Genomic DNA, 47,719 nt, shown 5'->3' with positions numbered 1-47,719 from the left:
AATCTATGAGTCGTGACCCTGAAAGGCTGGGTTTGGCGGTTTGCAGATAGTCCGTTTTTTCTTATATTGACGCTGGAGCGGGCCGTTAAACCGCACCGCTTATTGAAGATGAGATGGTCCGGAGTCCCGCGTCGACAATACCATACTTCACAGCCTTGCGAAATTCTCGCGACGCACGAAGCTAGTAGCTGACGATTGGCGTCGGATGACTTTAGCCCGCCTACAACGAGCGGAAATTCAGCGCCTACTAAGTTGGATGATCGCCCGACGCACTTGGTCCATGGAAAGCGCGCCATCGACATCATTCTCGGCAATTTTGGAGTTCACCTGGAACGACGCCTCATCAGCCGCTCGCTCGGCGAAGCGATTGATCATTTCGGATGCTCGCGCACGCACTGCAATATCGTTTTTGGCTGACACGAACGGCTCAACCAAGGTCTTTTGGTGACGTTCCGATCCTAGCAATGGTTTGCGGTGGGCGGAGGCATCGGCGTGGCCAACTGGCCCTGCCCTCAATCTGTCTGAGGACTGTTGCTGGGTCGCTGACCGAAAGCCTGGCCGTATCGGATAGCTTACCCACTGCCATCAGACTAGGCTCAGGACTTGTTGATCAGAGCCAGAAGATGACGGTGGCAGCGAGCGCGTTGGCGGAGAAGAAGACCGTCGGGCGTCGATCGTAACGGGTGGCGACACGGCGCCAGTCCTTCAGGCGACCAAACATGATCTCGATGCGGCTGCGGCTTCGGTAGCGGCTCTTGTCGTATTTGATGGGAACGTTTCGGGATTTTCGTCCCGGAATGCAGGGCATTATGCCCTTTGCCTGAAGAGCGTCCCTGTACCAGTCTGCATCGTAACCGCGGTCGGCAAGCATTCACTGCGCCTTGGGCAGATCGTCGAGCAGCGCTGCAGCGCCAGTGTAATCGCTGACCTGGCCAGCGGTCATGAAGAAGCTCAGTGGGCGACCGTTCGCGTCGGTGACGGCGTGGAGCTTCGTGTTCATGCCGCCCTTGGTGCGACCGATGAGCCGCCCGAGATCCCCTTTTTAACCCGCAGGCTCGATGCCGTCCGGTGTGCCTTGAGATAGGTCGCGTCGATCATGATTGTCTTGGGCGTGGCGCTCGCAGCGGCCAGTCCTTCCATCATGCGCAGGAACACGCCTCTCTCGCCCCACCGCTTCCAACGGTTGTAGAGGGTCTTGTGCGGTCCGTACTCCTTGGGTGCATCGCACCAGCGCCCCGTTGCGGTTTACGAAAACGATGCCGCTCAACACCCGCCGATCATCAACCCGGGGCTTGCCGTGGCTCTTGGGAAAGTACGGCTCCAGCCGCGCCATCTGCTCGTCGGTCAGCCAATACAGGTCGCTCATCGCCAGTCTCCTCGCAGAGCCTGAATCAGATCGCGCCTCTCACATCAATGGGTCCTGACCCTAAGTTATCGTCAGATTCAGACGGCAGCGGGCCGGGGGCATTGGCTTCCGAATATACCCCTGCGGTATCGATTCGAAAGTCGCTTGCAAATCGCGATTATATCGTAAGTTTAATCGACGGCAAGCCGTATAAGGCATTGCGACGTCACCTGACGATGAACGGTCTGACGCCCGAGGAATACCGGGAGCGCTACGGCCTTAAACCCGATTATCCCATGGTATCGGAAGGCTACAGCGAAGTGCGTCGCGCTATGGCAATGAAAATTGGTTTGGGTCGGAAACTGGGTCAGCGTTCCATACTCCCCGCAGAGCCGACGCCTGAGACCGCGTCAGCGAAACCTCGCCGAAAAGTTAAGGCAGACGCATCCGGCGAAGCAGAGTGACCGAGGCCGGTTAGATGTCGTAGCTCGTAATGATGATCGCCCGAACCTGCAATAAAGGGCATTTTCCGGCTTATATTGTGCGAGACGGATCAATGTGGCAGGCGCACGACCGTTGAGACACGAACCATGATCGGTGCAACGGACGTACAATGTGATCCGTCCACTCGCGATAGCTTCGCGAGTGAGGGTTACCGGGTTAGATCAGGCAGCGAGGTTGAGCAGTGTTTCTGTACTTTGCGAATCTTGTAGTACATAACCGCGTCCCCACACCGTTTGGATGTAATTATTACCGCCACACGCCAAACTTAGCTTCTTGCGTAGTTTGCAAACGAATACATCGATAATTTTGATTTCTGGCTCATCCATCCCGTTATAGAGATGGTTAAGGAACATTTCCTTCGTCAACGTCGTACCCTTGCGTAGCGACATCAGCTCCAGCATCGCATATTCCTTGCCGGTCAGGTGGATGCGGCTACCGTCGACCTCCACTGTCTTCGCATCCAGGTTCACCGCCAGCTTTCCGGTGCGGATGACTGACTGACTGTGGCCCTTGGAACGCCTTACGACGGCATTGATGCGGGCGATCATTTCCTCGCGGTGGAACGGCTTGGTGATGTAGTCGTCGGCACCGAAGCCCAGCGCGCGGACTTTGGAGTCCATTTCGCCGATACCGGAGAGGATCATAACCGGCGTCTGTACCTTAGCCGCGCGCAGCTTCTTCAGCACGTCGTAGCCGTGCATATCCGGCAGGTTCAGGTCGAGGCAGATGATATCGTAATCGTAGAGCTTGCCGAGATCGAGGCCTTCCTCGCCCAAATCGGTCGTGTAAATGTTAAACCCCTCGATCGACAGCATTAGTTCAATACTCTTCGCGGTCGTTGGTTCATCCTCGATCAGCAGGATGCGCATCGCTCTGTCTCCTCAAAGGTCCAGTCTCGCCGGGCAAACCGTCTATGACCAAAACAGTTAATATCATCGTAACTTCAAGTCGCGTGCGGGGCGGCGCAATCGAGGCGCCCATTATGGGAGGATCCTGTCTTCGGCGAGCGGGAGCGACCAGAATACGGTCGAGATCGTTGCCCGTGATGGACGGGGCAGAGCTTATCAAAGCGCTGGCTGTCGACGAAGGAACGTGGCTGCATCGCTTTCGAGGGACGATGCAGATCGTCACGGAGAACGCATTAGATTTTGCCCTCATCAATACGACCTTAACCTTGATTGGTTAGGACGCGAGGGATGGGCGTGGGCAAAAAAAGGTAGATTTTTGCGACAGCCAGATCGACATCGATCTCGCCGAAAAACTTCGTCTGTTTGGCGTTCAATCGGGGGGCGTTGCGGGGGGCTGGGCCCTGCTGAGAGGGTAGAGCGAGACGCCGATCGACGGCTCGATCGTAGGGACAGACTTCTCCCCCAAACTATTTTCGGGATCGATTTGGAATTGGGTTTTCTCAAATCAAAGGCGGTCAACTGGGCCTATCAGGCGGTCATCGCGAACATGCCCATGATACCTACATCGAAACGCACTTGGGCTCGGGCGTCGTTATGCTGCGGAAACTGTGGATCGGCGCCGATTGGGCCACCAGCTATGTAAGGCTTCGACGCAGATTCAATAGCTTGGGGAAATTCTACCGGGGTCCCGCTTTCGGCGCCGATCCACATCTCCGAGCCACCTCCTTTGACCGGAATGCCGCTCGGGACAGCTCGCGGAGGCTAGAACGTGATCACGTTCTTGAGTCCGAGAATGACCGCGTCCTTGTTTGCCGCCGTTCCACCAGGGTGCCTGACGTATTGGACGTTGGGTCGGATCGCGATCGCCTTACCGATGTTGAGGCTGTAATACACCTCGACCGGGATCTCCGACCGCTGGACCGGCGCGGCGAGGTTGAAGGTGGCGTTGCGCAGCAGCTGCGCATGCCGCAGGACGTCGCTAACACGCGAGCGGCCGACCGCGATGCCGATCTCGTCGAACGGACGACTCGCGAAGGCACCCACGTAGAAGAGGCCGACGTTGATCACCTGGTTCACCGCGACGACGCGGTGGTCCGTCTGCACGAAGTTCGCGAACGCCGTCAGTCCTCTGGACGAGCCGTCCCGTCCGCCAGTGAGCTGCTGCTGAGCCTGCAGCCAATATCCGAAATAGCCCTTGTGCGTCAGCGGACTGGTGCCAGTGACGACCTGGGGCAGCCCGTTGGCGTCGAGGAACAGGTCGCTCCGTCGGGCACTAGAATACCAGAACCCGCCCTTGAACGTGCCTGGAAGTCCCGCCGGGCCCAGCTTGGGCGTCCAGGCGACTTCGGTCATCGTGTCGGAACCGATCGAGCGCGACGTGTTGAAGCTGAAGCCGCCGGACTTGTCGGCGAGCTTCGTGTTGATGTCGTAGACGCCCACCTTGAGCGACACGTCCTTGGCGAGCTTCAGCTTCGCCCGGACGGCCCATTGGCTGACCGGATAGGCGAAGAAGTTGTCGCCGGCAATGTGGTCGGGTGTGAAGTAGCAGAAGGTGAGGTTCTGGAACTTGCACGAGAACGCGATGAAGTCGTCGCCGATGTCCAGACGGCCGCCCTTGACGTTCAAGGTGCCCCCGAACAGGTCCTGCGCGTAGGATAGTTCCGATATGCGAGCGACGTTCCCGCGGCCGAAAATCTCCTGCACCTCCTGCAGCGTTCCGAGCTGGCCGATGTCGCTCAGGTTCTTGCCGTTGCGATCGCTGATGTTCAGGGTAAAGACGCCGCCGGTGAGCCCGGCGAGCTTGCCCATGTCGGCCTTGACGGCGAACGATAGCTGGTCCGCGTAGGCGACCTTCTCGCTCGTGCCGCCTGCCGGATTGTAGGCCACCTCGTTGACCAGGCCGAACGACAGGCTGACGCCCCGGGCGGCGAGGCTGTTACGGATGCCGCCAAGATCGCCCATCAGATAGTCCGACTGCGGGAAAGGCTGCTCGCCTTCCGGCACGCGCGCGGGTGCCGCCGGGGCCGGCAGGTCCTGGACGGGAGAGAGACTTTGGTCCCCCGGGGCCTTGTCACGCGTCTGCGGGGCGGAGGCGGTCGGCGCGACGGTCTGCGCCAAGGCGGGCGTGGTCGCGCTAACCGCAAGCACCGCCGCCGTCGTCGTCATGAGTTCGCGTATCATCTCGGGTTTTCCTTCCTGTCGACGACCGGCGCGCGAATGCGCTCGCCACCGCGGGGCTTTGCGGCGTCGGTCTATCGTTATGTTTCTGGCTGCCCCGTGGAGGTTGGCGGCCGGACTCAGCCGTCCGGCAGGTGGAGCGCGTGCATGCTCGGCTTGAGCGACGGATACAGGCCGCGGTAGATCTCGAACTGCCTGTTGTAGATCTCGACCGCTGATGCGTCAGGCGTCGCGCGGTCGTCGAGATCGTGCCAGCGGGCGTGGCCAAGCGACTGCAGACCGATGCCCAGAGCGGCGAGACGACCGGCGCCGAGCGCCGCCTCCACGTTCTGCGCGATGGAGCGGATGGGTCGGTTGGTGACGTCTGCGATGATCTGTAGCCACGTGTCCGAGCGCGCCGCGCCGCCGACTACCGTCAGTGCCTCTTCTAGCGTGCCGACAGCGTCCGCGCCGGCCAACATGTTGTGCCGCAGGGCGAACGCCACGCCTTCGAGCACGGCGCGGTACATGTGCGCTCGCGTGTGGAATAGGCTCAGACCCACGAACGAGCCGCTGGCGCGCGCGTCCCAGATCGGACTGCGCTCTCCCATGAGGTAGGGGAGGAAGACCAGCCCGTCGGACCCCGGCCGGATCTCGGCGGCGGCGGCGTCGAGCGCGGCGAGCGAGGCGGGATGGTTGGGCACGTCGCAGCACTGCGTCTTGAACCAGGTGACGGCGGCCCCTGCCGTGATCGCGCCTCCGAACGCGTAGAGGTCTCGATCCGCGTTGACGACGTTGGGGAAGCTGACGAGGCCGTGACGGGCGTCGATGGACGGGGTGACCGCACCCCAGCACATGCTCGTGCCGATCATCGCGACATGGTGTCCAGGCTCTATCGCGCCGGCCGCGAAGGTCGCCACCGCCGCGTCCACGCCGCCCGCGACCACGGGCATCCCCTCGGCCAGACCCAGTTCGGAAGCCCATCGGGCCGAAAGCCCGCCCACGACTTCGGTGGATCCCACAAGCCGCTCTGGCAGCATGTCCCGCCGGATGCCGAGCGCGGCCAGCATCTCCGCGGACCACGTCCGCGCAGCCAGGTCGTAGATGCCGCCGATGTTGCCGGCCGACGAGTGGTCGACGGCCGTAGCGCCGGTTATGGCCCTGATCACGTAGGCGTTCGGAGGAAGGAGCTGGTTGGTCCTCGCCCAGACGTCCGGCCGCTCGTCCCTAAGCCAGAGCATCTTCGTGAAGCCGTAGTAGCTGTCGACGCCGTTGCCGGTGATCGCCTTCAGCCGGTCCATGTCGATGTCGCGCCGGACCGAAGCGACCTGCATCTCCGCGCGCCGATCCATCCAAATCAGGCAGGGATGGATCGGTTCGCCGTTCGCGTCGACGGGAACTCCGGACCCTCCGTAAAGGCTGCTGACGCATAGGGCGGCGATGTCCGCAGGACGCAGGCCTGGCACTTTCGCGCGAGCCCGCTCGACGGCGCCCGCGACCGCGTCGCGAACCGCAGCAAGCCAGACCGTCGCGTCCTGCTCCGCCCAGAGCGGGCGCGGTGTCGAGGGGGCGTAGCCGATGTCGTGGCCGGACACGACCTGACCGGATGCGTCGAGGACCAGCGCCTTGGTGCTCTGGGTGCCGATGTCGACGCCGATGACATAGGTGTCGCTCATGTCGACGGGCTCAGCACGACCTTGATCGACTCCAAGGAGTCGGCGACCGCGATGGCTTCCGCCCATTGGATCAGAGGAAACCTGTGCGTGACGATGCCGTTGGACGTGATCAGGCCGCGTGAGAGCAGGTCGATCGCGATCGGATAGCAGTAGGGGCCCAGATGCGCACCACGGACGTCGAGCTCCTTCCGGTCCCCGATGATCGACCAATCGACCGTGGTGTCGCTCCCGAACACGGAGAACTCCACGAACCGGCCGAGGCGGCGGATGAGGTTTAGTCCCTGCACGACGCCGGCAGGCGATCCGGTCGCCTCTATGTAGACGTCGCAGCCGTAACCGTCCGTCAGCCCGCGCACGATCGCGAGTGCGTCGTCCGTCGCGGGGTTGATGACGACGTCGGCGCCGAACGTGGTCGCGAGCGCCAGCCGTTCTGGGACCATGTCGATAACCACCAGCTTGCGCGGGGTCTGGAGCCTTGCCGCCTGCACCATCATCAGGCCGATCGGTCCCGCGCCGGCGATCACGACCACGTCCTCGAAGCCGATCGTTCCGCGCCGGACGGTGTGGAGAGCGCAGGCGAGCGGCTCGATGATCACCGCGTCGTCGTCCGGAATTTCGGCCGGGATGAGGTGCACGCGCGACGTTCGCGGCAGGCGCATGAACTGCGCCATCCCGCCGTCGGCCACCAGGCGTTGGAAGCCGAAGATGTTGTGGACCTCGCACATCCAGTATTGGCCGGAGCGGCAGTAGCGGCAGCGTTCGCACGGCACGATCTGCTCGGCGATCACTCGGTCGCCGACGGCGACGCCGAAATGTTCGCCGGCACCTTCGCCGAGCTCGTCCACCACGCCGAAGAACTCGTGGCCGGGTACGACTGGCGCCTTCACCCAGGGATCGTCTCCCCAGAACATCTTCGCGCCCGACCAGCATTTGCAGTCGCTCGCGCAGATGCCGCAGGCCGTCACGCGGATGACGATCTCGAGCGCGCCCGCCGTGGGATGGGCGATCTCTTCGACGCGGTAATCCTTCGGGCCGTGGCAGACGACCGCCGTCATGGTTTTCTGTGTCATTGCGATTCCTAGCGACGCTCGCGGCCGATGTAGATCGCGAGAAGGATGATGAGGCCCTTGGCGACGGTCTGGATGTACGGGTTGACCCCCATCATGTTCAGGCCGTTGTTCAGGACTCCGAGGAGGAGGGCGCCGATCAGGGTTCCGGCCAGCGAACCGCGCCCACCTGCGATCGAAGTACCGCCGAGGACGACAGCGGCGATCGCGTCGAGTTCGAACCCTTCGCCCGCGTTCGGCTGGCCGCTCATGAGGCGCGATGTGAGGACCAACCCTGCGAGCGCCGCCGTGAGGCCACTGAGCGTGTAGATCACGAGCTTGGTCCGGGGCACGCGTATGCCGGAGAGGCGCGCGGCCTGCTCGTTGCCGCCGAGCGCGTAGACGTGACGTCCGAACGGCGTCCGTCCCAGCACGAAGACCCCGAGCGCGTAAACTAGGATCATGATCAGGACCGGCGTGGCAAGCCCGATGACGGAGCCGTTGCCGATCCAGCGCATCCATTCGGGTAGCCCGGCGATCGGATAGCCGCCGGTGTAGAGCAGCGCGAGACCACGGCAGATCCCCATGGTCGCCAGGGTCACGATGATCGGCGGCATTCCGAGCCGCGCCACGCAGGTGCCGTTGCCCAGACCGACGAGCAGGCCGATGCCGAGCCCCGCGGGGATCGCGACGATTCCGGGCTGACCGCCGGACAGCAGGCCGGCCGTCACGGTGCCGGCAAGCGCCATCACCGCGCCGACCGAGAGGTCGATGCCTCCGGTCAGGATCACGAAGGTCATGCCGACGGCGATGAGCGCGTTGATCGATACCTGCCGCAGGATGTTCGCGATGTTGTCCGCCGACAGGAAGGTGGAGCTGGCCAGGGACATCACCACGCAGACGACGAGAAGCCCGGCGAGCGCGTACAGCGTGGGCGAGGGTGAGGTAAGGCTTCGCAGCAGGCCAGGGACGCCTGTGCCGGGCGTGAAAGCTGAGCGGTTAGGCTGCGACATGCCGCGCCTCCGCTGTCGCATGAAGCATGATCGTCTCGGGCGAGAGCTCCGAGGATTCCAATGTCGCCATGATGCTGCCTTGTGAGAAGACCGCAACGCGGTCGCATAGCCCGACGATCTCGCCGATCTCGGATGAAATGAGCACGATCGCGTAGCCTTGGGAGGTCAGCTCGCGCAGGAGCCGGTAGATCTCGAACTTGGCGCCTACGTCGATGCCTCGGGTAGGCTCGTCGAAGAAGAGGATCCGCGCGTTCTGGTTGAGCCAGCGACCGATGACGACCTTCTGCTGGTTGCCGCCTGAGAGGTTCTCGACCCGTGCGAAAGGTCCGGACGCCTTGATCGAGAGGCTGTCCATCATCGCCCGTGTGGCCTGATCCTCGCGACCGCGGTCGATAAGGAGGCCGCGTGTCGCATAGTGGCGCTCGTTGCCAAGCGACATGTTGTCCCGGACCGAGAAGCTGGTCACCAGCCCTTGGGTCTTCCGATCCTCCGGAAGCATTCCGATGCCTACGGACAGGGCTTCGGCCGGACTCGCGATCTTCACCTCGTGACCATCGACGACGATCCGTTTCCGATGTGCGTCGAGGGCGCCGACGACGGCGAGTGCGGTCTCGGTCCGCCCCGAACCAACCAGGCCCGCGAAGCCGAAGATCTCTCCCCGGCGGACGGTGAACGAATTGACGGGCGAGCGTGCGGTGAGTTGCAGATCCTCGACCGAGAGAAGCACCTGGCCGGCGGTGCCGGCGCGCGGAGGGAAGCTCGTCTCCAGCCGCCGTCCGATCATGAGCGACACCAGGTCATCGATGTCGGTCGCGACGACCTCGCGGTGGCCCGCCACGGCGCCGTCGCGCATGACCGTGACCCGATCGCATATCTCGAAGATCTCGTGCAGGTGGTGCGAGATGAAGATGACCGCGACACCCTGGGCCTTCAGCGTCCGGACGGTGGCGAAGAAGTGCTCGGTGTCCGCCGGCGTCAATGTCGCGGTAGGCTCGTCGAGGACCAGGATACGGGCATCGAGCGCCAGCGCCTTCGCGATCTCGACGAACTGCTGCTGTGCGACGCTCAGGCGTCGGACCTCGACGCCGAGATCCATCGAAACGCCGAGCCGTTCGAAAAGTTCGGTCGCTCGGCGCTTCATCGCCGGCCTGTCGAGTGCGCCGCGGCGCACCTTCTCCCTACCGAGGAAGATGTTGTCGACAGCGTTGAGGTGGGGGACCAGGCTGAATTCCTGGAACACGGTCCCGACGCCCGCCGCGACCGCGTCGCCGTAGCCGGCGAAGCGTCGTTCGAGCCCGTCGATCACGACGGTTCCGGCGTCAGGCTGGTGGATCCCCGAGAGGATCTTCATCAGCGTGGACTTCCCCGCGCCGTTCTCGCCGAGCAGCGCATGGACCTCGCCGACCTCGACCTGGAGATCGATGTCCCGGAGGGCGGGCACGCCGGCGAAGGCCTTGCTGATGGACGTGAGTTGGAGCGCGGGGGTGGTCATCGCGTCATATCACCAGTGGAAGGTCTTGGCTTGGGCGGCATCGACGAGCTTGACGTCGAGCGGGACCTCCTTCGGAACGGTGGCACCCCACTTCTTGGCGAGCGCCATGGCGAGCCCGATGCGCACCATGTCGCCCGGGAACTGGGCCGCGGTCACGATGAACTTGGAGTTTGGCTTCGCGATTGCCTGCACTGCCTCTGGCGCACCGTCGACCGAGCTGAGCTTGATGTCCTTGCCGCTCGCCTCGATCGCCGAGAGGACGCCCATCGAGCCGCCGTCGTTGACGCTGAAGATCCCCTTGAGGTTGGGGTGCGACTGAATCATGTTCTCGGAGACCGACAGCGCCACGTCGCGTTCCTGCTTGCCGTTCTGCGTCTCCACCAGCTTCACGCCGGGGAATTTGCCGAGCGCTTCCTTGCAGCCCCGGACGCGCTCCAGGATGGGCACGACGGCGATGCCGTCCAGGATCGCCACCTCGCCCTGTCCGCCGATGGCCTTCGCCATGTATTCGCACGAGATGCGTCCGGCATCGAAGTTCTTGGAGCCGACGAATGCATCGACCGGCCCTGCGGCATTGGCGTCGACCGCCACCACCGGCAGTCCGGCGGCATGCGCTGCTTGGATGGCGGACTGGATACCGGCCGAATCCGTCGGATTGACGAGCAGAACGTCGACCTTCTGCTGGATCATGTCCTCGACGTCGCTGATCTGCTTGGTAACGTCGTGCTTGGCGTCGGTCACGACGACAGTCGCCCCGACGGTCACGGCGGCGTCTTCGAGCGCCTTGCGCATCGTGACGAAGTACGGGTTGTTGAGCTCCTGGAAGGACATGCCGATCTTGAGCGGCTTGCCCGTCTTCCGTTCCGGCTGACTGCCGGGACTCTGCTGCGAGCAGCCGCCAAGCGCCGACGCCATCAGCGCCCCGGCGGAAATGCCGAGCGCGATCCGCGTCGAGCTACGATTTACGATACCCATGATCATCCTCCCTGTTGTCGCCGGTCGGTTCGTCGCCGGCAGATTGATAGTCAGCTGGCCCACTCGGGCTCGGCGGCGTTCTCGCGCCGCAGCTTGCGGTATTCGCGCGGACACATTCCGGTCATCGCGCGGAACCGGCGGTTGAAGTTTGACAGGTTCTGGAAGCCGACGTCGAAGCAGACTTCGATGATCGGCCGCTCGTCGTGCGCCAGCATTTCTCGCGCTCGGTTGATTCGCATCTCGGTAACGTAGGAGACGAAATTGCTCCCAGTCGCGCGCTGGAAATGACGTGAGAACGTACTCGCCGACATGCCCGTCAGCGCAGCCAGATCGCCTTCGCGCAACTCTTCCACAAGGTTGACCGCGATGTGAGCGAGAATGAAGTTCATGGGCTGCGCCATGAGACCCTTCGGATCGCGCTGGTAGCTGACGCTCGCGAGCAGACGGTGGTCGGATGACCGGCTGAGCACGTCCATCAGATCGAAGAACGCGCCGAGGCGACCCGGTCCCGACGCATTCAAAAGGCGCCGGAAGACAGGCTCTACCTGGGAACTTGTGCCTGAGGCAAACCGGATCCCCCGCGCGGCGTCCGTGAGGATGCCGCGCATCGCGTCAGTCTCAGGAAAGAGCGCGAGGAACCGGTCAGCAAAATCTTGGGAGAACTGCAGGACGAGCCCACGTTCGGGTATGACGGTCCCGGGTGCGACGTCGCTCAGCCAGTTGTGCGGGACGTCGGGCCCGGTCAAGACGAGATCTCCAGGAGCGAACGGGCCGATGTAATCGCCGACGAACGCGCGGCCGGTCGTCGCCGTCACTAGATGAAGCTCATATTCCGGGTGAAAGTGCCAGCGCACCGTCTTATAGGGGTAGCCGTGCGCCCAGGCCTTGAAGGACTGACTCGTCGAGACGGCAACGACCTCGAGATCGGGTTGGGACGCAACCGTTGCGGGCTGGGCGACCATTAGTTGGTGACCCTCGTTTTGTCGCACGCGCCTGTCCCGAACTTGTCGCTCACGTTCACGAGCCTCTCCCTTGGCGAGCCGGATCTCTCTCCCGCTTCTGCATTGGGACAGTTACGCCTTGATCTTACCCATCCTCTACTGCCCTCTTTGAGCCGCACCGATACTTTTTTGCAGTCCGGTAGCTGCTGATTGCCTCGCCCGGAACGAACGCGTCAGCGCTCGCTGCGGGGACAGTCTGCTCCTATTCCTTGCCCGGAATATGGTTCAGCACCGTCTCTTAACCTCGCAGTCTGATCCAGACGATATCTGTCTGCCGACATTATTACGATCTCCGCTGAAGTAGGCAAGGTCCTCGACGCGATACCGGGCACACCGACTACGGTTCGATCTACTCCAGTCTGTAGAAACGCTGATTTCAGACCACCGAAAGTGTTTACCGCTTTCGAACAGGCTAGATCATCATGAACACGCGAACTGACCTTTATAGTTTCCATGTCGACGTACATCGGTCAAAATAAATTGCCTCGCGCCAGCTGGATTTCCGTTTGCGACCTCGGTTCTGTCGCGCATGTAGCGCATGATTGCGGACATTCTTCAGCGGTCGTGCGGGGCAACAATCATCACGGACCGAAGCGGTGAAAGCAAGAGCGGAATCCATCAAGCCGAAACGCTGAACACGCTAGACGGGCTCTCAAAAGCGTTCACGGTATTTCGCTTAGTGGTTGCCGAACAAGCGGTCATTCGCGGAACCGCGGCTATCTTGCGAGCGATCTTACAGACAAAGACGGGCAGCTACTGCGCTATGCATTCAACTGTCGCAACTGCTTGAACATGTCCATGTAGCTGGAGAACACGCCATCTACATAATATGCGAGCAGGGGCGTGTCGGAGTACGCGTGATCCGCGGTCGATGCGAACCGTTCGATAAGATGATCGGTGCCTGTAGCGAGCTTGCCGGCTTCGAACTCCACCGCCGGAAACGTCGCGGTCTGCCCTACGGCTTCCATCCGCGCTCGCAGCTTCAGATGAGTGTCGTCGCCGTAGTCGAAGACGATGTATTCTGCGTTTGGCGTAATACGAGACTCCGTCAGGAAGATCCTGAGCTTGAGGCAGAACGGGCAGTTGTGCTTCAGGTATATCGTGGGTTTCGTCGAAGCTGCGGTCACGGGATTGTCATTTGTCGATGGTTACATTGGCCGACTGAAGCAACAGTTGGAGCCCGGTCAGAGGCATGGGTCTGCGGCAAGCCGAAGGGTGGCCGGCCCGGAGTTTAATGACGTTTCTGGCGCGGACGCTCCGTGCACGGCAGGATACGCACGAAGTGTCCGATCGTTTTGGAGGTCCCAAGACGGTCTGGGTCAGGCGCCGGCCGCTGTGGCGATCTCGGGTTCGAGGGTTGCGACGAACCCGTCCATCGTCCGCTCGCCCATGTCGACGACCTTAGCTCCGCCTCCCGCGACGATCGTCACGTCGGTGATGCCTATTACGCCGAGAATGAGCCGCAGATACTGGGCGGCAATGTCGCGGTCGCGGATCGGAGATCCTTCGGTGTAGACGCCTCCGGATGCGATCAGCACGGTTGCCTTCTTGCCGGTGACGAGGCCGCTGCCGTCAAACCCGAGGGTCAGGCCCTTGCGGACGATGTGGTCTACCCAAGCCTTCAGCGCGGCGGGCACGTTGTAGTTGTACACGGGCGTTGCGATGACGAGGTGGTCGGTGGCCAGGATCTCGCGGACGAGCTCGTCGGAAAGGCGTAGCGTCTCCTTCATCTCGGGCGAGTGCATCTCTGTGGGCGTGAAGTAGGCCTGAAGCCATGGCGCGGTGACGAACGGCAGATCGGTGGTTATGAGGTCGCGTTCGACCACCTGGCCGCCAACATGGGCGGCCTGCCAGTCGGCCACGAAACGACGGGTCATGGTGCGCGAGATGGATTGCGCGCCACGCGGACTGGTTTCGACGACGAGAAGTTGGGTCATTTGTAGTTCTCCTGATAAATTAACCGAAGCGGAAGCCGGAGATCGGCTTGCCAAGAGCGTGGCCATGGAAAGCGATGTGTCCGGCCTCGCCGGACGCGGCGCCGGCCGCCACCATCAGCGGCAGCAGGTGGTCCTCGTGCGGCTGGGCCTGCCGCGCCCCGGGCGCCTGCGCCCATTCGGCCAGCGAACTATCGCGCGTTTCGCCCGTCACCATCGCCCGGCGCAACCAGTCGTCGAAGGCCTCCGCTTGGGGATCGGCTCCGCCGTCCCCGCCCATGAAGCCCCTCATGTTGTGGTAGGTCTGGCCGCTGCCCACGATCAGCACGCCCTCGTCGCGCAGCGGCTTCAGGGCGCGTCCGATCGCGACATGCCGGGCGGGATCGAGCCCGTGCTGCAGGGAAAGCTGAACCGTAGGGATGTCCGCAGCGGGGAACATTACCTTGAGAGGCACGAACACGCCATGGTCCCAGCCACGCGACCTATCCGCCCTGCTCTCGATCCCCGCTTGCCCAAGCAACTCGAGGACGCGCAACGCCATGTCCGGAGAGCCGGGAGCCGGCCAGGTCAGCTGGTAGGTGTGGGCTGGAAAGCCGCTGTAATCGAAGAGAAGCTGCGGCGCGGCGCCGGCGTTCACCGTCAGGCACTGCTCCTCCCAGTGGCCCGATATCACGAGGATCGCGCGCGGTGCCTCCTCCAGCGTGCCGGAGAAGCCGCGAAGGTAGTCCTCCAGCTCGGTCCAGGTATCCCGCATTGGGCCCGGATCAAGGAAGAAGCAGGGACCACCGCCGTGGTTGATAAAGAATGTCGGTTGCATTTGACCGATGTAGGCAGCTGAGCCACAGCCTGGGAGCGATCAATTTCCGATCGTTTCCATCGGCGGGGGTGATAGTGCTTGGTAATCTTAGCCTCGACCAGCTCCGTGTACTTGTCGCCATCGCGGATACCGGGAGCTTCTCCGCCGCAGGTCGCGACCTGAGGCGCGTGCAGTCGGCGATCAGCCAGTCGGTCGCGACGCTTGAGGCGATTCAGGGCGTGGCGCTGTTCGACCGCAGCGGCCACAAGCCGCAGCTGACGGCAGTCGGTCGCGTGCTTGTGGACCAGGCGAGGATGGTGCTGGCGAGCGCCGCCCGCTTCGAGTCGGTTGCGGCAGGCACCCGGAACGGCCTTGAACCCGAACTCGCGCTGGCGATCGATCCTCTCGTGCCCACCGCGCCGCTGATCGACAGCCTCAGCGCGCTCAGCGACACCTTCCCGCACCTTCCGGTCACCTTCTCAACGGAAGGTTTAGGCGGCTCGCTCCGGCGCCTACGCAGCGGATCCACCGCGCTCGCGATCTGCCTGCTCTTGCCCGACATCCCCGACGACATCGCCGCCTACCCGCTGCTCCGGATCGCGATGCAGCCGGTGGTCGGGTCAGAGCATCCACTGGCATCGCTCGGACGTCCCGCCACGCGCGGCGATCTCGAATCCCACGTCCAACTGGTGCTGTCCGACCCGGTGGATCCCGGCGGTCCGGCCTACGGAGTTGCAGGAGCGCGTCTCTGGCGCTTCGTCGACCTTGGTAGACGGCTCGACTTCCTGCTTGCGGGGTTCGGCTGGTGCCGAATGCCCGGTCACCTCGTCTCGGCTCACGTCGCGCAAGGACGATTGGTCGGGTTGGATATCGAGAACGACCCAACACCTCGCGAGGGACTCACGATCTATGCAGCACACCGGCGGGACCGCGCGCTAGGTCCCGCCGGGCGCTGGCTGCTGGACAGGCTGCGGCAGCGCCTATCGTCGCCGTGAACACCGCATCCGGCAATGGCTTATCGCTCCTCGCCACCGCGGCGGGGGATGGGCTGAATGAGGGGTTCTGGGGGTAGATCGGCGCCCCGGAGTCCGACCTGTATCGTCATCGAACTTATTCGGATGGATACTAGTTGGTCAAAATGAAGGAGTTCATTCTCGATCAGCTGGCCTTCGGTGGTCGGAAGGAGGTCATCGCCGCCGTCTGGGAGTACGTCCTCTGGTTGGAAATCGCCTACAAGATAATCGAGAAGGATAAGGTCAGGACTTATCGGGATTCAAGGCTCACTGCAGGCTTCCAGAAGCTGGAGAACGCATTCATCCGCCTTTTTGAGACGGCGCGAAGGCGTGCCATCATCTTCAATCGGAAGTCGATAACTGAGGACGACTACTTCGCAGCACTCAACGAGCTGGGGTGGAAAGTCCTTAAGGACCTTGATCGCGAGATTGTGGATCTTCTACCCAAGGGATCGGAGCTGTTGTTGGAGTTGCTTTCCCAGAGCGACGGATTAACGTCTGAGAAGTTTAGGTACTTCTGCGGTAAGAGAATCAATAACGCCGACGACATCAATCGCCTGCTCGACATCATGATCTTGAGCGGAAGCATCGGCGTGATTGAGGGCGGTGTCACGCGGTACATGTTTAATACCGGATACAAGCGGCAGTACCTTTCCGCGAAGATGAAGGCGAACCCTCAGATTGAACTGGTGATCCATTCGACCTTCATGACGGCGATCCTCTGACCTCATAACTGCGTCCAAGCCGCATTCCTTACGCAGGAGGCGGCGTATCGGAGATCGAATGTCGTGACTTCGCTAATCGAAATCAGATCCACGAGGCATTGGCAATAGAGCGTCCTTGCAAGTCTAACGGGCGCCGCATTTTCTAATATTTTGCGCTTAGCGAATGTTACGGCAGAATCCTTGTTGGGTTTGTTCGGCACGTTGGTGATGAGTTGATAAGCGCCAAGCCTTCGCTGGCGGATGGCAGCTAACCGCCGTTCCTAGGTCGCACAAAGAGCGAATTCAGCCGTTGGAAAGCTGCCGTTTCACAGATGAATGAATGGCCGGAAGTCGAAGGTGGGAAAGGGCGCTCGAATGTCCACAAGTGGGTCGTCGCGACGGCGGTCGATCAACCTCGCCGCCCGAAGCGCTGCCGAGAAACGGCTTCATGCTTGACATGATGAGATCCAAAATGGGGCAAGTTTGGGGCTTCGGTCGCAACGATGGGCTACGGGCTTGGCTACAGGAGCAACATCGCGGAAGGGAGCGACCAGATCAGCGGGGAGGAGCGAAGATTGGCGTTCCTTGCGCAGACCAGCTGACGCGTTGGATCCGGGGCGCGCGTTTTGCCGTGCACTTCATGTCAGGCGCGGGATTTGCATGATAGACGATCCAGGTCTCTCGTCCGCCGGCGGCGGTGAAGAAGCCATTATGGCCCGGCGCGTAGATCCCCGCGGCAGGGGCCTTCGCCACCACCGGGCGGGGTGCCTTGCGCCAGACTGCGGGATCGAGCGGATCGCTCCCGCTCGGGGCACTGAGTAAGCCGATCGCGTAATCGTCCGACCAGCACGCGCTGGCGGAGTAGCTCAGGAAGAGGTCGCCTTTCGGCCCGGCCAGAAATTCGGGCCCCTCGAGTATCTGCCGTCCGCCGCGGCGCTCCCAGTCGCGATCGGGGCGCGCGATGATGCTTTCCGCTCCGACCAATGTCCACGGATTGACCATTTCGACGATCGCGAGTTCGCTGTCTGGCCCGACATAAGGCGAATAGACGAAATAGCGTTTGCCGCCATGGCTGAAGGTTGTGCCATCGATGCCGGGGTGCGCCGTCTTCAGGCGGCCGCGGTCGATCCATGTCCCGCGCGTCGGGTCCGCGTCGCTACTCTCCAGAACGAAGATGCCGCGATGCGCATCGTCGTCATGCCCGCTCTCGGCGGCGGTATAAAATATGTACCAAGCGCCGCCGATCCGGTGCAGTTCGGGCGCCCAGATCGATTGCGCGTTTGCGCCGGTCTTGGGCGGCGTCCACACCGTGACCTCCGGTGCATCCGCCAGTCGCGCAAGGTCCCTGGTCTTGCGAATCGCCAGGCGGTCGCCGAGCGTGTTCATGTAGAAATAGGTCTTGCCTTGCCGGACGATCCACGGATCGGGCCCCGAGGGCAGCAGCGGATTGGTAATTTCCGTTGCGGCACCGCGGGCCTCGGCGGCCGTGGCCGGCGGAGCCAGCGCCGCCAGCCCGACGATGCTCAGCAGCGCGAGCGAGCGGATCCGAGTCACGTTCATTTGTCCGGGAATGCGGCGACGATCGCGTCATATTGCGCGCGCGAGATGCCGATCATTGATCCGTGGCGCAGCCCGGCGGGCATCTCGTAGCGATTCCATTCTGGCACGCCGCTATTGCCCGACACCTGGAACCACGGCCCGGCGAGCTTCGGTGCCATCGACAGGCCATAGCTGGTGCCGGCATATTGCTCGTAATACAGCATCCACTCCTTCCCGCTCGGCGCCCGGATCAGCGTCGGCGCTTCGCGGAAGTTGGGGCTGAGCGGGCGACTGGGCAGCGGATAAGGGCCAAGCAGCTTGGCCGCGCAGCTCATTCGTACCGTCTTGCCGGTGGTCCATGCGTAGGATGGGTAGCGTTCGTCCTTGATGATCGCGCAATAGCCGCCTTTGACATCGTCGTTCGGCGTGATGATCGTATCGATCGTCGCCATGTTCCAGGCGAACAGCCGGCGTGGCGGCGCGGCGAAGGTCTTGAGGTCCTTCGACTGGACGTACAGCGTGCGCTGGCTGCCCCAATAGCGTTCGGGATCTTCCTCGGAGCCTTCGAGACTGGGCGTGTGCCAGGTCAGCAGGAACTGGCCCGACGGCTTGTCGAAGAAGAGCTTCGGTGCTCCGATCCGCTGCAGCGGGTGCGGATACCCAGGGACCGCCTGCAAGTCCGGTTGATAGGTGCCATAGGGCGTCCAGCGCACCAGATCGTCCGAGACCCAGAAGTGGATCAGGGGATCATCGTCGCCCTTGTTGCCGACGAGATAATAGCGCCCGTCGCCGCCCCGCGCCACCGAGGCATGGCCATGATAGTCGGCCGAGACGGGCTTGCCGGCGTTGACCTGCCGCCAGTGCAGCCCGTCGAGGCTGACCGAATAGTACAGGACGCCGTAGTGTTCCTTGGTCATGTGGAGAAAGAGATAGGCCTTCGCGGGATCGACATACGGCGTGACCGGCCCGCCCGGAGCGACCTGGGCGCCCACCCCGCTGCCGGAGACCACGGCCAAGGCCAGACCTACGCCCAACCCGGCGCGCACGATCGATCGAACCAGACGCATCGCTCCAAATCCCTCCTCTATCTTTAAGTCATACAAATACGATTATATGGGTCATGTCTAGCGTGTCTGTTAGAAATCGAAAGGCTGAGCACGTTCTTGGCGCGATACGAGAAAGGCGTCCGCGACAAGTTGTAGCGGACGCAGATCGACGTCGCTTTGGCCGGCGCGGACGAGCGCAGCGAAGCGGTCATAGAGGCGCGGATATTCGCCAGCGTCGGCGCCAAGGGCTATTTCGGCGTTATCGATGAAGAGGCGCTTGCCGCCCTCGTTGAGGTGAAGCGTACCGCCGGTCGTCTCGACCGTGATAGTCCAGCTTTGTGTGCCCGTTTGGAGGAAATCGAGATCGAGAAGCACCGGCGCGTCGTTGGTCAGGCGCAGCGCGATCTGCGCGGCGATCGGGGACGCGCGATTGGCGGGGACGAAGATCGTGCCGCTCTCGACGATGAGATCGTGCGGGAGGATCCCGGTCGCGATCGACACGGCGTTGATACCGGGATCGAACACGCCGAAGCCGCCGGCTGCAAGGATCCACTCCTGTCCGGGATGCCAGACGCGAATGTCTTCGCGCCAGTGGATCGCGACGTGTGTCACGGTGCGCCGTGCGAGCCAGTCGCGGGCCGCATCCACGCCCGCGGCTTCGCGCGAATGCCAGCTGGCAAAGAGGGTCACCCCCCGTTCGGCGGCGAACCTGCGCAACGCAGCGACCTCGCTCACCGTTGCGCCGGGCGGCTTTTCGATCATCACATGCTTGCCCGCCGCGATCGCCGCGCGGACGATACGATCACGACCATTGGGCGGCGTGCAGATTGACACCGCGTCGAGCGGGGGCCCGTCGGCGAGCATCGCTTCGATGCTTGCGAAATTAGGATGGTCGTCGAGCGCGGCATGGCGGCTCGCGGCGGCGACGAGGACGAAGTCGTCGGAAGCGGCGATCGCTGGGAGATGCTGGTCGCGCGCGATCTTGCCTACGCCGACGATACCGAGTCGCCACGGCTCTGCTCGAAGAGGCGTCATCTTATGAACCGATCTCGCGGGACTCGCTCGGCAGCCGCATTATCTCTCCGCGATTTTCTTTTATCCGATAAATCGGCTTTCTATCGATAGGTCGCTGGGCTATCAACCGCAAAAGCGTTGCCGCGCGCTCGGCACGCAGGTGTAGCTTGGGGAGGCGAAGATGGTCGGCTATTCAACCGCGCGGCGCGGGAGCGTCGTAAAGTGAGCGACGGCATGGTGAAGTTGCGGTCGCGCGCATGGTTCGACAACACCGCCAATCCCGACATGACCGCGCTCTATATCGAGCGGTATCTCAATTACGGGCTTAGCCTGGAAGAACTCCAGTCGAACCGGCCGATCATCGGCATCGCGCAGTCGGGCTCCGACCTTGTGCCGTGCAACCGCCACCATCTGGTGCTCGCCGAGCGCGTCCGCGACGGCATTCGCGATGCGGGCGGTATTCCGATCGAATTCCCGACGCATCCGCTGCAGGAGACGGGCAAGCGCCCGACCGCCGGGCTCGACCGTAACCTCGCCTATCTGTCGCTGGTCGAAGTGTTGTTCGGCTATCCGCTCGACGGCGTCGTGCTGACAATCGGGTGCGACAAGACCACGCCTGCCGCGCTGATGGCGGCGGCGACGGTCAATATTCCTGCGATCGCGCTGTCGGTCGGGCCGATGCTCAATGGCTGGCACAATGGCGAGCGCACCGGATCGGGCACGATCGTATGGAAAGCGCGCGAGCTGCTCGCGGCGGGCGAGATCGACTATAAGGGCTTCATCGAGCTCGTCGCTTCGTCGGCGCCTTCGACCGGCTTCTGCAACACGATGGGCACCGCGACAACGATGAATTCGCTGACCGAGGCGCTGGGCATGTCCTTACCCGGCTCGGCGGCGATCCCGGCGCCGTACCGCGATCGGCAGCAATGCGCCTGGGAGACCGGGCGGCAGATCGTCAAGATGGTCCATGCGGACCGCAAGCCCAGCGACATCCTCACCCGCGCCGCGTTCCTCAACGCAATCAAGGTCAATTCGGCGATCGGCGGATCGACCAACGCGCCGATCCACCTCAACGCAATCGCGCGCCACATCGGCGTCGAGCTGACGCTGGCGGACTGGGAGGTGGTGGGGTCGGACGTGCCGTTGATCGTCAATCTGCAGCCGGCGGGCCAATATCTCGGCGAGGATTATTATCGCGCCGGCGGCGTGCCCGCTGTCATGGGGATGTTGCTCGCCGCGGGCGAGATCGACGGCGAAGCCGTGACGTGCAACGGCAAGAGCGTCGCCGAAAATGTCGGCGGCAAGGCGACTGTGGATGTCGACGTCATCCGGACGCTTGCCGACCCGCTCATGCCGGCCGCGGGGCTATCGGTGTTCGGCGGCAATCTGTTCGACGGCGCGGTGATGAAGCTCAGCGTCATTTCAGAAGAGTTTCGCGACCGCTATCTGCGCAATCCGGCGGACCCCGAGGCGTTCGAAGGCCGCGTCGTCGTATTCGATGGGCCCGAGGATTATCATCACCGGATCGACGATCCGACACTGGAGCTAGACCAAAAGTCTGTGCTGATCATGCGCGGGGCAGGGCCGGTCGGCTATCCCGGCGGCGCCGAGGTCGTCAACATGCGACCCTCCGCCGCGCTGATCCGCGCCGGCGTCCACGCGCTGCCGTGCATCGGAGATGGGCGGCAATCGGGGACGAGCGGATCCCCGTCGATCCTCAACGCGTCGCCCGAGGCTGCAGTCGGCGGGGGACTGGCGGTGGCCGAGACCGGTGATCGGATCCGGATCGATCTCAAGACGCGGCGCGTCGATCTGCTTGTTTCCGAGGCGGAGATGACGCGGCGCCGGAACGCGCTCACGGCCGTCGAACAGACGCTCGCCCCGGCGTCGCAAACCCCGTGGCAGGAAATCCAGCGTGGTATCGTCGGCCAGTTCGATACCGGCGCGGTACTCGAGCCGGCGGTCAAATATCAGCGGATCGCGCAGCAGGGACTGCCGCGGGACAGCCATTGATCGCGCCGCGCGTGATCCCACGCGATCGGCGCGACGTGCTGGGCGAGGGGCTGTTATGGTCGGAGCGCGAACAGGCGGTGTATTGGACCGACATTCTCGGGCGCCGCGTCAACCGCCTGCGGCTCGCGGACGGCCGCGTCGATAGCTGGGAGATGCCGGGGACGATCGGCTGGATCGTTGAGCGCGAGGACGTGCCCGGTTTCATCGCGGGGCTGGACCGCCGCATCGTCGCGCTGACGCTCGATCCGCTGACGATCGTGCCGCTCGCCGATCCCGATCGAGGCGGCAACCGCATGAACGACGCCACGGCCGACCCGGCCGGGCGGCTGTGGGCCGGTACGATGGCGCTCGACGGCGCGCAGCCGACCGGCGCGCTCTACCGGATCGACCAGCAGGGTACCGTGACGCGGGTCGACGATGGCTATCGTATCGCAAACGGTCCTGCGATCACGCCCGACGGCCGCACGCTCTTCCATACCGACAGCGCGGTGCGCACCGTATACCGCTTCGTCGTGGATGCCGATGGCGGGCTCGGCCCGCGCGAAACCTTCATCGCGTTCGAGGCGGGCTGGGGTGACCCGGACGGCATGACGCTCGACGCCGAGGGCGGGCTGTGGATCGCCTGCTGGGGCGCGGGCTGCGTGACGCGCTTCGCCCCCGACGGGCGGCGCGACCGTTCGATCGCGCTGCCCGCGTCGCAGATCACCAATTGCCTCTTTGCCGGGCCCACGCTCGACCGCATGTTCGTGACTTCGGCATCGGACGGCGTCGACGAGCCACACGGCGGCGCGCTGTTCGAAGTTCATCCCGGCTGTATCGGCACGCCGACCCAACGCTATCGCGGATAAGATCAGAGGAGAGCAATGTGAAACGACAAAATGGTGCGGCACTGGCGGCGGGCGCGCTGGCCCTGGTTCTGGCGAGCCCTGCGGTCGCCGGCGAGGCGAAGCAGAGCAGCTTCGGCACGCTGCCCGACGGCCGCCCCGTCGCCGCGGTGACCTTGACCAATGCGCACGGCGTATCGGCACGCGTGATCGCGCTTGGCGCCGCGCTGCAGTCGATGATCTTGCCCGATCGCAACGGCAAACCGATCGATGTCGCGGTGGGGTACGACACGCTCGAGGGTTATGCCACCAAGCCCGAATTCTTCGGGGCGACGGTCGGTCGTGTCGCCAATCGCATCGCCGGCGGCCGTTTCACCTTCGACGGCCACACCTATCACACGCCGGTCAATAACGGCCCTAATTCGCTGCACGGCGGAACCAAGGGCTTCGACAAGGTGCTGTGGGAGGTCGTCAACGTGAAGAGCGGCCCGACCGCTTCGGTGACGTTGCGCTATGTCAGCCCCGATGGCGACATGGGCTATCCCGGCACGCTGACCACCTTCGCCACTTACGCGCTCGACGAGCGCAATCAGCTGACGATCGAATATCGCGCCACCACCGACAAGCCGACGCTCGTCAACATTTCGAACCACAGCTATTGGAACATGGCCGGCGCGGGCTCGCCCGGCGGCGCGATGGGGCATCTCGTCACGATCCCGGCCGAGCGCTACACGCCGACCGACGCGACGTCGATCCCGACCGGCGCCCTGCCGAGCGTGGCGGGCACGGTGTTCGACTTTCGCACGCCGCATCCGGTCGGCACGCGCGTGCGCGACGGGCGCGATCCGCAGATCGTCTATGGTCGCGGCTATGATCACAATTGGGTGATCGGCACCGCCGTCACGGCGCAACCGCATCTGATGGCCAAGGTGACCGAGCCGCAGTCGGGCCTCGGCTTCGAACTGTGGTCGAACCAGCCGGGGTTGCAATTCTATTCGGGCAATTTCTTCGACGGCACCGTGGTCGGCAAGGGCGGGCAGATCTATCGCATGGGCGATGCGATCGTGATGGAGCCGCAGCTCTTCCCCGACGCGCCCAACCAGCCGAAATTCCCGTCGGCACGGCTGGATCCCGGCCAGACCTATCGCAACGTCATCATCTACAAATTCACCCTCGATGCGAAACGCTGAGGTGCGGGAGGCTATCATGACGAGATTCACCGTACTCCTGTTCGGCACGGCGGCGATCGTCGCCGCGGCGAGCGCCCCCGCGGAGGCGCGCGAGCGCTGGACGCCCCAGCAGGCCAACGGCTGGTACGCCAAGCAGCCCTGGCTGGTCGGCTCCAACTACACCCCCGCCTCGGCGATCAACCAGCTCGAAATGTGGCAGGCCGCCACCTGGGACCCGAAGCGGATCGATGCCGAACTGGCCCTGGCGCAGGGCATCGGCATGAGCACGATGCGCGTGTTCCTGCACGATCAATTGTGGGAGCAGGACCCGGAGGGCTTCAAGCGCCGCATCGAAGAATTCCTGACGATCGCCGCGCGGCACAAGATCAAGCCGCTGTTCGTTTTGTTCGACAGCTGCTGGGATCCCAATCCGGTGCTGGGGCCGCAACATCCGCCGATCCCGGGCGTGCACAATTCGGGTTGGGTCCAGTCGCCGGGCCTGCCAGGGCTGCGCGACCCGGCGCGCTACCCGAAATATCGCGCTTATGTCACGGGCGTAATCGGCGCGTTCGCCAAGGACAACCGCATTCTCGGCTGGGACCTGTGGAACGAGCCCGACAATCCCGCCGATCAATATAAGGGCCAGGAGGGCAAGGAGCCGCTGGTGCGCCACCTGCTGGCGCAAGTGTTCGACTGGGCGCGCGCTGCGGAACCGATCCAGCCCGTAACGAGCGGGGTATGGTGGCACGACGACTGGTCGCCGGGTGCCAAGCTGACTGCGATGGAGAAGCTCCAGCTCGAACAGTCGGACGTCATCACCTTTCACGACTATGGCTGGCCCGAGCAGTTCGAAGGCCGCGTGAAGCAGCTCAAACTTTACGGTCGCCCGGTGCTGTGTACCGAGTTCATGGCGCGCGGCAACGGATCGACCTTCGACGGATCGCTGCCGATCGGCAAGCGCTACAATGTCGCGATGATCAACTGGGGCTTCGTCGATGGCAAGACGCAGACGCGCCTTCCGTGGGACAGCTGGAAGAAGCCCTATACGATGGATGAGCCGACCTTGTGGTTCCATGAGGTGTTTCGCGCCAATGGAACGCCGTATCGCCCGGCGGAAACCGCCTTGATCCGGCGCCTTGCGACCGCGTCGAAGACGGTCGTGCCGACTCAATAAGCGCAAGTCAGCGGACGTCTTGAAAACGGCGTCCGCTGCACCGCCAACTATTGCCGTGGTCTGACAAATATGACTTGTCCTATCGAAGCCGGTTCGATAGGCCTAGACCTCAGCCGAATGGAAAAGTCGGCGAGTCCTTCAGGAGGGGTAGAAATGATTTCGAAATTCGCGGTACTTTCGTCTGTTTCCTTGTTCGCCCTGATCTCCGCGGCACCCGCTTTGGCTCAAGAGCAAGCACCGGCGCCATCTCAAGCCGCTGCGCAGGATGATAGCGCCGCCAGCGACATCGTCGTAACCGGAATCCGCGCCTCGCTCGCCAAGGCGGCTGACATCAAGCGCGATTCCTACAACGTCGTCGATTCGATCGTCGCCGACGACATCGGCAAGCTGCCCGATCGCACCGTCGCCGCCGCGCTCCAGCGCGTCCCTGGCGTGCAGGTCACGGTCGGCGACAATAATGAAATCGTCAATCCGATCATCCGGGGTCTGCCCGACATCCTGACCACGCTCGACGGGCGCGAGATTTTCACCGGGACGGGTCGCGGTTTCAGCTATCAGGATCTGCCAGCGGAGGCGTTGGCGGGTGCCGACGTCTATAAGTCGAATTCGGCCGAACTAATCGAAGGCGGCGTTGCCGGCGTCATCAATCTGCGCCTGCACAAGCCGTTCGACTTCAAGGGCTTCACGCTCGCCGGCAATGCGCGCGCGGTGTATAGCGGCAATGCGCAGGAGGTTAATCCGGTACTCGGCTTGCTCGTTTCGGACCGCTTCGAAACCGGACTCGGCGAGATGGGCCTGCTGGCCGACGTGTCCTATTCACACAACGTGTTCGACCGCCCGGTTGCCTTCAATTGCGATTTCCGCAGCGGCACGCAGGGCCCTCCGGGAGCCGCCGGCGTCATCGCGCCGACGTGCGTTGGCGGCGTTGAGCAGCAGGGCACGTACGAGCGCAAGCAAGCCAACGTGGCCTATCAGTGGAAGGCCGCGCCGGGCCTTGAGATCTATGCCAACGGCCTATACACGCGCTACAGCAACAAGTCGGCAAGTTATTTTCAGATCGACGATGTGTTCAGCGGCACCTCCTTCAGTAATGTACAAAAGACGAACGAGTGCAAGAATTATGCTGTCAACAGCGCGGGTTTCTATGATCCCGCCGGCACGGTTCAGAACCTATGCACCGCCAGTTCATTTACTTCGACCGGGCACGGCGGCTTCACTAGCACGCAAGCGCATTACGATCGAACCTCGGTGTATATTATCTCAGGCGGCGCCAAGTATACGTCGGGCAATCTGAGCCTAAACGCCGACGTTTCGTACCAGCATTCGCAGGTGCGCAACCAGAACTTCATTCTCGACATCTTTAAATCGGGCAACGGCATCACCACCGACGTGGCGACCAACGTCAACGGCGGCACCGTCTACACTGACACGGTCAACGGCCTGGGCGACCCGACGAATTTTGCGCTGTCGCCGCTGAACCAGGACAACATCCGCGATCGCGGCAAGGAGTTTGCCGCAAAGATCGACGGAACCTATCGGGTCGGCAGCATCCTGGACAATATTCAGTTCGGGGCGCGCTATGCCGATCACAGCGCGACGCATCAGCAATCGCTCGGCGGCGTGTGCCCCGTCGGCGTGTGTGGGACGCTCATTGCGAACGTACCGTTCCTTGATTCAAACTTCCTCGTCCACGCGCTGGGTACGCCGACGATCAACAATGGCTTCGGCATCATCGTTCCGAACCAGGACGAACTGCGTGACCCTGCCGTTCAAGACAAACTGCGGGCGCTTTATGGGCTCGGTGCCGGCTTCCCCAATTTCACGCCAGATCGCTCCTTCTCTGCGTCCGAAAAGACTTATTCGGCCTATCTCCAGGCCGCTTACAAGGTCCCGATCGGCGGACCGATCACGCTTGATGGCCAGATCGGCGGGCGATACACGCGGACCGAACGTCAAATCGCAGGTGCGTCGTTCGTGACCCCGGCGTCGACGACGGCGGTGCCCAACCCGGTGCCCGTTTTGACGCCGTTCGGTGCGAGCACCACCGACAACGACTTCCTGCCGAGCGCGAGCGCGCGGTTGCGGTTCGGCGGTGGCCTGCAGGCGCGCGCCACCTACTCGCGCGCGATTGCACGGCCGAGCTTCGGCGATCTCAACCCCGGGCTGAGCTATCTGATCTCGACCAACAGCCTGATCCTGCCAGCCGGGTCGGGCGGCAATCCGGATCTGCGACCGCAAAAGTCGGACAGCTACGACGCCACGCTCGAATATTATTTCTCGCGCAATGGCTTCGTTGCCATCGGTGGCTATTACAAGGACATTAAGGACCGCGTGATCAGCCAGAGCCAGGTTGAGATGATCAACGGATTCAACTATAACATTACCCGCCCGCGCAACGTTGGCGCCGTGACGCTCAAGGGGATCGAGGTCAGCGCGCAGACCTTCTTCGATTTCCTGCCCAGCGCGCTGAACGGCTTCGGGGTCTTCGGCAACTTCACGCTCGCGGACAGCAAGGTTAAGACCGTCGGCGATCCGCTGTTCGGCCAGAACATACAGGGTGTATCGAAGTACAATTACAACATTGGTGGACTGTATGACAAGAAGGGCCTGACCGGCCGGGTCGTCTATACCTATCGGGGGAGCTATTATGACGAGAATTACGGCGGCACCAACGTCCGCCCGGTCGGCCAGTCACTGATCCTCAATCAGGTGCGTCCGAACGGCCGTCTCGATGCCAGCATCGGGTTCGAGTTTCGCAAGGGCGTCACGCTGTCGATCGATGGCACCAACCTGACCCGCGCCAAATATCGCAGCTATTATGGCGATTCGAACCTGCCGCGCGATTATCGCTACGACGATTCATCCTACTCGCTGGGCGTCGCAGTACGTTTCTGAGGTCGCTTCACGATGTCCCTGTCATCCGGTCGATGTGGATCGACCGGATGCCCCTTCGTCGCGGAAGTGGTCAAGAGCGGTTCCGTTTTTCTAGGTTACCTGCCGTTCAGTCGGTGGACGAGCGGACGATCAAGTCCATCACGTCGTCAATGATGCGCAGCATCGCGATGCGTGACGCTTCAGGGTCGCGCGCTTCGATTGCGAAAAGTACCGCTTCGTGCGCTGCGAGATCGGCGGTCCGGCCCTGGATACGGTTGGTAAAGCGGATAGAGGTGCGGAGCGCTGTCGCCACGACATCGCAAAATTGCGCGAAGAACGGATTGGTCGAAGCGCGCAGGATCGCGACGTGAAACGCAATGTCTGCCTCGAGCGTGTCGTCCTCGCCGGTTTCGGCAACGCGCATCCGGTTGAACCCGGCCCGGATCAGCGCCAGCCCGTTCTTGTCGGCAAAGGTCGCGGCGAGCGCCGCGGCGGCAGGCTCAATCGCGACGCGCAATTGATTGAACTCGCGCAGCAATTTGATCGAGAATTTGCGGTCGAGCAGCCAGCGCAGTACGTCGGGGTCGAGGAGGTTCCACGCGCTGTCGGGTTGAACGATGGTGCCTTGCCGCGGTCGCGCGCTGAGCAGGCCCTTGGTCGTCAACATCTTCACCGCCTCGCGTGTGACCGAGCGGCTGACGCCGTGCTGCTTCGACAATTCCGCCTCGGTCGGAAAGGCTTTCTTGGCATAACCACCGGTGACGATGGTCTTGCCCAGATGATCGAGCAGCCCGTACGTCAAATTACGCCCGAGCGAGATCCGGATTTCACCTGGATCGGTAGACATCGCTTGCACTCCCTGCGGTTCGCCTTGTAGGTATCATAGATCATATAAATGGCCCGGCCGCTATGCCATGGTTAGCTGGCGGACCGAATTAGGGGAAGGGTTCGAGATGCAGCTTGCCACAATTGACGTCATCGTCGTCGCGGCTTATTTCATCTGTATCTTCGGACTGGCGCAATATGTCTCACGCGACCGGGTCGGTGCAGGGCCGAAGAACACCACCGATTATTTTCTGGCATCGAAAAGTCTACCGTGGTGGGCGGTCGGCGCATCGCTGATCGCCGCGAACATTTCGGCCGAACAGATTGTCGGCATGTCCGGGTCAGGTTATGCGATCGGCCTGGCGATCGCATCGTATGAGTGGATGGCGGCGCTGACGTTGCTGATTGTCGGCAAATTCTTTCTCCCGATCTTCCTTAAGAACCAGATCTACACCATGCCGCAGTTCCTCGAGCGGCGCTACGGTCCGTCGATCCGCACGCTGATGGCGCTGTTCTGGCTGGCGCTGTACATCTTCGTCAACCTGACCTCGATCATTTGGCTGGGCTCGATCGCGGTAACCAAGGTCGCGGGTATCAACCAGGATCTCGCGCTCGTGCTGCTCGGCACCTTCGCCTTGCTATACCAGATCCGCGGAGGCCTGAAGGCCGTCGCGCTGACCGATATCGTGCAGGTTACCTTGCTGGTGCTCGGCGGCCTGATCATCGCCGCGTTGACACTCGGCAAGCTGGGCGGGGGGGCAGGGCTGATCGCCGGCTTCCATCGTCTGACCGCGGCGATCCCCGACCATTTCCACATGATCCTCAAACGAAGCGACCCGCATTACATGGATCTCCCCGGCCTCTCGGTGCTGATCGGCGGGATGTGGATCGCCAATCTCAGCTATTGGGGGTTCAACCAATATATCATCCAGCGCGCGCTGGCGGCCAAGAGCATCGGCGAGGCGCAGAAGGGCATCATCTTCGCGGCGTTCTTGAAGCTGCTGATGCCGCTCGTCATCGTCCTACCGGGCATCGCCGCGGTGGTGCTGACGCCCGGCCTGGCAAAACCCGACGAAGCCTATCCGACGATGATGCGGCTGTTGCCGAGCGGTCTGCTTGGGCTGGTCTTTGCGGCACTGATCGCCGCGATCGTCGCGTCGACTGCGTCAAAGATCAATTCGATCGCGACCATCTTCACGCTAGATCTTTACGCCAAGCGGCGCGGCGGGGTCGATCGCGGCGAGGCGCAGGAGCGACACCTCGTCTTCGTTGGCCGGGCGGCGGCGGTGGTCGCAATCCTGTTGGCGATCGTCACTGCGCGGCCGCTGGTCGGCAGTTCGGAACAGGCATTCCAGTTCATCCAGGAATTCACCGGCTTCTTTACCCCAGGAATAACTGTGATCTTCCTGCTCGGCCTGTTCTGGAAGCGCGCCAACGAAGCCGGTGCGCTCACCGCCGCGGCGGCATCGGTGATCCTGTCCTGGGCGTTCAAGACGCTGCTGCCGACCTTGCCCTTCATGAACCGGATGGGGCTGGTGTTCCTCATCGCGCTCGGTCTGGCGGTGATCGTCTCGCTCATCACGCGGCCGCGCGGCGCGACCGATACGATCGACACAAAGTCGGTCAGCTACGCGACCGAACCGTCGTTCAACGTCGGCGCGATCGGCGTGTTGCTGATCCTCGTCGCTTTGTACGGGACGTGGTGGTGAGCACACCCGCCTTTATCGCGATCGACTGGGGCACGACCAATCGGCGGGCATATCCGATCGACGCCGCGGGCGGCGTGATCGAAACGCTGCGCGACGACCAGGGCGTGCTGAGCATGGCGCAGGCTTCGTTCGCGCCCGCGGTCGCGGGACTTCGCGCGCGCTTTGGCGACGTGCCGGTGATCTGCGCGGGCATGGTCGGATCGACGCGCGGCTGGGCCGAAGTGCCGTATCGGTCTTGCCCGGCCGGGATCGAGGATCTGGTGGACGGGATATTTTGGGTCGAGCCCGGCAGGACCGCGATCGTGCCCGGTGTCGCGATCCGCAACGCGCGCAGCGACGTTATGCGCGGCGAGGAAGTGCAACTCCTGGGTGCCGTCGCCGCCGGAATGGCGCCTGCCGATGCGACGCTGTGTCAACCGGGCACGCATTGCAAATGGGCGCGGATGGAGGCCGGCCGCATCGCCGGCTTCCGCACCGCGATGACCGGCGAGATGTTCGCGCTGCTCCGCAATCAGAGCGTGTTGAGCGAATTTCTGAAAGGGAAGGTGATCGACGGGGCGGCCTTCCGGGACGGCCTGGCGCTCGCGAGCGAAGGCCATCTCTTGTCGGACCTGTTCGGCGAGCGTGCCGCCGCCGTGCTCGGATTGCGCGACCCGAGCGAAATTGCCTCGCGGGTCAGCGGTCTGCTGATCGGCACGGATGTGAACGAACAGGCGATCGCCATAAGGGAACCGGTCCATATCTTGGCCGATCCAGCGCTTGGATCGCTCTACGCCGCCGCGGTGGTGCAAGCTGGAGGGGCGCCGATCCTGCTCGACAGCCACCGTGCGTTTCTCGCTGGCATCACTGCAATCTGGGACAAAATCGATGACCGCTGACCCGCTCTTGACTGCGGCGCTGACGCACTGCCCGCTCGTGGCGATCCTCCGGGGTATCAAACCCCACGAGGTCGAGGGCATTGTCGAGGCAGTGCTCGCGGCCGGGATCGGCATCGTCGAAGTGCCCCTGAATTCGCCCGAGCCGTTCGAGAGCATTACGCGGTTGGTGAAGCGCTTCGGCGGCGAGGCGTTGATCGGCGCAGGCACGGTGCTTTCGCCCGACGATGCCCGGCGTGTTGGCGAAACCGGCGCAAGGCTGGTGATCTCGCCGAATGTCGATGTGACCGTTATCGCCGAAACCGTGCGGCTCGGCCTGGTGTCCTTGCCGGGCTATTTCACGCCGAGCGAAGCGTTTGCCGCAATCAACGCGGGCGCATCGGGCCTCAAACTGTTTCCGGCGGAGGCCGCGTCGCCGAAGATTCTGAATGCCCAGCGCGCGGTCATTCCGCGGACGTGTCCGATCCTCGCAGTCGGCGGCATCACGTCTGCGACGATGGAAGACTGGCACCACGCATGCGAGGGTTTCGGACTGGGTTCGGCCCTGTACAAGGCCGGGATGGATGCCGCGCAGGTCGGGCGCAATGCGGCGGCATTCGTGTCAGCGGCGAAGGCTTGCGCTGCGCGATCGGCGGAGCGCGGCTGATCGACGGCAGCCGGGGCGATGGCGCCATCATGCGGTCCGCCGATAATAGAGCGTATAGGCATGCAAACTGTGGCCGCTGCCGAAGCGCGATGCCGTCGATATTAGCTCTAGTCCATTGAGCGCAGCACTGCCGGTCGCGCGCTGCAATGCATCCCATGCGCGCGCCAGCGTTTCCGGCGGCGCACCGGCGGCGGCAACGCCCGTCGCCTCGCATATGCTGGCGCCACACAGCACGTCCAGCGGCGCATCCCGCCCGACATCGGCGACGCTCGCGATTCGATCCTTGATCGCAACTTCGGCGCGGCTCGCCCAGAGCGGGTCGCGGCGTTCCTGGCGCACCAGCGCGTAGAGCTGACGCGGGTCCTGCGCGCTCGCATCCGTGGCGATGCAGTCGCGCTCGATGGGGGGCGCGCTGCTGCGTCGGCGCTAGGCGCGCGCAGGACTGGCGGGCGAGAATCGCCTCGGACGATGATGATTTCGGCACCCCGACCCTTCGTCGGTCGAGCGCCCGGCCAGAGCATCGCCGCGACACACAGGCAGCCGACAATCAGACCCGCAATGATACCCGCTCTCATCCTATCCCTCCGCCTCGGGGCAGCAATCGCGCCGGACGACGAATATCGCCCGGCCCGATCGTTCAGTTCGCCGAACCGCGTCCAAAATACATCAGGCAGTGGCTGGTCTGTACGCGACTGGCCATCTCCAGCACGCTGGCGCCGTTCGACACCGACAAGAGCGGCGAAGAGTAATTAGGGCAGTAATTGTCATAAGCGCCGGGGACAGAAACGGGCGCGGTGATCGTCGTCCACGGCCCGGTGACGCTTCCGCTCGCGCTCTTGAAAATAATCGACCCGTTGGCCGCAGCGACCGAGCCGTCGCCGTTCATCAGCACTTGCCCGACCACCATGATCGCGCCGTTGGGCATCACGGTGTTGGTGGGGGCGTGTGCGAAATAGCGCCCGTCGGCAAGGCGAATGGCCGAACCGACATTGTGCGCATCGCCCCAATCCCACCCGTCGGTGGAGGTTTTGTAGAAGACCGTACAGGCGGCGGGGCCACACAATTCGAAAGTCATGATCCGCGACCCGCCGGCGAGTTTGGACACCACCGCCATTCGGTCCAAGTCGCAACAGAGTCGGCAGCAAGATCTGGTCCGGAGTCTGCGCCCGACACAGCGCCGGGCGGCTTGCTTCTATCCAGTTCGTCGAAAGTGATGTGCCGCAAACATATGACGTCGTCCGTCACGGTCGTTCTTGCGGAACCCAGTCGTCTCGATTTTCAGGTGATGAGCTCACTGTCCTATCTGACCTTCGGCGATAAAGCAGACGCCGTTGCCCTGCTCGTCGTTTGAGACATCTGCATCCCGCCGCTATCTCGAAGGCAGAGCTGCTCCTCGCGTTCGGCAGCTTTGCCTGCGCACCTGCAATCTAGCCGAGCAACTCCTCAAAACGGTGGGCTCGTTCTCTACCTTCTCGCGGCATTTAACGACCGCAATGACGTGCCTCGAAACCACAGTGACACTAGATGAATCAGCGGTCACTTTCGGGAACCGGCGAGGGGGCCTCGAGTGTCCAGGATTGGGTCATCGCCGCATTTCACTATCGAGCTGCCTCAGGCGTTGAAGCCCGCCAGATACGGGTGTGCAACCACGCGCAGAGCGTTGCGTGCACTGATGTCGGTATTGCCGACTAAACGACTGCCCGCTACGGTGCGGTACAGCGCGACACATTGATCGATCCTGGCGACACGGGCACCGGCTGCGGCTGCGCGGGTATAGAAATCCCAGTCGTTGCAATTGTGGAAGCTGGGGTCAAAACCGCCGATGCGGTCGACGATGGCCCGGGAAACGATCGACCAGCTCGGACCTACTACTCCGCCGCTGGCAAGACCACGGCGGATGCAGTCTCCATCCCACCCACATTCCGGGGCGTCGGGTGCCTCGTGCCCCTCGACACGTGCAAAATGTCCGACGACGATCTCGAACGCACCATGCCCGGTGCTGTCGAGCAACGCCCGTGCAGCGCCGCGCCAGGCAGCCAGACGTCGTCACTGTCGAGGAAAGCGATCCAGGGGGCGCGCGAAAGCCCCGCGCCGGTGTTTCGCGCCTAGGACGCGCCGATATTGCGCGGCAGAACGACCGCCTCCACCGCGTCGTGCGTCGCCGCAAGCACGCGGATGACGGTGGCGCTGTCATCGGACGAGCCATCATCGACGATGATTACGCGCTGTGGCGCTGGGTCCTGTGCGAGGACGCTGTCGACTGCATCGGTTACGACATGCGCGCGATTGTAGCAGGGAATGACGACGTCGTACGTCGAGCGCGCAGCGTGGAGGAGCGGGGCAGGGTCCATTCCCGTTCCTCTGCCAGCTTTGTGCGGGTGATCAAGCGGCCTTCTGTTTTCGACCCGCCCGATCCGCCCGTCAACATCGGCTTGGGAAAGCTTATCGAAACCTACCGGTCCGAATTTTTACCCCGGTATAAAGATAGCGTCCGACCGCGGAGATCGGCTGGTTGATCGCATTGCCCGGATCGGGCCTCTGGTCGGTCAGGTTCTGTACGCCGGCATAGATCGAATAGGCGCGGCCGACGTCGAGCGCGATCTGGAGATCGTGTTGCCACAATTCGCTGTAGCGCAGCTGCGCCGCCGGCGCGTAGTTGGGGTCATTGTCGGTGGTCAGCTTGTCGACTGTCCGGGTCGCGTCCGCCCAGCGCAAATTGTAGCCGATCGTGAGGCCGCCCCGCGTCCAGCTAGGCGACAGGTTGAAATTAAACTTCGGCGCGCCGGGCTGATCGACATTGTCGGTGGCCGCTGCACCCGGCGTCCCGACGAACTCGAGCCGGTCGAGATAACCGCCGACCAACCGGAAATCGAAGGTTCCGAGCTTGCCTGCCCGAATGACATAATCGATGTTCAAATCGGCGCCTGCGGTGCGGAAGCGCGAGACGTTCTGCGGCTGGACCGCATAGCCGCTGATGATGCCGGTCCCTTGCGTGCGCGTGATGGCGGCGCAGAACGGATTGGCGACCGAGGGTTGATCGACGCACAGCGACGCGAGCTGCGAGGGGGCCGGCGTGCTGATCGCGCCGCGCAGGTCGATATCGTACCAGTCGAGCGACGCGGTCAGCCCGCGCAGGAACCGTGGGCGCAGCACGACGCCCGCGGTCCAGGTTCGCGCCGTCTCGGCCTTGAGCGCCGGGTTGCCCGCGCGCGTGCCCACGACGTTGCTCGCGGTCTGTAGCGCCGGCGAGATCGCCGCGCCGACCGCCGACAGGACGGCCGCGCAATTGGCAGCGCGATATTGCGTCCCGTGGCCCAGCTCATTGGGCGCGCAAGGATCGATGAAGAAGTTCGAATCTCCGCTGAGCGGCTGGAACAATTCTGCGATGTTGGGCGCCCGCACCGACTCGCCGTAGGAGCCACGGAAGCTGATGTCGCGGACCGGCGCATAGACCCCGTTGACCTGCCAGGTGGTCGTGTCGCCGATCGTCGAATAGTTCGAGAAGCGGTAGGCCGCGCCGACCGACAGAGTCTCGGCAAGACGCTGGCCCTTGAAGATCGGCGCGTTCAGCTCGCCGAACGCCTCCTTCACGTCGAACCTGCCGCCCGACGGGACGACCAGCGTCGGTTCGGTGAAGGCGACGAAGCGGTTGTTGATAAGATTGTCGCTCGGTTCGAACGCGCTCGTCTCGCGGCGATATTCCCCGCCGACCGAGAATTGCACCGGCCCACCGGGCAAGGCGAAGAACGCACCGAAATCGCCGCTGATCGACGCGTTGGCGACCTGCTGCGTGATCCGCGCGAAGCTGGTGTCGTCGACCTGGAAATAGCGTAGCGCCGCCGGGCTGATCGGCCCCGCACCGAACAGGCTGACCGGAACGCAGGCGGGGTTGCCGCCGGTCAGGTTGGTGCGGCAGACCGGCTGGCCGGTGGCAGGGCTGGTGACGACGTCGAGCGCATTCGTATAATTCGCGGCAAGCAGGTTGTTGAGCTTGGTGATGTCAACGTCGGTGCGGCCATATTCGAAATAGGCGTCATACGTCGCATGGTTACTGATCCGGCCGGTAACGTCGAACACGCCACGATAGGTGCGACGCAGGTCGGTCTCGCCATGGCGGCCATAATCGATATTGTCGCGCGTTACCGCGACCTGCGTCTGTCCTGCGGCCAGCGCCGCGGCGCGGATCGACTGGGGTATGAACGGATTGTCGAGCGTGATCGGCGCGCCATAGGTGCCGATGTAATAATCGAAGCTCGTCGCCTTGGTCTGCGCGAACTTGGCCTCGACCGAGAGCTTGAGCGCGTCCGAGACGTCGTAATGGCCAAGCAGATTGACGTCGTGCCGCTCGATCCGCGGCGCGAGGTCACCCGAATAGAAGCCGGCGACGGGCGTATCGTCGCCCCCGGTCGAATAATAGGCGGCCGGCGAGCCGTGCTGATAGGGCTGGCCGAGCCCGTTGAAATTGGGCGTGCCGCTGCCCGTTGCATCGACCGCGCCAATCGGCGATTCGTTGGGATAGCGCAGGTTGCCGACCAGGATGTTGTGCGGCGCCGCCGGGTTGGTCGCCGCGGCGTCGTTGGGGATGAGATACTGCCGCTGGTCCGCCCGCAGGTAGGACCGATCGTCGTTCTCGAGCCGGTCATCCGCGTTATATTCGTAGGCCAGCGTCAGATTGCCTCGGCCGCCCGCGAAACTGTGCCCGGCCGCAATCGAGGCAAAGCGGTTGCCGGCGTCGCCGCGCGACGAGATGCCGAGCTGTCCGCGCGCCGCGATTCCGTCGAAATCGCGTTTGAGGATGAAATTGACGACGCCCGAGACGCCGTCCGCGCCGTAAACCGCCGACGCCCCGCCGGTCAGCACGTCGACCCGCTCGATCAGATCGGTCGGGATGCTGTTGATGTCGACCGCGGCGCTGTTGGCCTCCCCCGCGACATGGCGACGGCCGTTGACGAGGACCAGCGTCCGGTTGGTGCCGAGGTTGCGCAAATTGAGTTCGTTCAGCCCCGCCGCGCCGAACGGGTTGGAATAGACCGCATTGCCCCCCGAGGTCTGCGTGGAATCGCGCGAGCCCGTCAGCGCGGGGACGCGCTGGAGGAAATTGGTGATGTTGGTGTTGCCCGACTGCTGGATCGCGGCGGCGGTGAACGCGGTGATCGGGTTGGGCGCGGCGAATTCGGCGCGCGCGATGCGCGAGCCGGTCACCACGATGTCGGTGCCTTCCGCCGCGTTCGGCGCAACGGGTGTGGAAGCCGGCGGTTGCTGGTCGCTCGCGGAACCGTTCGATGCGGCGTTTGGCGGCGTAGGAGCGGGGACAGTTTGCGCTTCAGCGCCTGCGGTTCCGAGGCACAAGGCGGTGCCGGTCAACAAACAGCGGCGATACACAGCCAGCAACATAAGACACCCCTCTTACACACGGTTCCTGCCACCCGGCGATACACCCGAGATGGCGTCGGCTCGCCTTTATGGTCTTGCCGCCGCCCCGCCTCTTGCGGACATTACCGGATCGGGGGAATGATCCGAATCAATATTTTTAGATCGTTTCCTGTTGGTGAGCCGTGAAACCGGGGATACCCTGTCGGGAAGGACATACCGGGAACGCGATATACCGAGCTTCGACACGCCCGTTGCACGCCGCACGCTGCTCGCGCTGGGCGCCGGTCTTGCGCTCGGCGGATGCGGCGCGTCCGGTCAAGGTCTGCGATGGTGGGCGATCGGTACGCTCGGCGAGAACGCGCCCGAGCTACTCCCGGCGTTTCGCGCGGCGACCGGCATCGCGGTCGCGGTGCAGGCGCTGCCATGGACCGGCGCGCATGAAAAGCTGCTCACCGGGTTCGCCGGCAATTCGCTGCCCGACGTGATGATGCTCAACAGCGCGTGGCTGCCGGAGTTGACCCTGATCGGCGCGGTCGCGCCGCCCGCGGTTCGCTCGCCACTGCTCGCCGATCAGGTCGCGGGCGCAGTCGCGTCGGTCGAGGTCGCTGGGCGGGCGATGGCGGTGCCGTGGACGGCTGACAGCTGGGTGCAATTCTATCGCCGCGATCTGCTTGCGGCGGCGGGCTATGCGGCCCCGCCGCTTGCCTGGAGCGAATGGATGCAGATGGCACGGGCAATCAAGCGCCGTCAGCCCGACCGCTTCGCGACGCTGCACTTGCTCGACTGGCCCGAACCGTTGTTCGCCTTTGCCGCGCAGCAGGGGGTTCCGTTCCTGCGCGATCACGCGACGCGCGGTAATTTCTCGTCCGACGGCTTCCGCACCGCGCTCGGCTTCTACAAGGGGATCTTCGACGAACGCCTTGCCCCGGTGACGACCGGGGCCGAGGCAGGCGATACCTATGTCGCCTGGCGCCATGGCCGGTTCGCAATCCTGCCGTCGAACGCGACGTCGATCGGCGATCTGCGGCGTCGCACGGCGCTGCTGCCGCGCGATCTGTGGGATGTCGCGCTGACCCCGGGGCCGCGCGGGGCCGGGGTCGCAATGGCACGCGGCACCAGCCTCGCCGTCAGCCACGCCGCACGCGACCCTGCCGCTGCATGGGCGCTGGTCCGCTACCTGTCAGATCCCGCGACCCAGCGTCGCGTCTACGCCATCACCGGCGATCTGCCGACGCGACGGAGCGCGTGGCGGGCACCGGACCTGCGCGGCGAGTCGGTGTCGGCCACCTTCGCGACCCAGATCGCGCACAGCGTCGCACCGCCGGCCGTTCCCGAATGGGAACGGATCGTCGCCGAAGTCCAGCTCGTTGCCGAACACATGGTGCGTGGCGACTATGGCGTCGATGCTGCCACGGTCGAAATGGACAAACGGGTCGATCGCATTCTCGAAAAGCGCCGCTGGCTGGCGGAGCGGGGCCGCGCGGCATGACCCGTCAGTCGCGCGCGGGGCTTGGCTTCGTTCTCCCTGTGATGATCGCCACTGTGCTCGTGCTGGTGATCCCGACGATCGGGGCGGCACTGCTGAGCGTCACCGATTTCGATATCTATGCGCTTGCCGATGTCGCCAACCTGCGGTTCGTCGGGGCCGGCAACTATGCCGAATTGCTCCGGATGCCGTTGTTCTGGCGGGCCGTCGGGAACACCGCCATGTTCACCGCGATCGGTGTTCCCGCCGCGATCGCCACGTCGCTCGGTGTGGCGTTGCTGATCAGTTCGGCGACAGTGCGGTGGAAACCGGTCTGGCGCGTGCTGCTGTTCGCGCCCTACGTCACGACGCTGGTCGCAACCGCGGTGGTCTGGCGCTACCTGTTCGATCTGCACAACGGACTGCTGAATTACGTGTTGTCCCGGATCGGTGTCGCGCCGGTGGACTGGCTGGGGGATCCGCGGACGAGCATTCCTGCGACGCTGATCTTCATCGTGTGGAAGGCGTTCGGCTATAACATGCTCGTCTTCATCGCCGCGCTGTCGACCGTGCCGCAGGAACTGGCCGAGGCGGCGCGGCTCGACGGCGCGGGGGCGTGGGCGCGCTTCCGGCATGTCACGCTCCCCGCGATCGGTCCGGCGTTGCTGCTCGCAGCGGTGCTGAGCGTCGCCAATTTCATCCAGATCTTCACCGAACCCTATGTGATGACGCATGGCGGCCCGGCACAAAGCACGGTGACCGTCTTGTATTTCATGTTCGATCAGGGCTTTACCTGGTGGAACCTGGGCATGGCCTCGGCCGTCGCGATGATCGTGTTCGTCGTCATCCTGCTGGTGACGGCGGTGCAGGCGCGAGTGGGGAAGCGCAACGAATGGTGGTGAATGCCGGCAGCCTGTTGCGCACTGCGCTTGTCGCCCTGCTTGCGCTGGTCGCCGTGCTGCCGCTGCTGTGGATGGTCAACGTCTCGCTGATGGCACCGGGCACCGCCGCGACCTTTCCGCCGCCGTTCTGGCCGGCCCGTCCGACACTCGCCAATTATCGCGAGCTGTTGCTGCCGCACCCCGGCGGCCTGACCAGCTACCATATCCTGCCCGCGCTGGGGAACAGCGTCGTCCTCGCGTCGCTCACCACGGTGCTGAGCCTCCTGCTGTGCGTGCCAGCCGGCTATGCCTTCGCCAAGCTGCATTTCTGGGGCCGCGCGCGCATGCTCCAGGCCTTGCTCGCGCTCGCCGTCGTGCCGGCGCAGGTCGCGATGCTGCCGCTTTTTCTGATGCTCAAGTCGGCCGGATTGGTAAACACCTATGCCGGGGTGCTCGCGCCGTGGCTGGCGGGCGTTTACGGGGTGCTGTTCATCCGCCAGGCAACGCTCGCAATCCCCGACGAAATGCTCGACGCGGCGCGGATCGACGGCGCGAGCGAAGCGCGCATCTTCCTGAGCGTGGTGCTGCCGCTGTTACGCCCGGTGGTCGTGACGCTGGCACTATTCGCGTTCCTCGCTAGCTGGAGCGATTTTCTGTGGCCGCTGATCGCGATCACCGATCAGCAGCATTACACGCTTCCCGTCGCGCTGGCGGCAATCAGCCGCGAACATGGCGGGGATACCGAACTGATGATGGCGGGGGCCGTGGTGACCACGCTTCCGGTTCTGCTGCTGTTCCTCGCCTTGCAGCGCTATTATTTTACCGGAATCCTCGGCGGCAGCATCAAGGGGTGATCGTGTGCGGTCGGGCGTAGACAGTACCGTCGCCGTCGAACAGGAGCGCGTCCGAAGCGGCGATCGCGAAGCGGAGCGTCTCGCCGAGTACGACGTGGCGGTCGTGCGGCAATTGCGCGACCAGATGCGCCGTATCGCCACCGTGTCCGAGATGCGCGAACGACAATGGCCCCAACCGCTCGAACAGCTCGACCTGCCCCCCGAACACGCCGTGCGGGTCGGGATGGAGATGCTCGGGCCGGACGCCGAGCGTGGCGGGGGCATCGACCGTCGTTTGCGGGACCACGGCATCGATCCGGCAGATCCCGCCATCCGGGAGCGCGACGGTCACGACGGTCGGCTCTGCGCGCACGATCCGCACGGGCAGCAGATTGATCGCCGGTGAGCCGATCGCGGCGGCGACGCGGATCGTGGCGGGCGCGCGATACAGGTCGAGCGGTGCACCGACCTGCTCGATGCGGCCCTGCGCCATCACGACGATCCGGTTGGCAAGCGTCATCGCCTCGACCTGATCGTGCGTCACGTAGATCATCGTCGCACCGAGGCGCTGGTGCAGCCGCGCAATCTCGTGGCGCATCCGGACCCGCAACGCGGTATCGAGATTGGACAGCGGCTCGTCGAGCAGCAGGACCGCGGGATCGCGAACGATCGCGCGGGCGATCGACACGCGTTGCCGCTGTCCCCCGGAAAGCGCGCTGGGACGTCGATCGAGCAACGCCTCAAGTTCGAGCGTCGCGGCAACGGCGGCGACCTTCTCGACAATCACCTGTTTTGGCAGTTTCGCCATGCGCAAGGGAAAGGCGATGTTCTGCGCGACGGAAAGATGCGGGTAGAGCGCATAGGACTGGAACACCATGGCGATGCCGCGATCCGCTGGCTCTACCGCGGTGACGTCGCGGCCGCCGATTTCGATCCGGCCGGCGCTCGGCGTTTCCAGCCCCGCGATCAGCCGCAACAGCGTCGACTTGCCGCACCCCGATGGACCGATGATGACGATGAACTCGCCCGACGCGACCGAGAGATCTGTCGGATGCAGCGCGTCTGCCGCACCGAAGGTCTTGGAAAGATGCTCGACGACGACGCTGCTCATCGGCATGACCGTAACCGTGGTCCCACGCCGGTCAACTCACGACGCGTTCTCAGGTCGGATGTGCGATGTGATGCCGCTTCGCCAATGGCCGACAAGCGGACGCAACCGACGGCACCAAGCGATCGGGACGGAAACACTGACGAGCGGTTTAGGAAGCTCGAGGTCTCTAAAAACGCATCATCCAGAAGCATGAACCTCAGCAAATGTTCGAAGGCGGGCAGCGGGTGAGGCGCCGCGAACGTCGCATTGTAGGTTAATTCAGCGACAGGTCAGCGCGGCGGGCTACGCCGTTTGCAGTCGCCATCTGTTAGGCCAACACGAACCAGTACCCTTGCATTTCCATGCACAATCGCGCGACATGAGAGAGGTGATATTTTCGACCATACTGCGTTTGCATCTCACTTATTTTTGGCAGCACCGGCGTGTCCTGAATCTACGTGCGCCAAAGCGCTTCACCGAATGGGTGCAGCATCGCAAGCTCCACGATCGCGATCCACGGCTGCCCGGCTTGGTGGACAAGGTCGAGGTGAAAACGGCAGTCGCTGCCGTGCTGGGTTCCGATTGGGTGATACCCACGCTGTGGCAGGGGCACATGTTGCCTCTTCGACCGCCCGCGCCGCTGCCGCTTGTCGTCAAGGCGCGGCATGGCTGCGGTCATGTGGTATTTGTACGTACGCAGGCTGACTGGGTCACGGCGCGTTCGAAGGCGGCTCAATGGGTTGTCATGCGCTATGGCCGCTGGTTGGACGAGTGGGCCTATGGAAGCGTTCCTTCGGGCCTGCTGATCGAGCGCTATCTTGGACAGGGATATAAGCTGCCTGTCGACTATAAACTATTCGTATTCGGCGGCTGCGTAGCGTTCGTACAGGTCCACCTGGACCGAGCGACCGCACACCGATGGATTGTCATGGATCGCAACTGGGTCCGTGCCTCGGCGCCGACATGCGACCTCGATCCCGCACGCCCAGTCTCGCTCGATCAGATGATCATCGGAGCCGAGCGGCTTGCGCGCGACTATTCCTTTCTTCGGATCGACTGCTACGAAGTCGCTGAGAAACCTCTCTTTGGCGAGGTCACCGTTTATCCAGGCTCCGGGCTTCTGCCCATCGTGCCAGCGTCACTGGATCGACAAATGGGCGATCTCTGGCGGCAGGCTAGAGCAGGGCAGGGGTACGGCTGAACGGGCGTTCGCTACCTGGGGCGATTTGGAGTGCTAAAACGCCCTGATGTCGGCAAGCCGACCCGGGAAGCAGGTCTGATCCTGTCCCCCGGCCTCTTGCCAGTCTGGCGGGCTCGCCTCAGCGCTGCAGCGTCATGAACGCAATGATGCCTGCGCTCGCGGCGAAGGCGGCTGCCACGATGGCGGCGATGTGAAAGCCGCTTGCAATCTCGGCGGCAGGAACGGCGATTACCGCACCTGCTAGCGCCGTCGCGATCAGACCGCCGGTCCGGGCTATGGCGCTGTTGAAGCCCGAGGCGGTGCCGGTGTGGCGATCGTCAACCGACGAGAGGACTGCGGTGGTAAGCGGTGCCACGGCACCGGCCATGCCAAGTGCGATGACCGCTATTCCCGGCAGAACGCTGGTCCAGTAGCTAGCCTGGGGGTCAGCACGGACGAGCAGCGCGAACCCTGCGGCGGTCAGGATGGGGCCGATCGTCAGCGGCCAACGCGGGCCGATCCGCTCGCTTAGCCGCCCGGCGATCCGCGACACGGTGCCGATCACGATCGAGAATGGCAGCAGCGCCAGCCCAGCCTGCGTTGGGCTGTATCCCCCGCCGACTATGAGTAGATAGGGCAATAGCACGAGCAGGCCGCCCAGCGCTCCGTAGAGCATCAACGTCAGAAGTGTCAGGCCAACGAACGGTCGTGACGCGAACAAAGCCAGTGGCATCATTGCCCGCTCACCGCGCCGCCGCTCGTTCCAGACGAAAAGAAGGAGTAGGGCGATGCCACCGCCGAGGCCGCCCAACGTCTCCCGCGAGGCGGCGTGGCGGCTGGACCAGAGTGTCAATGCCCAGGTCAGACTGCCCAGCGCAGCGGTCGCAAGTAGCGCGCCAGGCCAGTCCAGTGGATGCTGCTCCGCCTCACTTTCGCTGACATACCGCCACGCGACGAGGATCGCAGCGACGGCGACCGGCAGGTTCAGGTAGAAGATCGCGCGCCAACCCACGGCATCGACTAGCCAGCCGCCCAGCGGCGGACCGACGGCACTGGCTATGGCGCCCGCTGCTGCCCAGGTGCCCACCGCACGTCCCCGCGTTTCACCTTCGAACGAACTGCCCAGGATGCCGAGGCTGCTTGGCATCAAGATCGCAGCACCGATCCCTTGCAACGCCCGCGATGCGAGCAGGACCCCAAGGTCGGGGGCAAGCGCGCAGCCGATGGAGGCAATCGCGAACACGACGATTCCGGCGATCAGCATTCGTCGGCGTCCGAAATGATCGCCGGACGCGCCGCCGAATAGCAGCAGGGCGGACAGGGGCAGCAGATAGGCGTTGATGATCCACGGCAGGTTGTCGGCGTCGCTGCTCAGATCCTTGCCGATTGCATGAAGCGCGACGTTGGTCACGGAGCCGTCGATGAAGGCGAGACTAGAAGCGAGCATCGTCGCCGTGATCGTCCAGCCGGGATGGGTGACCGATCCGGCGCTGCGCCGTTCTGTCCGGCTGCGATCACAGGCCGCCGACAGCAACGGATTCATGCCGCAATGCGCCGACGGAAGCATTGCACTTCATGATCATCAACAAGCCCGCACGCCTGCATCCAGGCATAGACGATAACCGGACCGACGAACTTGAACCCGCGTTCTTTCAGCGCTGCTGACAACGCCTCGGACTCCGCCGATCGGGTAAGCCCAGTTAGGCCGTCGCCAATGATCGGCGCGCCGCCGACGAACTTCCAGACGAATGCCGAAAAATTCTCGTTCCGCGCCTGCATCGCGAGCAAGGCGTGGGCATTGCCGATCGTCGCCTGGATGTTGGCACGCGAGCGCACGATACCTGTGTCACCGAGTAGTCGGGTGACATCGTTCTCGCCGAAGCGCGCTATCCTCTCGGGATCGAATCCCGCAAAACCGGCCCGGAATGCGGCGTGCTTGCGCAAGATGGTGATCCAGGCGAGCCCGGCCTGGAAGCCGTCGAGCATGAGCTTTTCCCGCAGAGCTCGACCATCGTGCTCGGGTAAGCCCCATTCGGTGTCGTGATAAGCGGCGAGCAGAGGGTGAGATTGCGCCCAGCGGCAGCGCGGCGGACGCGGTTCTGTCACATCTAGATCCGGACGGTTAGAGTGTAGCTGATCATGCCCAGGAAGGGATGCCTGGATCACCAACGCATGTCGATACTTTGTAGCGAAGTCGCCGATTGCTCACATGAACAAGCGTCTGAGAGCGGGGCTGGTACGAGCACTTTCGGGGGGCACTTTGCCAGTCGTCGCGGAACCAGCGATCCGATTCACTAAAGAATGCTAGGTCGACGTTCGGCACCTGACGTTAGCCACCCAGCCGCCCTTCCACCTGATTCCCGCAACGTTGCTGCAACGGGCGCGAGGGATCGCGGTTTAGGTCCGCCTCGGATAATTTTTTGGTCGGTTCGGTGATCACATCGAACCGTTCGGACCCGCACTGCGGCTAACTATCGAGATCCGCAGAGGTCAGCAGGATGGGTGGTTCTCCACCGAGCCGTTTGACGAACTCACGCTGCGCGATCCTGTGGATGTCGCTCTCGAACTCAACAAACACCTCGATCGCGGTCTCTGTATCGATTGCACCAAGCTCGGGATTGAGCAGTTCCGCCAGGGCGTCGGCGGTGATCAGGAAATCTACCTCACCAAGGTCGGTCGTGCCCAAGAACTTGATGCTGTCGCGCTCGGCGATCCACTCGTGGTTGCCCATCTCGAAGCGGACGCTGGATCTGGCCATTTATTCAGTCCTTCGATCGCGTGGCCAATCCCGGCAGGCGTTCCGCCAGCACACCGATACCTTCGCTACTGAACGTTTCGATCGATACGCCGTCGATTTGTATAGCGCGTTCGACCGTAAGTGTCGCAGCGGCCTTATGTTGAAAGTCAAGATCGATCCAAGTGCGTACTGCGCCCTCAAGGCTGGTAACCTCGGCCAAGTCAGTGTCGCCTCTCGGTACGTTTTCCAATGCCGCGCTCATGCGCCAATCAATGTAGGGGGTCTTTGTGTCTTTGCCCCAGGTTGCTTCGGTCATGACATCTCACTGTTCGATGGGCAGCTCAGCTCGCTAAATTGGGTGTGACGCATTCTAAACACGTAGGGAAGGGTAGCTAACGCAGATCTCGCGGCTGGACATCCCACGTGACATTAATATCCAGGACCGATCCAGATCCGTCCGGTTGGACGCGGAAGCTTGCGAACCCGATCAGGAAGAGGGGGACTAAACTCCTGGTCGAGCGCGTCGAGCGAGAAGTGAAGTTGATTGACGCGACAGTGCGGCAGGGGAAGGGGAGACGCCTCGAGCATGAGCATAACGAGGATCGGCATCTATTTTCTCCAGCAGGCGATTCTTATCGGCCAGCTCAGTTGAAGGGCCGCTGACGGCTTCCAGTCGCTTCGCGGTGATTCACACCGCGCAGGTCAAGCCGTATTGACACATTTGCCTTCGGGTAGCTGAGGCCAGCTTGCATTGTTCAGCGCAATGAGAAGCGATCGCAGGTGACTATTATCCGGTCGCGTCGTCACGGGCAGCACGAAAACTGATCAGCCGTCCTTCTCGGCGCGCTTGCGATCAGCCTTTTTCGCGCGACGGATGGCGGCAGCATGCTGACGGGCACGCTTCTCAGAGGGCTTCTCATAGTGTTTCCGAAGCTTCAGTTCACGATAAACCCCTTCGCGCTGCAGCTTTTTCTTCAGAACGCGGAGTGCCCGGTCCACGTTGTTGTCGCGTACGATGATCTGCATGCTGGCCTTCTTGAGATGTCGTGAGTGCCGTAGACGTAGCTCGCTCTATGGTCCGGGGCGCTTCAAGCCAAGACCCGATGCGCCGGATTAGTGGCTCATTTATCATCCTCCACATTTTGACATGTCGGTGGGGTAGGCGACGGCTTCGGAACTGGGGAACGTCGATATCGGTCTCGCCCCGGCATGGCGACCCAACGTCAAAACAATAACTCGACCCCACCTTTTCGGCGCAGCCACGCCTCCGCCGTGTCTAGCGCGGCCTGATCGTCGACATCGATCCAGTCTAGGTCGCTACAATCGAGGGTTGATGCGCGCCGATGCTGCGCCAGTATGCGCATGCCCTCGGTGATCGAGGGATCGTTCAGACCCCGCAGCGCGGAAAAGAAGCCAGCTCCGATTGCGAAGACGCCCGTATCGAAACAGTCATAGGCGACAAGGCCCTTTCCAATAGCTACGATCCGCTCGGCTTCGGTTCGGACGCATGTGACATCTTCCAGGTCGACCCAGTCGCTGCCGATCCGACGGTCGATCGCCAATCGCGCCATGCCGGCAGCACCAGCTTCGGCAGTGCGGCGGTAGAGTTCGGGGTCGACCAGATGATCGCACATTGCCAGCAGCGTCTGCCGACCGGCGGCATGCCCTTCCGCCGCAAGGAGCGAAACACCGTTTGGCTTGCGGTAATCCTCGGTTCGCACCGTCTGGACAGTGATCGGCCACGTCTTCGCCGCAATATGCGCCTCGATCTGTTCGGCACCGTAACCCAGCACCACGATCACATTTTTCAGTCCGGCATTAGCCAGACCGGCGATCGCATGATCGATGAGCGGTCTACCGCCGACCGGGCAGAGAGGCTTGAGCGGGG

The 47,719-nt window shown here is 63.3% G+C and carries 45 protein-coding genes and 1 pseudogene; 16 read left to right on the top strand and 30 right to left on the bottom strand.

Translation table 11 applies throughout. From position 1 onward, the window contains the following. Positions 1-237: 237 nt before the first annotated feature. Entirely contained in the window at positions 238-375 is a 138-nt protein-coding gene (locus RH91_RS22625) for a hypothetical protein (protein WP_157137035.1), read from the bottom strand. 235 nt (positions 376-610) lie between these two features. Next, positions 611-1,366 (bottom strand): annotated as a pseudogene (locus RH91_RS21820) (IS5 family transposase). Positions 1,367-1,413: 47 nt separating this feature from the next. Between RH91_RS21820 and RH91_RS21815 the strand changes: the two are divergent. Further along, a complete protein-coding gene (locus RH91_RS21815; RefSeq protein ID WP_010164948.1) occupies positions 1,414-1,809 on the top strand; it encodes a MucR family transcriptional regulator in 396 nt (131 codons plus the stop codon). 201 nt (positions 1,810-2,010) lie between these two features. Here RH91_RS21815 and ctrA read toward each other — a convergent pair whose 3' ends face one another. The 12 genes from ctrA to RH91_RS19345 all read right to left on the bottom strand — a co-directional run bounded on the left by ctrA (position 2,011) and on the right by RH91_RS19345 (position 14,868). Continuing rightward, entirely contained in the window at positions 2,011-2,718 is a 708-nt protein-coding gene (gene ctrA / locus RH91_RS19395) for a response regulator transcription factor CtrA (protein ID WP_010164946.1), read from the bottom strand. Positions 2,719-3,285: 567 nt separating this feature from the next. Continuing rightward, positions 3,286-3,468: a hypothetical protein gene (locus tag RH91_RS23260; RefSeq protein WP_157137034.1), complete on the bottom strand. Its 183-nt coding sequence runs from the start codon at positions 3,466-3,468 to the stop codon at positions 3,286-3,288. 51 nt (positions 3,469-3,519) lie between these two features. Continuing rightward, the gene (locus tag RH91_RS19390; RefSeq protein ID WP_232283610.1) at positions 3,520-4,875 is read right to left on the bottom strand and encodes a carbohydrate porin; all 1,356 of its coding nucleotides are present in this window, start codon (positions 4,873-4,875) and stop codon (positions 3,520-3,522) included. A gap of 179 nt (positions 4,876-5,054) precedes the next feature. Next, positions 5,055-6,590, bottom strand: coding sequence for an FGGY-family carbohydrate kinase (locus RH91_RS19385; RefSeq protein ID WP_010164942.1), 1,536 nt, complete (start codon positions 6,588-6,590; stop codon positions 5,055-5,057). After that, positions 6,587-7,660, bottom strand: a complete 1,074-nt coding sequence (locus RH91_RS19380) for an alcohol dehydrogenase catalytic domain-containing protein (protein ID WP_029624088.1) — start codon at positions 7,658-7,660, stop codon at positions 6,587-6,589. The genes RH91_RS19385 and RH91_RS19380 overlap by 4 nt, the downstream gene beginning before the upstream one ends. A gap of 8 nt (positions 7,661-7,668) precedes the next feature. After that, positions 7,669-8,649, bottom strand: a complete 981-nt coding sequence (locus RH91_RS19375) for an ABC transporter permease (protein WP_081469590.1) — start codon at positions 8,647-8,649, stop codon at positions 7,669-7,671. Next, on the bottom strand, positions 8,636-10,141 hold the full coding sequence (locus tag RH91_RS19370; protein WP_010164938.1) for a sugar ABC transporter ATP-binding protein: 1,506 nt from the start codon (positions 10,139-10,141) through the stop codon (positions 8,636-8,638). Before RH91_RS19370 ends, RH91_RS19375 begins: the two co-directional genes overlap by 14 nt. 9 nt (positions 10,142-10,150) lie before the next feature. Continuing rightward, positions 10,151-11,179, bottom strand: a complete 1,029-nt coding sequence (locus RH91_RS19365) for an ABC transporter substrate-binding protein (protein WP_232283609.1) — start codon at positions 11,177-11,179, stop codon at positions 10,151-10,153. After that, complete coding sequence (locus RH91_RS19360) at positions 11,167-12,078, bottom strand: AraC family transcriptional regulator (RefSeq protein WP_010164935.1); 912 nt, start codon at positions 12,076-12,078, stop codon at positions 11,167-11,169. The genes RH91_RS19365 and RH91_RS19360 overlap by 13 nt, the downstream gene beginning before the upstream one ends. Positions 12,079-12,878: 800 nt before the next feature. Further along, the gene (locus RH91_RS19355; RefSeq protein WP_010164934.1) at positions 12,879-13,244 is read right to left on the bottom strand and encodes a glutaredoxin domain-containing protein; all 366 of its coding nucleotides are present in this window, start codon (positions 13,242-13,244) and stop codon (positions 12,879-12,881) included. A 192-nt stretch (positions 13,245-13,436) separates the two neighbouring features. Continuing rightward, the gene (locus tag RH91_RS19350; protein ID WP_010164933.1) at positions 13,437-14,054 is read right to left on the bottom strand and encodes an FMN-dependent NADH-azoreductase; all 618 of its coding nucleotides are present in this window, start codon (positions 14,052-14,054) and stop codon (positions 13,437-13,439) included. Between the two features lie 19 nt (positions 14,055-14,073). After that, positions 14,074-14,868 (bottom strand): DODA-type extradiol aromatic ring-opening family dioxygenase, encoded by a 795-nt coding sequence (locus tag RH91_RS19345; protein WP_010164932.1) that lies wholly within the window; start codon positions 14,866-14,868, stop codon positions 14,074-14,076. On the opposite strand from RH91_RS19345, the gene RH91_RS19340 reads away from it, so the two are divergent. Both RH91_RS19340 and RH91_RS19335 read left to right on the top strand, forming a co-directional pair. Next, positions 14,856-15,842 carry a LysR family transcriptional regulator gene (locus RH91_RS19340; RefSeq protein ID WP_232283607.1) on the top strand — a complete coding sequence of 329 codons (987 nt, stop codon included), beginning with the start codon at positions 14,856-14,858 and terminating at the stop codon, positions 15,840-15,842. The two genes, RH91_RS19345 and RH91_RS19340, sit on opposite strands and share 13 nt — an antisense overlap. Positions 15,843-15,985: 143 nt before the next feature. After that, entirely contained in the window at positions 15,986-16,585 is a 600-nt protein-coding gene (locus RH91_RS19335; RefSeq protein WP_198283310.1) for a hypothetical protein, read from the top strand. Positions 16,586-17,119: 534 nt separating this feature from the next. Here RH91_RS19335 and RH91_RS19330 read toward each other — a convergent pair. The 3 genes from RH91_RS19330 to RH91_RS19320 all read right to left on the bottom strand — a co-directional run bounded on the left by RH91_RS19330 (position 17,120) and on the right by RH91_RS19320 (position 20,184). Next, positions 17,120-18,124: a glycoside hydrolase family 43 protein gene (locus RH91_RS19330; protein ID WP_010164929.1), complete on the bottom strand. Its 1,005-nt coding sequence runs from the start codon at positions 18,122-18,124 to the stop codon at positions 17,120-17,122. Continuing rightward, positions 18,121-19,170 (bottom strand): hypothetical protein, encoded by a 1,050-nt coding sequence (locus RH91_RS19325; protein ID WP_010164928.1) that lies wholly within the window; start codon positions 19,168-19,170, stop codon positions 18,121-18,123. Before RH91_RS19325 ends, RH91_RS19330 begins: the two co-directional genes overlap by 4 nt. A 69-nt stretch (positions 19,171-19,239) precedes the next feature. Beyond that, complete coding sequence (locus RH91_RS19320; protein ID WP_010164927.1) at positions 19,240-20,184, bottom strand: Gfo/Idh/MocA family protein; 945 nt, start codon at positions 20,182-20,184, stop codon at positions 19,240-19,242. Positions 20,185-20,397: 213 nt separating this feature from the next. On the opposite strand from RH91_RS19320, the gene RH91_RS19315 reads away from it, so the two are divergent. The 5 genes from RH91_RS19315 to RH91_RS19295 all read left to right on the top strand — a co-directional run bounded on the left by RH91_RS19315 (position 20,398) and on the right by RH91_RS19295 (position 28,238). Further along, complete coding sequence (locus tag RH91_RS19315; RefSeq protein ID WP_010164925.1) at positions 20,398-22,176, top strand: IlvD/Edd family dehydratase; 1,779 nt, start codon at positions 20,398-20,400, stop codon at positions 22,174-22,176. An 11-nt stretch (positions 22,177-22,187) separates the two neighbouring features. Beyond that, a complete protein-coding gene (locus tag RH91_RS19310; RefSeq protein WP_010164923.1) occupies positions 22,188-23,024 on the top strand; it encodes an SMP-30/gluconolactonase/LRE family protein in 837 nt (278 codons plus the stop codon). 17 nt (positions 23,025-23,041) lie between these two features. Continuing rightward, entirely contained in the window at positions 23,042-24,190 is a 1,149-nt protein-coding gene (locus RH91_RS19305) for an aldose epimerase family protein (RefSeq protein ID WP_010164921.1), read from the top strand. A 16-nt stretch (positions 24,191-24,206) separates the two neighbouring features. After that, positions 24,207-25,343, top strand: coding sequence for a cellulase family glycosylhydrolase (locus tag RH91_RS19300; RefSeq protein WP_010164920.1), 1,137 nt, complete (start codon positions 24,207-24,209; stop codon positions 25,341-25,343). A gap of 153 nt (positions 25,344-25,496) precedes the next feature. After that, positions 25,497-28,238: a TonB-dependent receptor gene (locus tag RH91_RS19295; protein WP_029624087.1), complete on the top strand. Its 2,742-nt coding sequence runs from the start codon at positions 25,497-25,499 to the stop codon at positions 28,236-28,238. Positions 28,239-28,344: 106 nt separating this feature from the next. Here the strand turns inward: RH91_RS19295 and RH91_RS19290 are convergent, their stop codons facing one another. Further along, the gene (locus RH91_RS19290) at positions 28,345-29,064 is read right to left on the bottom strand and encodes a FadR/GntR family transcriptional regulator (RefSeq protein WP_010164918.1); all 720 of its coding nucleotides are present in this window, start codon (positions 29,062-29,064) and stop codon (positions 28,345-28,347) included. A gap of 106 nt (positions 29,065-29,170) precedes the next feature. On the opposite strand from RH91_RS19290, the gene RH91_RS19285 reads away from it, so the two are divergent. The 3 genes from RH91_RS19285 to RH91_RS19275 are packed head-to-tail and all read left to right on the top strand — an operon-like array spanning position 29,171 to position 32,272. Then, positions 29,171-30,751, top strand: coding sequence for a sodium/sugar symporter (locus tag RH91_RS19285; RefSeq protein WP_010164917.1), 1,581 nt, complete (start codon positions 29,171-29,173; stop codon positions 30,749-30,751). Next, entirely contained in the window at positions 30,742-31,629 is an 888-nt protein-coding gene (locus tag RH91_RS19280) for a 2-dehydro-3-deoxygalactonokinase (RefSeq protein ID WP_010164914.1), read from the top strand. Before RH91_RS19285 ends, RH91_RS19280 begins: the two co-directional genes overlap by 10 nt. Continuing rightward, a complete protein-coding gene (locus RH91_RS19275; protein ID WP_010164913.1) occupies positions 31,619-32,272 on the top strand; it encodes a 2-dehydro-3-deoxy-6-phosphogalactonate aldolase in 654 nt (217 codons plus the stop codon). The genes RH91_RS19280 and RH91_RS19275 overlap by 11 nt, the downstream gene beginning before the upstream one ends. A 27-nt stretch (positions 32,273-32,299) precedes the next feature. On the opposite strand, the gene RH91_RS19270 is transcribed toward RH91_RS19275, so the two are convergent. Both RH91_RS19270 and RH91_RS19265 read right to left on the bottom strand, forming a co-directional pair. Next, positions 32,300-32,611 carry a hypothetical protein gene (locus RH91_RS19270; protein ID WP_010164911.1) on the bottom strand — a complete coding sequence of 104 codons (312 nt, stop codon included), beginning with the start codon at positions 32,609-32,611 and terminating at the stop codon, positions 32,300-32,302. Positions 32,612-32,909: 298 nt separating this feature from the next. Next, the gene (locus tag RH91_RS19265; RefSeq protein WP_010164907.1) at positions 32,910-33,386 is read right to left on the bottom strand and encodes a hypothetical protein; all 477 of its coding nucleotides are present in this window, start codon (positions 33,384-33,386) and stop codon (positions 32,910-32,912) included. A 114-nt stretch (positions 33,387-33,500) separates the two neighbouring features. Between RH91_RS19265 and RH91_RS23510 the strand changes: the two genes are divergently transcribed. Beyond that, positions 33,501-33,623 (top strand): hypothetical protein, encoded by a 123-nt coding sequence (locus RH91_RS23510; protein ID WP_269724695.1) that lies wholly within the window; start codon positions 33,501-33,503, stop codon positions 33,621-33,623. Positions 33,624-33,883: 260 nt separating this feature from the next. On the opposite strand, the gene RH91_RS23255 is transcribed toward RH91_RS23510, so the two are convergent. From RH91_RS23255 to RH91_RS19255, 3 genes are all read right to left on the bottom strand, one after another. Beyond that, a complete protein-coding gene (locus RH91_RS23255; RefSeq protein ID WP_232283605.1) occupies positions 33,884-34,282 on the bottom strand; it encodes a hypothetical protein in 399 nt (132 codons plus the stop codon). Positions 34,283-34,377: 95 nt separating this feature from the next. After that, positions 34,378-34,623 carry a glycosyltransferase family 2 protein gene (locus RH91_RS23250; protein WP_010164906.1) on the bottom strand — a complete coding sequence of 82 codons (246 nt, stop codon included), beginning with the start codon at positions 34,621-34,623 and terminating at the stop codon, positions 34,378-34,380. 91 nt (positions 34,624-34,714) lie between these two features. Further along, a complete protein-coding gene (locus tag RH91_RS19255; RefSeq protein ID WP_010164905.1) occupies positions 34,715-37,474 on the bottom strand; it encodes a TonB-dependent receptor domain-containing protein in 2,760 nt (919 codons plus the stop codon). 346 nt (positions 37,475-37,820) lie between these two features. Between RH91_RS19255 and RH91_RS19250 the strand changes: the two genes are divergently transcribed. The 3 genes from RH91_RS19250 to RH91_RS19240 are packed head-to-tail and all read left to right on the top strand — an operon-like array spanning position 37,821 to position 40,845. Beyond that, complete coding sequence (locus RH91_RS19250) at positions 37,821-39,134, top strand: extracellular solute-binding protein (protein WP_232283604.1); 1,314 nt, start codon at positions 37,821-37,823, stop codon at positions 39,132-39,134. Then, positions 39,131-40,012 carry a carbohydrate ABC transporter permease gene (locus tag RH91_RS19245; protein WP_010164903.1) on the top strand — a complete coding sequence of 294 codons (882 nt, stop codon included), beginning with the start codon at positions 39,131-39,133 and terminating at the stop codon, positions 40,010-40,012. Before RH91_RS19250 ends, RH91_RS19245 begins: the two co-directional genes overlap by 4 nt. Beyond that, positions 40,003-40,845: a carbohydrate ABC transporter permease gene (locus tag RH91_RS19240; protein ID WP_010164902.1), complete on the top strand. Its 843-nt coding sequence runs from the start codon at positions 40,003-40,005 to the stop codon at positions 40,843-40,845. Before RH91_RS19245 ends, RH91_RS19240 begins: the two co-directional genes overlap by 10 nt. On the opposite strand, the gene RH91_RS19235 is transcribed toward RH91_RS19240, so the two are convergent. Then, positions 40,835-41,935 carry an ABC transporter ATP-binding protein gene (locus tag RH91_RS19235; protein ID WP_037479894.1) on the bottom strand — a complete coding sequence of 367 codons (1,101 nt, stop codon included), beginning with the start codon at positions 41,933-41,935 and terminating at the stop codon, positions 40,835-40,837. The genes RH91_RS19240 and RH91_RS19235 overlap by 11 nt on opposite strands. Positions 41,936-42,302: 367 nt before the next feature. Between RH91_RS19235 and RH91_RS19230 the strand changes: the two genes are divergently transcribed. Beyond that, positions 42,303-43,115 (top strand): ATP-grasp fold amidoligase family protein, encoded by an 813-nt coding sequence (locus tag RH91_RS19230; protein WP_232283603.1) that lies wholly within the window; start codon positions 42,303-42,305, stop codon positions 43,113-43,115. A gap of 118 nt (positions 43,116-43,233) precedes the next feature. Here RH91_RS19230 and RH91_RS19225 read toward each other — a convergent pair whose 3' ends face one another. The 6 genes from RH91_RS19225 to RH91_RS19205 form a co-directional block, all read right to left on the bottom strand. Next, positions 43,234-44,637 carry an MFS transporter gene (locus RH91_RS19225; RefSeq protein ID WP_010164895.1) on the bottom strand — a complete coding sequence of 468 codons (1,404 nt, stop codon included), beginning with the start codon at positions 44,635-44,637 and terminating at the stop codon, positions 43,234-43,236. Next, positions 44,634-45,200 (bottom strand): DNA-3-methyladenine glycosylase I, encoded by a 567-nt coding sequence (locus RH91_RS19220; protein ID WP_029624083.1) that lies wholly within the window; start codon positions 45,198-45,200, stop codon positions 44,634-44,636. Before RH91_RS19220 ends, RH91_RS19225 begins: the two co-directional genes overlap by 4 nt. A 361-nt stretch (positions 45,201-45,561) precedes the next feature. Beyond that, positions 45,562-45,852, bottom strand: coding sequence for a DUF1488 family protein (locus tag RH91_RS19215; RefSeq protein WP_010164893.1), 291 nt, complete (start codon positions 45,850-45,852; stop codon positions 45,562-45,564). Positions 45,853-45,856: 4 nt separating this feature from the next. Next, entirely contained in the window at positions 45,857-46,147 is a 291-nt protein-coding gene (locus tag RH91_RS19210) for a hypothetical protein (RefSeq protein WP_010164892.1), read from the bottom strand. Positions 46,148-46,656: 509 nt separating this feature from the next. Continuing rightward, a complete protein-coding gene (rpsU, locus tag RH91_RS21810) occupies positions 46,657-46,857 on the bottom strand; it encodes a 30S ribosomal protein S21 (RefSeq protein ID WP_010164891.1) in 201 nt (66 codons plus the stop codon). 197 nt (positions 46,858-47,054) lie between these two features. After that, positions 47,055-47,719 (bottom strand): phosphocholine cytidylyltransferase family protein (locus tag RH91_RS19205; RefSeq protein ID WP_010164889.1); only part of this gene is annotated, 665 nt, incomplete at its 5' end.

Source organism: Sphingomonas sp. PAMC 26617 (assembly GCF_000242835.1).
Lineage (GTDB): Bacteria > Pseudomonadota > Alphaproteobacteria > Sphingomonadales > Sphingomonadaceae > Sphingomonas.
Note: the sequence above shows the minus strand (reverse complement) of the source record. Positions and strands in the feature narration are given on the sequence as shown.

Excerpts from the sequence above, each read along its gene's own strand:
- RH91_RS23510 (WP_269724695.1), top strand. The coding sequence starts at position 33,501 with ATGACGTCGTCCGTCACGGTCGTTCTTGCGGAACCCAGTCGTCTCGAT.
- RH91_RS19215 (WP_010164893.1), bottom strand. The coding sequence starts at position 45,852 with ATGGCCAGATCCAGCGTCCGCTTCGAGATGGGCAACCACGAGTGGATC.
- RH91_RS19315 (WP_010164925.1), top strand. The coding sequence starts at position 20,398 with ATGGTGAAGTTGCGGTCGCGCGCATGGTTCGACAACACCGCCAATCCC.
- RH91_RS22625 (WP_157137035.1), bottom strand. The coding sequence starts at position 375 with ATGATCAATCGCTTCGCCGAGCGAGCGGCTGATGAGGCGTCGTTCCAG.
- RH91_RS19350 (WP_010164933.1), bottom strand. The coding sequence starts at position 14,054 with ATGACCCAACTTCTCGTCGTCGAAACCAGTCCGCGTGGCGCGCAATCC.
- RH91_RS19345 (WP_010164932.1), bottom strand. The coding sequence starts at position 14,868 with ATGCAACCGACATTCTTTATCAACCACGGCGGTGGTCCCTGCTTCTTC.
- RH91_RS19275 (WP_010164913.1), top strand. The coding sequence starts at position 31,619 with ATGACCGCTGACCCGCTCTTGACTGCGGCGCTGACGCACTGCCCGCTC.
- RH91_RS19375 (WP_081469590.1), bottom strand. The coding sequence starts at position 8,649 with ATGTCGCAGCCTAACCGCTCAGCTTTCACGCCCGGCACAGGCGTCCCT.
- RH91_RS19330 (WP_010164929.1), bottom strand. The coding sequence starts at position 18,124 with ATGAACGTGACTCGGATCCGCTCGCTCGCGCTGCTGAGCATCGTCGGG.
- RH91_RS19300 (WP_010164920.1), top strand. The coding sequence starts at position 24,207 with ATGACGAGATTCACCGTACTCCTGTTCGGCACGGCGGCGATCGTCGCC.
- RH91_RS19290 (WP_010164918.1), bottom strand. The coding sequence starts at position 29,064 with ATGTCTACCGATCCAGGTGAAATCCGGATCTCGCTCGGGCGTAATTTG.
- RH91_RS23250 (WP_010164906.1), bottom strand. The coding sequence starts at position 34,623 with ATGGACCCTGCCCCGCTCCTCCACGCTGCGCGCTCGACGTACGACGTC.
- RH91_RS19380 (WP_029624088.1), bottom strand. The coding sequence starts at position 7,660 with ATGACACAGAAAACCATGACGGCGGTCGTCTGCCACGGCCCGAAGGAT.
- RH91_RS19320 (WP_010164927.1), bottom strand. The coding sequence starts at position 20,184 with ATGACGCCTCTTCGAGCAGAGCCGTGGCGACTCGGTATCGTCGGCGTA.
- RH91_RS19265 (WP_010164907.1), bottom strand. The coding sequence starts at position 33,386 with ATGGCGGTGGTGTCCAAACTCGCCGGCGGGTCGCGGATCATGACTTTC.
- RH91_RS19225 (WP_010164895.1), bottom strand. The coding sequence starts at position 44,637 with ATGAATCCGTTGCTGTCGGCGGCCTGTGATCGCAGCCGGACAGAACGG.
- RH91_RS19335 (WP_198283310.1), top strand. The coding sequence starts at position 15,986 with ATGAAGGAGTTCATTCTCGATCAGCTGGCCTTCGGTGGTCGGAAGGAG.
- RH91_RS19340 (WP_232283607.1), top strand. The coding sequence starts at position 14,856 with ATGTCGGTTGCATTTGACCGATGTAGGCAGCTGAGCCACAGCCTGGGA.
- RH91_RS21815 (WP_010164948.1), top strand. The coding sequence starts at position 1,414 with ATGGGTCCTGACCCTAAGTTATCGTCAGATTCAGACGGCAGCGGGCCG.
- RH91_RS19235 (WP_037479894.1), bottom strand. The coding sequence starts at position 41,935 with ATGAGCAGCGTCGTCGTCGAGCATCTTTCCAAGACCTTCGGTGCGGCA.
- RH91_RS19295 (WP_029624087.1), top strand. The coding sequence starts at position 25,497 with ATGATTTCGAAATTCGCGGTACTTTCGTCTGTTTCCTTGTTCGCCCTG.
- RH91_RS19325 (WP_010164928.1), bottom strand. The coding sequence starts at position 19,170 with ATGCGTCTGGTTCGATCGATCGTGCGCGCCGGGTTGGGCGTAGGTCTG.
- ctrA (WP_010164946.1), bottom strand. The coding sequence starts at position 2,718 with ATGCGCATCCTGCTGATCGAGGATGAACCAACGACCGCGAAGAGTATT.
- rpsU (WP_010164891.1), bottom strand. The coding sequence starts at position 46,857 with ATGCAGATCATCGTACGCGACAACAACGTGGACCGGGCACTCCGCGTT.
- RH91_RS19245 (WP_010164903.1), top strand. The coding sequence starts at position 39,131 with ATGACCCGTCAGTCGCGCGCGGGGCTTGGCTTCGTTCTCCCTGTGATG.
- RH91_RS19240 (WP_010164902.1), top strand. The coding sequence starts at position 40,003 with ATGGTGGTGAATGCCGGCAGCCTGTTGCGCACTGCGCTTGTCGCCCTG.
- RH91_RS23260 (WP_157137034.1), bottom strand. The coding sequence starts at position 3,468 with ATGTGGATCGGCGCCGAAAGCGGGACCCCGGTAGAATTTCCCCAAGCT.
- RH91_RS19285 (WP_010164917.1), top strand. The coding sequence starts at position 29,171 with ATGCAGCTTGCCACAATTGACGTCATCGTCGTCGCGGCTTATTTCATC.
- RH91_RS19385 (WP_010164942.1), bottom strand. The coding sequence starts at position 6,590 with ATGAGCGACACCTATGTCATCGGCGTCGACATCGGCACCCAGAGCACC.
- RH91_RS19360 (WP_010164935.1), bottom strand. The coding sequence starts at position 12,078 with ATGGTCGCCCAGCCCGCAACGGTTGCGTCCCAACCCGATCTCGAGGTC.
- RH91_RS19210 (WP_010164892.1), bottom strand. The coding sequence starts at position 46,147 with ATGACCGAAGCAACCTGGGGCAAAGACACAAAGACCCCCTACATTGAT.
- RH91_RS19370 (WP_010164938.1), bottom strand. The coding sequence starts at position 10,141 with ATGACCACCCCCGCGCTCCAACTCACGTCCATCAGCAAGGCCTTCGCC.